Genomic DNA, 57,488 nt, shown 5'->3' with positions numbered 1-57,488 from the left:
GAAGACTCCTTAAGTATAAAACCGAAAGGGGTCTCAAAATGCAAATAACCGCCTTTCGGCGGTTATTTAAAAATGGATAAACACATTCTGACCGCCTTTAAGAAGGCAGCCACCAACGCTTGTGGTTAAAACCGTTGCAATCGTGTTTTATATTCATCTGATCAACATATCACTGCCAGGCGCTGAGGTAAAGTAATGCTCTGCCCGGTCGGGGTGGGCAACGTCATTTTGGCTTTACGGGTAGGGCATCCATTGTTATGTTTGGAAATCCCTTTGTAATCATGGCGATAACTTTCGACAAGGAAGTACAATGCATAAAGACGTTCCTGTGAAACTCGATCTAGCAGCATTGCAAAGTAGTGGACCATTGCTGTGGGAGAAAAAGCTGCGTCCAGGTGACGTTTTGTTAGTTTGTGGAAACAGTCCATTCAGTTCACTAATTGTGAAAGCGAGCGGCGGACCATACTCTCATGCCGCTATCTGGATTCATGGTGGTGATTCAGGCATTGAAAGTCTATATCTTGCCGAATCGGATACATCGGGTGTTGGATTTACTTTTTTATTGCCAATGCGTCTGTATCTCGGGGGGCAGCCCACTGCAGAAAAGGTTATTTGCATCCCCGAAAATCCGAGAGAATGGATTTTATTGCGCCATCCTGAATGCGAAAACATTGATCTCTCCAGGATGATTCAGGCTTCGAAAGACCTACAAGAAAATGATTTTTATAAAAGCTACTCTGCTGTACCAAGACTTCTTGAGGCCATAACGCTACCAGATTTTCCACATTTACTGGCAAAACATGTTGCGCAAGCAATCGAGTCCTGCCGTTTTGATAAAGGAACGCGGGGCGCATTTTGTTCTGAGCTTGTCGCTACATTTTTTTCCAGACTCGGTCTGGAACTGTTTACCGATGGACGTGATCCGCAGACCGTTTCGCCAAATGATTTTTTATTGCCAGAATGCCGATTAACCGTGGTTACGGATGCGTTTGTCGATGCTGGTAGTCTGCTGCCGGGAACCTATGGCTACGGAACGCCTTATCAAAAACGGAGTAAAGATCCTTTTTTGCGTACGATGATAAGCAATCGCGACGTCTACGATAAAATCGCCGCAAGTATGAAGGGTGCAGAGAGCGCTCAGCAAGAAGCAAGTGCTTGGATTATTGCACAGCACATTAAGAATGCCAGTGCTATGGAGCACCAGTTTGCTGAGCAGATTGCGCTGGCAGAACGGTGGCATGAGAATGAACACGTCGAGAAATTACAGCATTATGCGATAATGTTTAAATATAGCCACCGCTTACTACAAAATTTATATGAACTTAATCATCACTATTGGTTCGGAGATAATCCCCTTATCGATATTGCTGCCTGGAATCAGGCGAGTGCAACGCTTCAATTTAGCGCCAGCCAGATGCTATATTGTGCCCAGCGTGCACTAATTAGAAACACGGCACTTTCAGGTCTGCGCAGAATAAGAAGCATACACAAAGTTTCACCGCCTGGCCGAATAAAGTTAGTTAAATTTAGACGCTTACGTGCTAATAATTTGAAACTTTGGTGCCAGTATAAAAAAGACAGTTACGCCAGTCTTGACTCCTGTATAAAATTCTCTTCTGCAGGTGTGCCAGGTGAGCAGGCAACTGCCTATATTCAGGATGTAATCCAGAAAACTCACCAGTCACTTATCGATGAATATACTCATTAATGGGGATACTTCCTCGGGTGAGATATTTCAGGAAGTACCCGACTGGGCTTGCGCACCGCTTTTTAGCTCGTTTCCAGCATACCAAAGCTCACTATTCGCGAACGCCCCAGCTCTTTTGCACGATACAGCGCGACATCCGCGGCACGTAACAGGTTATCGCTCTGGGCGTGCTGCGGGTAGCTGGCGACACCAATAGAAACATCAACGTGACCGATATCAGAGACGCCAAAGCTGAGCGTCAACTCGCGTACGCCGTTATAAATGTCCGTCGCAAAGCGATTGGCCGCTTCTTCATCCATACCGGCAAGTAGAACCAAAAACTCTTCACCACCGTAGCGGAAGGCCATTCCGTGGTCGTGAACAACGCGCTGAATAATGGCAGCGATACTTTTTATCACACCATCACCTGCCTCATGACCAAAACGGTCGTTGATGCTTTTGAAGTGATCAATATCGATCATCAGGCAACTGATCGGTTCCTGGTTGTGGACAGCCTGACTCATCTGGGTGCGCAGAGTGTCTTCAAGGTGATGGCGATTGCGCAGGCCGGTCAGTGGGTCATAAAGCGCTTTTTCCAGTAGTGCATCGCGCAGACGTTGGTTGGCCAATGCCAGTCCAAGTGCCTCGGCCAGCAGCTCCAGATAAGCACGGGAAGGGGCAGAATTGTCGCTGAGATTCTGGAATGAGAGCAAGCCGATGGCTTCACCCTGGGCGATCAACGGTACGCACAGGGTATGATCCTGACAGGACTCAGGCAGGTGGTAGCAGGCGATATCCGGCTCGCCCTGCACGGGAGGATGACTTTGCCCACGGCGCACAGCCCAGCATTCATCCGGATGGAAAGAGTCTGCTTTGCCTTGCGGAGAGAGCCACTCGGCGGCACAGCGCATGTGCCAGGCCTCCCGGTCAAGAATGTAGAGCCGCCCGGCAACGCCTGGGGCAATGTTCGGGGCAAAAAGCTGTGCGACATTGATAACATCGGCAAAGTTTTCGCAGCCCTGTAAACGCTGGGTCATACGAGCCAATAGTTCGCGGATCGCCCAGTCGGCATCCCGCTCTTTCTCCAGCCGCTGCCGCGCAAGGCCGTTCTCGCGAAAAATGCGAATGGCTTGCGCCATGTCGCCAATCTCATCAATCTGATTAAAGTTAGGCGTCTCTACGGCGTAATCCTGCGAGGCGAGGCGGTGAACTACGTCGCTTAGACGCACAACCGGACGCAGTACGCGACGTTTCAAAATAAAGCCGAGGACAAACAAAAACAGCAGCGCGGTTAATCCGACCATAACTTCAGAGAGCGTACGCAGTATGCGGGATGTCCTGGTGGCATCTTCAATGCTGTTACGTACACGGTTATCGAGCAACTGCCGGAAATGATCTATCCGCACCTGCGCCCGTTCCAGCTCCTGTTCATAGGCTTTGCCGTAGAGCAGCGCGATAGCCTGTGACGTTTCTCCGCGGGCCATACTGGCGAGCGCCGTTGCTTGCTCTTCCTGTAGTGCATCGACAATTTGTAATCCTTCATGCAGCAGCGCCAGTTCTTCACCTGTCGCACCGACGTCTTTTAATTTTGTTAACCGCAGCTCAACCGCTTTTAGCGACGACGCCTTCTGACGATAGGCGTTCAGCGCCTCTGGATCTTTAGCGATCACGTACTCGCGGGCTAAATCGGACAATGACCAGGCATCGAGCTCTACCTCTTCGGTTAGCTGATCAAATTTATACCGCTGCTCTACCACCTGACGTTCAGTATTGTCTGCTCCGGATGCCATCAGCATAACAACACCGGAGGCAATGGTCAGGCAGACCGTCGCACTGTAAGCCCAGTTGGTGATTGTGGCTATTCGCACTTTTTCGTTCCTTCTGCGACGATTAATGAATAAGCATGATTGAAATTATAGGAAACGTATGATTTTGCGTGAAAACAAAAGGCGACCCGAGGCCGCCCCTTGTTATCGTCATGCCATCATAAATCTGGAGGGGTTTTTCCTTCTTCCATGAACGCTTCATCGATACCTTCTACGTTGCCCTCATGGTCACGTCCGGAGAACAGATTCCAACTGGCCAAAAATAGTGCGGCGATCAACGGGCCAATCACAAAACCGTTGATACCGTATATCTCCATCCCACCGAGAGTGGTAATCAATATCAGGTAGTCCGGCATTTTGGTGTCTTTTCCTACCAGTAACGGGCGCAGGATATTGTCCACCAGTCCGACAATAATGACGAAAAATCCGACAATAAACAGCCCTTGCCACAGCTGGTGGGTGGCGAAGAGGAAAATGGCGGCGGGGACCCAGACTATTGCCGAGCCAACCGCGGGCACCAGCGAGAGAAATGCCATTAGTGCGCCCCACAAAATGCTGCCGTCGATGTCGACAATGGCGAAAGCAATGCCGCCAAGCGTGCCCTGTACGACAGCGACAACCGCCGTGCCTTTGACTGTCGCCCGTGTGACACCCACGAATTTGGCAAACAAGTGCTGCTTGGCAAAATCGGACAGCGGTAAGGAATCCAGAATCTGACGCACCAGATACGGTCCATCTTTCAGCAGGAAAAACAGCAGGTACAGCATGATGCCAAAGCTGATGGCGAAGCCAAAGGTTCCTTTACCAATCAGGAAAGCACTGCCTGCGAGGTACTGCCCGCCCTGCAGCGCAATGTCGGAGAGTTTTTTCTGGATCTGCGCGACATCATCCAGATTGTGTTCTGCGAGGAACCCTCTGGCCCAGTCAGGAAGATAAGAAAGAATAGAACTGACCACTTCCGGAAACTGTGTATTGTTTTGCTGCAACTTGGTGTAAACCACATTCAGTTCGATTGCCAACGATGACAGGATCACCATCAGAGGAATAAAAACAATCAAACAGATAATCCCGATAGTGATTAACGATGCCAGACCGTTACGTTGGCCAAGCGCGCTGCGCAGCTTGTTTTTTACCGGATTAAAGATAGTCGTCAGAATTGCAGCCCACAAGATTGCGGAGAAGTAGGGGGACAACACGTCGAAAAACGCCCAGGTCACGAGGGCAAGAATGAAAATGAAGAAACCTTTGGTCAGTCCGTTAAATCGCATTAGTGAATCCTGTAACTGAGAAGCAGTCTCGACTATAGAACTGTTCAGCAGAATTACCAACTGTGGATGTTGAACGATGTAACCAGGTTGTTGATAGGTAATGTGACGCAGGGCTGGCTTGATTCGCCAGCCGGTTGAAAATTCGTTATGATCCACCCCCACTTTTTAGTCTGGTTGTCTGATGTCTACGATTCTCGACTCCTTTGTTGCTCCGCCGTGCCATGATGAAATAGAGATCCTTTACCAGGATGAACATCTGCTGCTTATTAATAAACCCAGTGGGTTGCTGAGTCTGTCGGGGAAAAATCCACAAAATCTCGACTCAGTGCACTATCGCCTGGCACAGATATACCCGGGCTGCACGTTGGTGCACCGGCTTGATTTCGGTACTTCAGGTCTGATGGTCGTTGCACGCAATAAAGCAATCAATGCTGCGCTCTGTCAGCAGTTCAGCCAACGCTCGGTGACTAAGGTGTACAGCGCATTGTTATGTGGACACCTTAAACAGGATGACGGTGTGATTGATGCTGCCATTGCCAAAGATCCTGCACTGTTTCCGTTGATGTCGATTAGTGCAATTAGCGGTAAGCCTGCGCGTTCTCGTTTTCGGGTGATTGAGCGCTTCAATCAACGACTGAAGGATGGAAGGTCACTGCCCCTGACGCGGGTACAACTGATGCCGGAGACCGGACGAACCCATCAGCTACGTCTTCACTGTCAGCATTTGGGTCATCCGATCTGGGGCTGTGATCTTTATGGTGGCCGTGAGTGGCCTGGCACGGAGCAGACGTCACGGCTGATGTTACACGCCAGCGAATTGCGCCTGGTGCATCCCATCAGCAAAGAACAAATCAATATCTGCCATGCCAGCCCATTTTAACCCGGCGGCTATTACGGTGTTATCGTGCTGCACGTTGCAGAATGACGGCAGACGGTTGGCGTTGCAGAAAACGCATCCGCAGCATCATCAACACCGCGGCAGAGGTCAGGCCAATAATAAAGCCCATCCAGAAGCCCGCTGGCCCCATGCGGTCGACGACCAGATCGGTGAGCGCAAGAATATATCCACTTGGCAAACCCAGCACCCAGTACGCCGTGAAGGTGATAAAGAAAATGGAACGCGTATCTTTATAACCACGCAGGATCCCGCTGCCAATAACCTGAATTGAGTCCGAAATCTGGTACACGGCAGCCAGTAACATCAGCTGTGCAGCCAGTGTGACAACTTCAGGATTATTGTTGTAGAGCAGGGCGATGTGCTCGCGCAATGTGACGGTGAAAATGGCGGTCATCATCGCCATACATACGCCGACACCTAAACCTGTTCTGGCAGCGGTCTGTGCATCCAGGGTTGATCCCTGACCCAGGCGGTATCCCACACGAATGGTGACGGCAGCAGCCAAAGACATCGGCAAGACAAACATTAATGAGCTGAAGTTCAGCGCGATTTGGTGTCCGGCGACGTCGACAATCCCCAGAGGGGAGACCAACAGCGCCACCACGGCAAACAGCGTGACTTCAAAAAATAATGCCAGCGCAATGGGCAAACCCAGCTGCACCAGGCGTTTCATCACCACGGTATCAGGTTTCTGGAAGCCACTGACATTACGGATGTCGCGCATTGATCGGGCGCGTTTTACGTAAGAAAGCATGGCGGCAAACATCACCCAATATACCGCGGCCGTTGCCACACCACAGCCTACGCCGCCCAGTTCTGGCATACCTAAATGGCCATAGATGAAAACATAGTTAACCGGAATGTTCACCAGCAGGCCGAGAAAACCCATTACCATTGCCGGTTTGGTCTTGGCCAGACCTTCGCACTGGTTACGGGCAACCTGGAAGAATAAATATCCGGGCGCACCCCAGAGCAGTGCGCGCAGATAGCCAACAGCTTTGTCGGCCAGTGCAGGATCAATGTTATGCATCGAGCGGATAATGTATCCCGCATTCCAAAGCACAATCATAATCAGAACGGATACGCTCCCCGCCAGCCAGAACCCCTGACGTATTTGATGAGCAATACGATCGCGGCGCCCGGAACCGTTAAGTTGCGCAATCACTGGCGTCAGCGCCAGCAACAGACCGTGGCCAAACAAAATTGCGGGTAGCCAGATGGACGTACCAATAGCAACGGCGGCCATGTCCGTCGCGCTGTATCCGCCGGCCATCACGGTATCGACGAATCCCATTGCGGTTTGAGCGATTTGCGCAAGAATCACCGGAATTGCCAGAGCTAATAACTGACGCGCTTCACTTACATACTTTTGCACGTGTACACCACTATATTGTTGTTATTTGAGAGACTAAAAAAGCCGCCTTATATGGCAGCAAGGAGAAAATGCAGGGGAAATTTCAGTCTATTGTAGCGAGGAATCCGTATTTCTCCAGTGAAAAAATAGGTGGGAGTGGCGCATTGCTGGCAACCTGATTTTCCACCTGCTATTGTGCACAGCAGAGATGTCTTAATTGAGTTCAGGAGTTACAGGTATGTTTACGGGTATTGTGCAGGGCACCGCGAAACTGGTGTCGATTGATGAAAAACCGAATTTTCGCACACATGTAGTGGAGTTACCTGAATACATGTTGGATGGGCTGGAGACAGGCGCATCGGTGGCACACAACGGCTGTTGTCTGACAGTGACCGAAATTAACGGTAACCAGATAAGCTTCGATCTGATGAAAGAGACGCTGCGAATCACCAATCTGGGGGACCTGAAAGTCGGGGACCTGGTCAACGTTGAACGTGCGGCAAAATTCAGCGATGAGATCGGCGGACATCTGATGTCGGGCCATATTATGACTACCGCTGAAGTATCTAAAATTCTGACCTCTGAAAATAATCGTCAGGTGTGGTTTAAAGTTCAGGATCCGTCGCTGATGAAATACATCCTGTACAAAGGATTTATCGGTATTGACGGTATTAGCCTGACGGTAGGTGAGGTAACACCGACACGTTTTTGCGTGCATTTGATTCCGGAAACTCTGGAACGTACAACGCTGGGCAAGAAAAAACTGGGTGCACGAGTCAATATCGAAATTGACCCGCAAACACAGGCCGTTGTTGATACGGTTGAACGTGTACTGGCCGCGCGTGAAAGCGCGATGAGTAACGTGACTGGCGAAGCGGGCGTTTAAGTCGAAATAAAAAGCCCCCGCGAGTTCGGGGGCGATGCTGTCTAACGGGGAACGCGGAGCCCGTGTTCAACGCCACGAGAGAACACAACCTGCCACAGCTGAATGTCGCGCGCGCGAAATGCGCCAGCACACGCATTCAGGTAATAACTGAACATCCTTTTAAAACGCTCACTATAGTTGTCGGCAATTTCTGGCCAGGCGGTCATGAAACGCTCATGCCAGGCCATCAGAGTGGTATCGTAATCCGCACCAAAGTTATGCCAGTCTTCCATCACGAAATGTGGCTCGCTGGCGTTAGCAATCTGGCGAACTGACGGTAAACAGCCGTTCGGGAAGATGTATTTATTGATCCACGGATCAACATTATTGTCGGTTTTTTTAGAGCCGATGGTATGCAGCAAAAAAAGACCATCTTGCTTTAAATTACGGTCAACAACGTCAAAATAGGTGTTGTAGTTTTTCGGTCCCACATGCTCAAACATACCGACGGAAACGATACGGTCAAACCGGTCATTCAGGTCACGGTAGTCCTGCAGCAAAATCGTGACATCCAGCCCTTCACAGCGCGTCTGCGCCATTTTTTGCTGTTCTGCTGAAATCGTCACGCCAGTCACGCTTACCCCGTATTGTGACGCCATGAACTGGGACAAGCCTCCCCAGCCGCAGCCAATATCGAGTACGCGCATACCTGGTTTCAATTGCAATTTCTCGGCAATCATTTTTAGCTTCGCCTGCTGGGCAGATTCCAGGGTATCGGCATCTTTCCAGTAGGCGCAGGAATATTGCATGTAGGGATCAAGCATGCGGGTAAAGAGATCGTTGCCAAGATCGTAGTGTTCTTTGCCAACGATCCAGGCACGTTTTTTGGTTTGTAAATTAAACAGACGGGCCGTTGCGATACGTAGCGTATCTCTGAAGTGGCGGGGCAGTTGGCTTTCAAGACCTGCACGCAGGACTTTGCTAAAAAACATATCCAGCCGATCGCATTCCCACCAGCCGTCCATATAACTTTCACCTAACCCCAACGATCCTTCCTGCAACACGCGTTTGAAAAAGTCGGGGTTTTTAACGCGAATATCTGCCGGTGCCGGGCCATTAATGGTAATGCCTGCACGGCTCAATAACTCATTGGTGATTCGGTACCAGTCATCATCCGGTACGCTGACGTCTTCTATACATGATGAACTCATAGCTTCTCCATCACTGGTCGGTGATCAGAACCTTAAAACAGCGTAGACGCTTTTTTGGGCTTTGTGAGAAATCTCACGGAATTAATCCGCGAATCTATAATCCGACGTAGAACAGAGGAAGGGAGGAACCCTTGCCGAAAAGGCCATCCATGGAAAAACGGGAACCTGCTTGTTCCCGTTACTCTATAAATCTTATCGTTTTATTAACAACCGAAAATCAGTATAGGCCTGAATTTTTGGCTATTCAACCGATAATTGTTAGCGGGCTAACTAAATGCCCGCAACAATGATTAATGTGACTCACCGTGGGCAATTTGCGCGCTCTCATCCGGCAAGGATGTGTTGTCAGTCTGTGACTGCATTTTGTAGCCTAGCGCGGCCAGCAGCACTGTCGTCAGCATAACGCTGGTGGTGGTGAGCAGCGGCGTGCTGATTAGCCACGAAACGACCAGGCTTGCCAGAAAGCATAGTCCCAGTTGCAGCGTGTTCTGCAGCGCAGCGGCACGCCCTGTTGCCTGAGGGAATGGACGCAGCGCCTGGGCGACAACGATAGGGTAGATTGCCCCGTTTGCAATGGCCATCACGCAGAATGGGATCAGGATTTCAGCCAACGCAACGTGGTGAATAAAGCCAGTAGCCCAGGTGGCGATAACGCTAATGGCATACAGGATAAGTAACCACGGCAGAAGCTGGCGACCCTGCCATTTTTGCAGTGCCGCACGGCAGCCGTAACCACCGATCAAAAATGCAATAGTTTGCGGGACATAGCTCAGACCAATCACAGCCGGGCTATAGCCCATTTCACTAAGGATAAACGGTGAACCCGTCAGCCATGCGAAGAAGCTCGCGGAACATGCTGCGTAAATCAGTACATTTCCACGGTATGTTTTGGAGCGCAGCAACGTCGCGAACGTCAGTTTATCCTGGCTATCATCGCGCGCTTTTGCCGTTGGTTTTAAGCGCAGGGCCGGCAACATCAGGATCAGGGTAATCGCAAAAAGGGTGGCAAAAATGGCCTGCCAGGAAAAGTGTACCAGGATCCAACTGCCTAATAACGGTGCAAGTGCAGGAGACAATCCGACCAGCGGCATAATGGTGGCAAAGATGCGGTTTACTTTTTGTGAAGGATAATAATCGGTAACCAGCGCCTGCCAGATAACCGAAGCCGCACAGACACCAACGGCCTGAATAAAGCGCAGCACCAGTAAGCCGGTGGCGTTTTCTACCCACAACATACCCAGGCTGCCCAGCGCGAAGATGGATAAGCCCAGCATCAAAATCGGTTTACGACCATAGTGGTCGGAGAGTGGCCCCCACAAAAGTTGTGCAACGGCAAAACCCGCTAAGAACAAACTAAGGCTGGCACTCACGGCAGAAGCGGGTGTCTGTAAATCGGACTGAATAGCAGCAAAGGCGGGCAAATACATATCCGTTGCCAGAAAACCTAGCACGCTAAGACCTGCCAGCCAGACTAAAAACCCTTTTCCTGGTTGCATTATCGTTTCTCTTTTTAGCAATAGAACATTGCCGCTGAGTGTAGTGAGTGTAATTCTCGCTGTGAAACGCTAATATTTGCTTACTGATTTCAAATTTTTTGCAGGCAGAGCATGTGGTCGGAATATTCACTTGAGGTGGTTGATGCAGTGGCGCGTAACGGTAGCTTTAGTTCCGCTGCTCAGGAGTTGCACCGCGTACCTTCGGCGGTAAGCTACACGGTGCGCCAACTGGAAGAGTGGCTGGCTGTGCCTCTTTTTGAACGCCGTCATCGGGACGTGGAATTAACGCCTGCTGGCGCGTGGTTTTTAAAAGAAGGTCGGTCTGTTATCAAAAAAATGCAGATCACCCGTCAGCAATGTCAACAAATCGCCAATGGCTGGCGAGGACAGCTGGCGATTGCGGTAGATAATATTGTGCGTCCAGAACGGACCCGACAGATGATTGTGGATTTCTACCGCCATTTCGATGATGTGGAACTTCTGGTCTTTCAGGAGGTGTTTAATGGCGTTTGGGACGCGCTGTCGGATGGTCGCGTGGAGTTAGCTATCGGAGCAACGCAGGCCATTCCGGTAGGGGGACGCTATACGTTCCGGGATATGGGAATGCTGAGCTGGAGTTGCGTGGTAGCCAGTCATCATCCGTTGGCGGCAATGCCGGGACCGCTCAGTGACGATACGTTGCGCAACTGGCCATCGCTGGTACGCGAAGACACGTCCCGCACACTGCCGAAACGTATTACATGGTTACTGGACAACCAAAAACGCGTTGTGGTTCCTGACTGGGAATCCTCGGCCACCTGCTTGTCAGCCGGACTCTGTGTCGGGATGGTACCGACGCATTTTGCAAAACCGTGGATCGATAGCGGAAAATGGGTGGCGTTACAGCTGGAAAATCCGTTCCCGGATGCCGCTTGTTGCCTGACCTGGCAGCAGAACGATACGTCGCCTGCACTGAGCTGGTTACTGGACTACCTGGGGGATAGTGAGACGCTGAATAAAGAGTGGCTGCGGGAACCGGATGAGGCTCCCGCACAACTGACTTAACGACGATAATCGCGGAATGGACCGTCGGCAACGGAACGACGTTCTACCAGGCGTGGGTGCACCTCGATAGACTGCGATTCTTCACGTTTATTCACGATTCGGTCTAACAGCATGTTGAAGGCCGTTTCACCCAGTGAATCTTTTGGCTGATGGATGGTTGTCAGCGCAGGGGTGAAGTAACGGGCGTTGCGCACGTTGTCGTAACCGATAACTGAGATATCCTGCGGCACGCGCAGTCCCATCTCGTCTGCGGCACACAGCGCCCCCATCGCCATAATATCGCCACCACAGAATACGGCGGTTGGGCGATGCGACTGGGAGAGGATTTGCTGCATAGCGCGGTAGCCGGATTCAGGTTCGAAATCACCCTGGACAATCCAGTTTTCGGGAACTTTAATCAGAGCCTCTTCCATCGCTTTCATGAAGCCAGCCAGGCGGCCTGCGCCGGTATTACGCTCCATGGGACCCGGGATCACGCCGATCTCACGATGACCGCGTTCAATCAGATACCGGCCTGCCATGTAACCACCTTCAAAAGCGTTATCAATGACGGTATCGGTAAAGTCGGCTTTTGCCTCGCCCCAGTCCATGACCACCATTGGAATATGGCGATACTCTTCGAGCATGGAAAGCAGTGATTCCGGATACTCTGAACACATTACCAACAGGCCATCTACGCGCTTTTGCGCCATCATAGACAGGTAGGCCTGCTGTTTTTCAAGGCTGTTCCAGGCGTTGCCCAGAATCAGCGTGTAGCCTTTCTGGAAACAATTCTTCTCAACAGCCTCGATAATTTCGGCGAAATAGGCAGCTTCACTGCTGGTTGCCAACAAACCGATCGATTTGGTGTGATTCACCTTCAGGCTACGTGCAACTGCGCTAGGGGAGTAGTGCAGTTCTTTAATCGCTGCCCAGACAGCGTTGCGCGTTTCTTCTGCGACAAAGCGCGTTTTGTTAATTACGTGTGATACGGTTGTAGTGGAAACGTTTGCTCGCTTCGCTACATCTTTAATAGTTGCCATTACATCTCACTCCAGACCATATCCTAAGCTCCTGAGAATACTCCAGGTAAACGTTTGCCTTTACACACCCTCAACGCAACATCAGGGTTGCGGCACGCCGGGAAAACGACACGGAACGTCAGGAAGGGGTCAATGGCCGGTACGCTAATCAAGTAAGCGTGGAATTTTGTCTGATCTTAACGAAAAGGGGAAGAGTTAAAAGCAGTTATCAATATAAATCGTGAGAGATTTTTGCTTTCAAGTGTGTAAAAATGCGCAATATCACTTTTTGTGTGGGAATAAAAAGGAGAAAACTTGATGAGCACCGATCTGAAATTTTCGTTAGTGACGACCATAATTGTTCTGGGCCTGATTGTTGCGGGTGGCCTGACCGCAGCACTGCACTGATTTCCCCCGAGGGAGTTCACTCTCCCTCATCCTTTCTGCTTGTCTTTCCCTTCCTATTTTTTGCAAATAAGCAAAAGTCTTTTGCAGTTTTGTTAACTTTATTAATTTTGCGATCAATGTCATGCTTTTGACTCTTATGATGTGTCGTGCCAAGGCTCGACGTTACGGAGTCGATAGATGAAAATAAATTATCCTTTACTGGCGCTGGCGATAGGTGCGTTTGGCATTGGAACGACCGAATTCTCTCCCATGGGATTGCTACCCGTCATTGCCAAAGGCGTGGATGTTTCCATTCCGGCCGCAGGGATGTTAATCAGCGCGTATGCGGTAGGCGTGATGGTTGGCGCACCGCTGATGACCTTACTGCTGTCCCATCGTGCGCGTCGCAATGCGCTTATCTTCCTGATGGCCATTTTTACATTGGGTAATGTGCTTTCGGCGATATCTCCGGATTACACGACGCTGATGCTGTCGCGCATTTTGACCAGTCTTAACCACGGGGCATTTTTTGGCCTCGGCTCGGTTGTGGCGGCAAGCGTTGTCCCCAAACATAAACAGGCCAGCGCCGTTGCGACTATGTTTATGGGGTTAACGATCGCGAATATTGGCGGTGTTCCCGCGGCAACCTGGCTTGGGGAAACCATCGGCTGGCGTATGTCCTTTATGGCGACGGCGGGACTGGGCGTCATCGCGATGGTCAGTCTGTTCTTCTCGTTACCGAAAGGCGGGGCAGGTGAGCGCCCTGATGTGCGCAAAGAACTGGCTGTATTAATGCGTCCACAAGTGGTGTCAGCTTTACTGACGACCGTTCTGGGGGCCGGAGCGATGTTTACGCTTTATACCTACATCTCACCGGTGCTGCACAGTATTACTCATGCTACGCCGGCGTTTGTCACCGGTATGCTGGTGCTGATTGGCGTTGGGTTCTCTATCGGTAACTATCTGGGCGGTAAACTGGCTGACCGTTCGGTTAACGGTACGCTGAAAGGCTTTTTATTGCTGCTGATGGTTATTATGCTGGCGATACCTTTCCTTGCACGTAATGAGCTGGGTGCGGCCGTGAGTATGGTGGTGTGGGGCGCAGCAACGTTTGCGGTGGTTCCGCCGCTGCAGATGCGTGTGATGCGCGTTGCCAGTGAGGCACCTGGATTGTCATCGTCAGTGAATATTGGCGCGTTTAATCTGGGGAATGCCCTGGGAGCGGCCGCCGGTGGGGCGGTAATTTCCGGAGGGTTGGGCTACAGTTTCGTCCCGGTAATGGGGGCGATTGTGGCGGGACTTGCGTTACTGCTGGTCTTTGTCTCGGCAAGAAAGCAAGCGGAAGAAGTCTGCAACGCAACGAATTAAAAACAAAAACGCAGAAGGGAACCCCTTCTGCGTTGTCATTTTATGCTGCGAAGTTTTTCGCAACAAATTCCCAGTTCACCAGTGCCCAGAAGTGTTCCAGGTAGCCAGGACGGGCATTACGATAATCGATGTAGTAAGCATGTTCCCACACGTCAACGGTCATCAGAGGCGTCGCGTCAGTCGTCAGCGGTGTACCTGCGTTGGAGGTGGATACGATAGCCAGTTTGCCATCCGTTCCTTTTACCAGCCAGGTCCAGCCAGAACCGAAATTCTTGATAGCGGCATCGGTGAATTGTGCTTTGAAGTCTGCAAAGCTGCCAAAGGAGGCGGCAATCGCTTCGGCCAGTTTACCGGTCGGCTCGCCGCCTGCGTTTGGTGCCAGGCAGTTCCAGTAGAACGTGTGGTTCCATACCTGTGCTGCGTTATTGAATACACCACCTTCAGAGCTACGTACGATCTCTTCCAGTGATTTACCTTCAAACGCGGTGCCTTTAATCAGGTTATTCAGATTGGTCACGTAGGTTTGATGGTGTTTGCCATAGTGGTATTCCAGCGTTTCGGCAGAAATGTGCGGTGCCAGAGCATCTTTGGCATACGGTAATGCAGGTAATTCGAACGACATTGCTTCTCTCCTTATTATTTATATTGAGTACACACAATAGCCTCATTGTGAGTAAGGATAGGGTAGCAAATTGAAAGGTTATGCAAAAGAAGAACTTACCCTACAGCATATTCTGTAGGGTAAGTTTTTAGCGAATTGTTTTCGGCGTCATCACACGGCGAGCGCCCACGTAGTGGCGTTGCCAGTAATCTTCGCTCAGAGAGGTTATTTGAATTTCCTGACCGCTGCGTGGAGACTGGATAAATTTACCATTGCCAACATAGACGCCAACGTGGTCGGCGGTACCGCGACCTTGCGTGCGGAAGAAGACCAGATCACCGTTTTTCAGTTCACCACGTTCAATCGGCGCAGCGTCGCGCAGGTGATACATTTCATTGGCGGTACGCGGGATGCGGAACTTCACCAGATCTTTGTATGCGTAATAAACCAGCCCGCTGCAATCAAAACCGGTTCTGGGTGATGTGCCACCCCAACGGTAAGGTTTACCGATTTGGTTCATCAGGGTAGACATAGCGGTTTTGGTTGCTTTCTGTACTTTTACTTTATGTACATCCGCAACGGCTGTTGGTGCAGTCGTCTTCACTTTTACACAACGTGGCTTATGACCTTTGCGCGGGGTACATTTTTCAGTCCAGGTGACGGCAGGGGTTTGTATTGCCGCTGTTTTACTGCGACGGTTTGCTGTTTTCGTCGATTTTGCCGGAGTTGCTGTGCGTTTTTTGGAAGAGGAGGCCGTTTTCGTACTGGTTTTACTGGAGTTTTTTGTCGCCGTTTTCTTGTTGGTTTTTGTTGCTTTTTGGCTGGTTGTTGCGCTTTTCTTTTTATCTACCGTCTTGACGGTGTGGGAAGCGGTAGGCGTCGTCCTGGCCTGCTTGGAAGCATGAGCCATAGGCGTAAAAGGCAGTGTGGTAAAAAGTAAAGCACAGAGCGTGATCGAGATTCGGTTTATCCGCGCCACTGAGCAGTCCTCTGGTAAGGCAGGTCTATCGTGCCTGCGTGTGATTTTCAAAACTTGACGATTCTAATCTATAGAAAGAGGGAAAGTTAATAGCTTTTTTCGTTTAAAACTACGTTTCGTAACCGACCGCAAAAAAAAACAGCAATTCAAGGCGTAATTGGTGAACAGATAATCAAATCCCCAGGCTTTACGCGGATAAATGAGATTGTGAATGCAACTTTTAACGACAGGCGATAAAATAATATCGCGTAATGAAAATGTTATTTTCCGTTACCTGCCTGACCCGCTACAATGTCAGACTACTGCCGTAAAAGAAGTTTAAGGAAGCAAGATAATGAGCACCACTATCGAAAAAATCCAGCGCCAGATCGCTGAAAACCCGATTCTCCTGTACATGAAAGGTTCCCCAAAACTGCCAAGCTGCGGTTTCTCTGCTCAGGCTGTGCAGGCGTTGTCCGCCTGTGGTGAACGTTTTGCTTATGTTGATATTCTGCAGAACCCGGATATTCGCGCCGAGCTGCCGAAATATGCCAACTGGCCGACTTTCCCACAGCTGTGGGTTGATGGTGAACTGGTAGGCGGCTGTGACATTTTAATTGAAATGTACCAGCGTGGTGAGTTGCAGCAGTTGATTAAAGAAACTGCGGCGAAATACAAAACCGAAGAGCCGGACGCTGAGTAACCAGCAAAAATAAAAAAGCGACCTCCGCAGGTCGCTTTTTTTATGCCGCCGTTACGCCTCTTCGGGCACTGGCAGAGGCCAGCCGCCGAGACGTTTCCAGCGGTTAACAATTTCGCAGAACAGAACGGCTGTCCGTTCGGTGTCATACAGCGCCGAGTGCGCCTGAGTCCCATCAAACTCCATTCCTGCAGCAAGGCAGGCTTTTGACAGTACTGTTTGCCCCAACGACAGGCCGCTTAATGCTGCCGTATCAAAGGTGACGAAGGGGTGAAACGGATTACGTTTCAGAGAGGCGCGTTCTGCCGCAGCCATCATAAAACTGTGATCAAATGTCGCATTGTGCGCCACCATGATCGCCCGATTACAGCCGCTATCTTTGATACCCTTGCGCACCATTTTAAAGATGGCATGTAGCGCGTCGTACTCGCTGACGGCACCACGCAGCGGGTTGCTGGGGTCGATGCCGTTAAATGCCAGCGCTTCGGGTTGTAAATTCGCCCCTTCAAACGGTTCAACGTGGAAATGTAACGTCATGTCCGGCATCAGCCAGCCCTGTTCATCCATTTTCAGTGTGATGGCGGCAATTTCAAGCAGCGCATCGGTTTTGGCGTTAAATCCTGCTGTTTCGACGTCAATGACGACAGGATAAAAACCACGAAAACGGTCACACAGACCGGAAAGTTGAGCGTTATCGGACATCTGGGTCTCTTAATACGGGAAAATTGCAGCGCGTATTATGGCAAAATGATGAGTATAAAACTACGGGCACAGACGATCTGCGCCCGAGGAGAGTTTAGTCGCCCAGACCGCGGCCGGCGTCTTTTTCTTCGATCAGCTCAATTTTATAGCCATCTGGATCTTCAACAAACGCGATGACCGTCGTACCGCCTTTTACCGGACCGGCTTCACGCGTCACGTTACCGCCGTTTTGACGAATACGTTCACAGGCCTCTGCCGCGTTATCTACGCTCAGGGCAATGTGGCCATATGCGGTACCCAGTTCATACTTGTCAACGCCCCAGTTATAGGTCAGTTCGATCACGGCTTCGCTGGTTTCAGGGCCGTATCCGACGAATGCCAGAGAGTACTTATATTCAGGGTTTTCGCTGGTACGCAGCAGCTTCATGCCCAACACGTTGGTATAAAACTCGATGGAACGCTGCAGGTCACCCACGCGCAGCATGGTATGAAGTAAACGCATCTTTCTTCCCCTTCAAAAATGGCTAATACATTCAAAATGTTGTTTTAGTATAGCGGCGTTATAACGCCGCTATCAATGAACGATTAGAAATCGATTGGCAATTCTCAGGACCTTACAGGGTAGGGTAATCGGTATAGCCTTCAGCACCGCCGCCGTAAAAACTTTCCGCACGCTGTGGATTGAGCTCGGCTTTACGCTGCAGACGTGCAACCAGATCCGGGTTAGCAATGTAAGCACGACCAAAGGCAACTGCATCGATTAGACCTTTCTCGATCAGTGATTCAGCTTTCTCCGGCGTATAGGCACCCGCACCAATAATCGGACCGTGGAAACGTGCGCGAACTTTCTCGCGAAACGCGTCTGAATACGGTTCGCCACCAGCCCAGTCTGGCTCGGACATATGCAGATAAGCAATGCCGCGCTTGCCCAATTGTTCGATCAGGTACAAAGCATCAGCCTCTTCATTCGGACCGTTGTCGACGTTCTGGAACGAGCCGATAGGGGAAACACGGATACCAATGCGATCAGCACCCCATTCTTTAATACCGGCATCGACAACTTCCAGTACCAGACGGGCGCGGTTTTCAACGCTACCGCCGTATTGATCGGTACGCTGGTTTGAAGTTGGCGACAAGAACTGGTGCAGTAAGTAACCGTGAGCAGAGTGCAGCTCGACCAGGTCAAAACCGGCTTCACGCGCATTGGCAATCGCCTGGCGGAAATCATTCACGATACCCGGGATTTCTTCGGTTTCCAGCGCACGTGGCATTGAGGTATCGGCACGTGTGGCCAGTCCATTTTCATCGCGTAGTGAAGTTCGGGTTCCGGCACTGATGGCGGACGGGGCAACCGGAGCCTGACCGTTTGGCTGCAGGCTGGAGTGGGAGATACGCCCGGTATGCCACAGCTGAACGGCAATATGGCCCTGCTCAGCGTGTACAGCCGCCGTAATCTTTTTCCACGCAGCAATTTGTGCATCACTGTGCAAACCTGGCGCTCCGGCATAACCTTTCGCCTGCGCAGAAATCTGTGTAGCTTCGCTAATGATAAGACCCGCACTGGCGCGTTGACGGTAGTACTCGGCCATCAGCGGAGTAGGGATGTCGCCAGGTTCGATGCTGCGCAAACGCGTAAGTGGGGCCATAAACACACGGTTTGCCGCAGTGATCGCACCCACCTTAAGCGGGGAAAAGAGTTTTTCAGATGACATGTTACACTCCTTAATAGACCGGTCGTCTAGTGATAAATTAAATAAAAACGCCTGTTAAACGACAGGCGCTGCAATGATGGTTTTGACGTGAGCCAGCGCGTTTTCCAGCGGCGTGGCACTACGCGACATTTTGGCCTGCAGGTTGGCACCCAGCCACAGCGCATACAACACCTGCGCCTGCTGCAAAGGTTCGCCAACAAACGACAGACAATGATTCGCCTGACCTTTTTCCAGCGCCTGCGCCAGCAGCGTAATAATGTGCCGGGCGCCTTTGTCCATTGCTGTACGCATATCTTCGGAAAGATCGCACACTTCGGCAGACAATTTCACAGTTAAACAGCCACTGATGATGCCGTGCTGGCTAAACTGGTTCAGAGTTTCCTGATAGTAGGCCAGAATGCGGTCGCGGTAGTTTCCTGCGCCCGTCTCAAAATGCGTAGCCAGTCGCTGATGATAGCTCGCGTAATGGCGCTCCAGCATCGCCACACCGAACGCTTCTTTTGAGCGAAAATAGTGATAAAACGAACCCTTGGGAACCTCCGCGGTTTTCAGTAGCTCGCTCAAACCCATACCGGTGAAACCGCGCTGCATACACAGTCGCTCGCCGGTCGCCAAAAGATGTTCGCGTGTATCGTGTTCAGTTACTTTGTTCATGTCGAGGAGTGTAATAGACCAGTCGGTCTAATGCAATAGCGCTTGCCAGATTTTCAGTTACCGTCTTCAATAGGTATATCAATCTTACAAAAGGAGGGGATGTGGCCGAACAGCTGGAGTTTTTCCCCGTCCAGAGCCCATGCCGCGGTATATGTCAGTCTGACGATCGCGGTTTTTGTCGTGGATGTTTTCGCAGTCGGGATGAGCGTTTTAACTGGCAGAAAATGAGCGATGCCCAAAAGCAGGAGGTGCTGCGACTCTGTCGCCAGCGTCTGATGCGTAAATTACGCGCAAACAAATCCAACCCGCCGGAAGAACCGCAACAACCTTCACTCTTTTAAAAGCGTTATTGCGTATACTCGATGCACATTCACTTATAAGGAAGCTGCTATGGTTCAGCGTATTACTATTGCGCCGCAAGGCCCGGAATTTTCGCGCTTTGTGATGGGGTACTGGCGTCTGATGGACTGGAATATGTCCGCGCGTCAGCTAGTCAGCTTTATTGAGGAACATCTCGATCTGGGTGTCACGACTGTCGATCACGCGGATATTTATGGCGGATACCAGTGTGAGGCGGCGTTTGGCGAGGCAATGAAACTGGCACCGCACCTGCGTGAAAAAATGCAGATTGTTACCAAATGCGGTATTGCCACGACAGCGAAAGAGGAAAACGCGCTGGGTCATTACATCACTGACAGCGCCCATATTATTGCCAGTGCCGAACAGTCGCTGAAGCTGCTGGCAACCGATCGCCTTGATCTGCTGTTGATCCACCGCCCCGATCCGTTAATGGATGCAGATGATGTGGCGGAAGCTTTCAAGACATTACATCATAGCGGTAAGGTGCGCCATTTTGGTGTCTCTAACTTCACGCCAGCACAGTTTTCACTGCTGCAATCACGATTACCCTTTACTCTGGCAACCAATCAGGTCGAAATTTCTCCGGTGCATCAACCTCTCCTGTTGGATGGGACGTTAGATCAGCTGCAACAACTGCGTGTCCGCCCAATGGCCTGGTCTTGCCTGGGCGGTGGGCGTCTGTTCAATGATGACGCCTTCCAGCCGCTGCGCAATGAACTGGCCGTGATAGCAGAAGAACTGAATGCGCAGTCCATAGAGCAGGTGGTGTATGCGTGGATCCTGCGTCTACCGTCGCAGCCGCTGCCGATTATTGGCTCGGGTAAAATCGAACGTGTGCGTGCTGCAATTGAATCAGAGTCATTGAACATGTCTCGCCAGCAGTGGTTCCGTATTCGTAAAGCAGCGCTCGGTTACGACGTGCCTTAATCACGTATTCAGCGTTCCGTCGTTCAAATTTGTGTCACTGGATTACACTTATCAGTCAGACACCTGGATGACGGAGGTTGTATGAAGCGTTTGAGTTTAGCCATCATCACGTTACTGGCCTGTGCTGGTGCACAGGCTGCCAGTGAGAAAGTGGTGATGAATCTGGTGACGTCGCAGGGCGTTGGCCAGGAAATTGGTACTGTCACCATTGCCGAATCCGCAAAAGGGCTGGAGTTTACGCCTGATCTTAAAGCGCTGCCGCCGGGTGAACATGGTTTTCATGTGCATGCTAACGGCAGTTGCCAGCCCGCTATTAAAGAGGGGAAAGCCTCGGCAGCAGAATCGGCTGGCGGTCATTATGACCCGCATAAAACTGGCAAGCATGAAGGTCCGGAAGGTGCAGGCCACATGGGCGACCTGCCTTTACTGGTGGTAAATAACGAAGGGAATGCCACGACGACAGTGACAGCCCCCCGGTTGAAATCACTTGATGAAATAAAAGGTAAGGCGCTGATGATCCACGTTGGTGGCGATAATATGTCCGATCAGCCGAAACCACTTGGCGGCGGAGGGGCACGTTATGCCTGTGGTGTTATCAAGTAATCAGCGACTCAGCGTGCCCGGTGGCGGCGCTTGCTCAAGTTGTGAAAGTGAGCAGTGTAGTCGCCAGATAAGGGCCGATAACTCCTGCGCTGCGGGCTGATGATGATGGGCCAGTGCATCACAGATGCGCTGGAGTTCATTAAGCGTGGCATTCAGCGGACGTTGCTGCACGCCACGTTCACTCATTACATCGCGTAACAGTGAGATACACACATCCCTGACGCGCGCCAGCGGATCTGATCGCGCCTCCCAGACGCGAAGTTGCCATACGACGTGTGAGCAGTTCAGTAACACCACTCCCCAGCGTAGTAACCAACGTCGCGCCAGTGCATCCTGGCTGTTGCTGAGCTGGCTGACATGATGATAGGTCAGCGACTCAAACTCGTTTTCACTGAGTGAAGGATGGCGGCTAAGTTGGTCGACAAAGTTACGCCGTAACGCGCGAATATGGCGGCGGCTTTTTCTCGCATCAGAACCTGGCCGTAGAATAGCAAAAGCCAGCCACGACAGCGCGACGCCGGTGATCTTCGCCGTATTGTCATTCAAAAAACCTGCAAAATCATAGACAGGAGGATTGGTCACCGCGATAAACGATCCCATAAAGACGATCAGCTGTCCCCAAAGGCCCGCCAGTTTCGGCATCTGTAATTTTAACAATTGCATGGTGGCAAGCAGCGGAAAGAGAAACAGAATGAACTGCCAGAGATCGGTAATTTGTACCATCAGACCGAATTTCACCACAAAACTGAACAGCGACAGCAGGACCAGCGTGCGCATCAGCAAAGAGAGTGATTTGAAGGGGGCCGCTACGGCGGAATATAACACGCAACTGATGGCGGCAAGCGTCAGAGCCCCGGAGCCTGACTCCCATTGTGCACCAATGCTCCACGCGCCGATGGACATCAGCGTAATGAAGGTACGCAATCCGCTCCAGAGAGCCTCCGCATTATCGGTATGACGGGCAAGACCCGGCGTACGCTCAATATTGATACGATCGGCCGTGACGCCCTTTTCCAGTAAGCCCAGATAATGACTGCTTTTCAGATAGATGCGGCAAAAATAGCGCAGACGCTGCCAGAAGGCGACGTGCCGATAGTCATGCTGATCGATGGGGCACAGCGGGGCGATAATCCGCGCGACGGCGTAGCTGTCGGTATCAGGTTTGACTAACGCGGTCAGCAACTGCTCGATGACATCCCGGGTATTAGCCGGAGGATTAGGCCAGTTCAGTAGCATTCGCCGCAGACTGGAAATAACGCTGGTCAACCGCAACTGTTGGTGTAACAACGCATTGAGTAAGGTATTTTGACGGCGAAAACGGTAGTGGCTCCAGAACGCCTGAATACGTAGCAGATTCATTGTCAGGATTTGACCGATCACCCCTTCATGGGCGGTGCGGATAGCATCTGTGGTTTCTGGTTGCCAGAGCAAGCTGGCATGCTCCAGCAAACGTGCATGCATATTTTTCAATGCGGTCAGCAGCGTGGTGCCATCGGATGTGCTGGGCAGGATCATCATCATCAAGCCGCCACAGAGGATCCCGACGATGACTTCGCACACGCGTGCCTGGGCGATATCCCACAGCTGCGTTACCTCTGTAATATGCACCATTGGAAACGCAATAATCGCTGCAGTATAGCCTGCCAGTTGAAAAGCGTAGGCCACGTTGTTGGTGAAATGCGCACACGCCCAGGTACAAAAACCGATCCAGACTGACATGCTCAACAGAAACAGCCAGGGTTCATTGAGGGTATGACCGGCTATAATCAATGCGGCCGTTGCACCAAGTAAACTGCCCGCGATACGCCCCAGGCTTTTGCTGATCACGCCACCAACGGTTGGAAAACTGACCACCGCTGCTGATGTCATCGCCCAGTAGGGTTCGTCCAGGTTCAGGTAATAGGCGAAGGTTAACGCCAGACACATCGCGATAGTATTACGCAGCGCGTAACGCCACTGTCCACCCGTGGCTTTAAACCACGGCAGACTGGCCGGTGTCAGGCGGGGTAGTTTCATTTTTGCTGACCGATGGACACGCTACAGGTTGTCCCAGAAACCAGCGTAACATCGTGCGGAAGGGTATTAAATTCGATCCGAACGGGAACCCGCTGCGCCAGACGAACCCACGGAACGTTTGGTTTGATGTCAGGCACCAGACCGGAATTGCTTTCCACACTCTGATCATAAATGGCGCGACCAATACTGGAAACGTGACCCTGTAACTTAATATTGCCGCTGTAGAGCGTGATAAGTGCTGGTGCCCCGTCTTGAATATGGCGTAGCTTGGTTTCTTCGAAATAGCCCATGACATAAAAAGAGTGACTGTCGACCAGGGCAAACAGAGGTTTACCCGTTGAGGCGTAGTCTCCGGTACGGGTTGATAGATTGGTGACCCAGCCTGTGACCGGGGCTTTGACTACCGTTTGCGCCAGTTGCCACTGAGCTTGGCGCAAACTGGCCTGGGCTGCGGCAACGGTCGCCTGCATGGCTTTTACATTGAGCAGTGCGCTGTCCAAATCTTCGGCTGAGATGAAATTTTGCGACAAATTGCGGCGACGTTTGGCTTCATTATTGGCTTTGGTCAGATCGGACTGCGCTTTGGCCAACTGAGCCTGTGCATTCAGCTCAGCAATCTGGAAAGGAGTCTTGTCGATAACAAAAAGAACATCGCCTTTGTTAACCAGTTGATTATCTTTAATGTTGAGTTCACTAATGCTGCCAGAGATCTGCGGAGTGATGCTGACCTGTTCAGCGCGGACTTTTCCGTCACGCGTCCATGGCGATTGCATATAGTAATTCCACATCCACCACCCGGCGAGGACGGCAATAACAGCGACTATAATAGTGGAGAAGTATTTAATGGTTTTAAGCGACATAATCACCACGCAATCAACATGACAAAGGCCAGACACACGCAAAGCGTAAAGAGGGACAGATCCATTAACAGGGGATGCCAGATTTCGCCAGAATAGATCCCGTCGCGTAGCAGGCGATGAACAACTAGCCAGAGGATAAATCCTGCAACAAACGCCTTGAAAATAGGGGGGAAGTAGACAGATGCTCCGATCATTAAATCTTGTAGGGGCAATCCTGTTGCATTAAACATAAACTTCACGGGCAAAATCCTTGGCGAAAAGAGCGTTGCTATAGGTTTAGCAAAAAAAGGGACAATGTGTCTCTGTAAGGCATAATGTCTGAAAAAATGTCAACCGGTAAGCAAATTTGGCAATACATTTGTTTTGGGAATACAAATGCTGCACACTATTCTAAAATCAGCACAATAACTTAGCAAGCTAATTATAAGGAGATGAAATTGGAATCGCCATTAGGTTCTGATCTGGCACGGTTGGTGCGCATTTGGCGTGCTCTGATTGACCATCGCCTGAAACCTCTGGAGTTGACGCAGACGCATTGGGTTACGCTGCACAACATTCATCAGTTGCCACCGGATCAATCACAGATCCAGCTGGCTAAAGCGATTGGTATTGAGCAGCCTTCATTGGTGCGTACGCTCGACCAGTTAGAAGAAAAGGGACTCATTTCACGACAGACTTGCGCCAGCGATCGTCGGGCAAAGAGAATTAAATTAACGGAGAAGGCCGAACCGCTGATTGCTGATATGGAAGCGGTTATCAACAAAACGCGCGGCGAAATTTTGGAAGGGATTTCCGCTGAGGAAATTGATCTGCTGATAAAACTGGTCGCCAGACTGGAACACAATATCATTGAACTGCAGTCGCAGGGCTAAAGCGATCAAAACGACGTGTGGCCAGAGGCTGACCACACGTGAATTCGATTAACGTGGAGACACGGTAACCTGGCTACCATTGTTAGCCATAACAACGCGCTGACCTGCAGAGAATTTGGTCGCACCCTGCTTCTGAACCACCATGATGGTATTACCGTCATCCTTACGAATTTCCAGTTCTACGCCCTGGGTTTTATTCATCGCGCCTTGTACGCCCTGGCCTGCTACGCCGCCGGCAACCGCACCCGCAGCTGTCGCTAATGAACGACCGGTACCGCCGCCTACTGTGTTACCGAGGAACCCACCCAGCACAGCACCACCAATAGCGCCAATCACGTTTGCGTCGTCACCACCCTGGATTTGCACCGGACGAACATGAACAATCGTACCGTAGGTAACGTTCTGAACTTGTTTCGCTTCGGATGCGGTATACACGTCACCTGAAAGGCTATCATTGTTAACGCAGCCCGCTAAAGATACGCCCATTAATGAAACAATCAGCACACGTTTAATCATTTACAAATCTCCTTTGTCACCACGAAACGCTAATAAAGCACTCCTCATGGCTAAATTATATGGCATTTGTGAGTCTAAGGTCACATGTTCTACTGGAACAATATGAAAATCTTAACCGAAATCGGGTTAACCGAGTATAAACGAATCATTCATCACGTTAATGGAATTTAGGGGTTACTGGAAAGATTAACCCACAAAAATCATTAAGGAAGCATGGAATTAGTCGACACTTTATGGTGGAGTGTCAAGGCTAATTTGCTTAAAAGGATGACGTATGAAATCGGGCCGTTTTATCGGAGTGATGTCTGGAACCAGTCTTGATGGTGTGGATGTTGTGCTGGCGGCGATAGATGAAACGATGGTTGCGCAGCAGGCAAGTCTGACATGGCCCATCCCCGTTCATGTAAAACAGGCCATTCTGGATATCTGCCAGGGGCAGCAACTGACGCTTTCCCAATACGGTCAACTGGACACGCAGTTGGGGCGTTTGTTCGCCGATGCGGTCAATGCGTTGCTGCAGCAGGAAAAATTAAAACCGCAGGATATTGTTGCGATCGGCTGTCATGGGCAAACCGTGTGGCATGAACCGACAGGAATTGCGCCGCACACGCTACAAATTGGTGATAACAACCAGATTGTTGCGCGTACCGGGGTAACGGTAGTCGGTGATTTTCGTCGGCGCGATATCGCGTTAGGCGGACAGGGGGCACCGCTGGTTCCTGCTTTTCACCAGGCGTTGCTGGCGCATCCAACGGAGCGCCGGATGGTGTTAAATATTGGTGGTATTGCCAATCTGTCACTGCTCATCCCAAAACAACCGGTTCGGGGATATGACACCGGTCCGGGCAATATGCTGATGGATGCCTGGATTTGGCGGCAATGTGGCCAACCTTATGATAAAGATGCGCAATGGGCCTGTTCGGGTACAGTGATTCTGCCGCTGTTGCAAACGATGCTTAACGACCCGTATTTTTCTGCACCAGCACCAAAGAGTACGGGGCGTGAGTATTTTAATTATGGCTGGATTGAACGCCATCTGGCGCAGTTCCCGGGAATTAGCCCACGAGACGTACAGGCGACGTTGGCTGAATTGACGGCCGTGACGATTTCCGAACAGGTCCTGCTGAGCGGAGGGTGTGAACGGTTGATGGTATGTGGCGGTGGTAGTCGCAATCCACTTCTTATGATGCGTCTGGCGGCGCTGCTGCCGGGTACGGAAGTGACCTCCACCGATGAAGCAGGGATCAGTGGTGATGATATGGAAGCGTTAGCCTTTGCCTGGCTGGCGTGGCGTACACTCGCGGGACTGCCGGGGAACCTGCCTTCTGTGACCGGCGCATCTGAGCCCAGCGTTTTAGGGGCTATTTTTCCCGCCAATCCACGAACTCAGAGTTAACTGAAATTATTCCAGGCGGTATACCGATAAACTAGGGATGTTAGGGAGGGTGTTTTTGCCCTCCGGGACCAGGAAAGTCTTCAGGATATGGCTATGAAAAAACTGTTATTAGTGTGTCTGCCCGTATTGCTTACCGGTTGTAGTGTGTACAACCAATTTGTCGAGCGTATGCAAACGGATACGCTCGAATATCGCTGTGATGAAAAACCGCTTACCGTAAAGTTGAATAATACCCGACAGGTAGCGAGCTTTGTTTATGATAATCAACTATTGAATCTCAAACAGGGCGTGTCGGCATCGGGTGCACGCTACACAGATGGTATCTACGTCTTCTGGTCTAAAGGAGACAATGCGACGGTCTATAAACGAGACAGAATTGTGCTGAATAACTGTCAGTTACAGAACCCGAAGCGTTGAGATTTTCACCTGGGCGGCGCACAATAGCGTCACCCACTGACAATCCGTAGCCCAACATCATGTCTGATAACGACGAATTGCAGCAAATCGCGCATCTGCGCCGTGAATACACGAAAGGCGGTCTTCGCCGCCGCGATCTTCCCGCCGAACCCCTCGCGCTGTTTGAGCGCTGGCTGGGGCAAGCCTGTGATGCCAAACTGGCAGACCCTACCGCGATGGTCGTCGCAACAGTCGATGAACACGGCCAGCCGTACCAGCGAATCGTGTTGCTCAAACATTATGATGACAAAGGGCTGGTGTTTTATACCAACATGGGTAGCCGTAAGGCGCACCAGATCGAGAACAACCCGCGCATCAGCTTGTTATTCCCCTGGCATACGCTGGAACGGCAGGTGATGGTTATCGGTAAGGCCGAACGCTTGTCCACGCTTGAGGTGGTGAAATATTTCCACAGTCGCCCGCGCGATAGCCAGATTGGCGCCTGGGTTTCTAAGCAGTCCAGTCGGATCTCCGCACGTGGAATTCTGGAAAGTAAATTTCTTGAGCTGAAGCAGAAGTTTCAGCAAGGGGAAGTTCCGTTGCCAAGTTTCTGGGGCGGATTTCGCGTGAGCATTGAACAAATGGAGTTCTGGCAGGGTGGCGAAAACCGTCTGCACGACCGTTTTTTATACCAACGTGAAGATGACGCGTGGAAAATTGACCGCCTGGCCCCCTAAAGATGCAAAATTCTTGTTTTAAGCGCTGGTGCTGATGAATCCGGCGCTTTATTCTATGTCTCTTTCGCATCAGGCGAAAAGTCGTGTACCGGCAAAGGTGCAGTCGTTTTATACATGGAGATTTTGATGGCAAGCAGTAACTTGATTAAACAATTGCAAGAGCGGGGGCTGGTGGCCCAGGTGACGGACGAGGAAGCGTTAGCAGAGCGACTGGCGCAAGGCCCGATCGCGCTCTATTGCGGCTTCGATCCTACCGCTGACAGCTTGCATTTGGGGCATCTGGTTCCATTGTTATGCCTGAAACGCTTCCAGCAGGTAGGCCATAAGCCTGTTGCGTTGGTAGGCGGTGCAACGGGTCTGATTGGTGATCCGAGCTTTAAAGCCGCCGAGCGTAAACTGAATACCGAAGATACCGTGCAAGAGTGGGTGGATAAAATCCGCAAACAGGTTGCACCGTTCCTCGATTTCGACTGTGGCGACAACTCGGCGATTGCTGCGAACAACTACGACTGGTTTGGCGGTATGAACGTACTGACTTTCCTGCGTGATATCGGCAAACACTTCTCCGTAAACCAGATGATCAACAAAGAAGCGGTTAAGCAGCGTTTGAACCGTGACGATCAGGGGATCTCCTTTACCGAGTTTTCTTACAACCTGCTGCAAGGTTATGATTTTGCCTGCCTGAATAAACTGCATGGCGTGGCATTGCAAATTGGTGGTTCTGACCAGTGGGGGAACATCACCTCTGGTATCGATCTGACCCGCCGCCTGCATCAGAACCAGGTATTTGGCCTTACGGTTCCGCTGATCACTAAAGCTGACGGTACCAAGTTCGGTAAAACGGAAGGTGGCGCAGTTTGGTTGGATCCGAAGAAAACCAGTCCATACAAGTTCTACCAGTTCTGGATCAACACGGCTGATGCGGACGTATATCGCTTCCTGAAATTCTTCACCTTTATGGACATTGAAGAGATCAATGCGCTGGAAGAAGAAGATAAGAACAGCGGTAAAGCACCGCGTGCCCAGTATGTTCTGGCTGAGCAGGTAACGCGTCTGGTTCACGGCGAAGAAGGTTTAGTGGCGGCGAAACGCATTACCGAAAGCCTGTTCAATGGTAACCTGAGCGATCTGAGCGAAGCGGACTTCGAACAGCTGGCGCAGGATGGTGTACCAATGATCGAAATGGACAAGGGTGCCGACCTGATGCAGGCGCTGGTGGATTCTGAACTGCAGCCTTCGCGCGGTCAGGCGCGTAAGACCATTGCGTCTAATGCGGTCACCATTAATGGTGAGAAACAATCTGACCCGGAATATTTCTTCCAGGACAGTGATATTTTGTTCGGCCGCTACACCTTACTGCGCCGTGGCAAAAAGAACTACTGTCTGATTTGCTGGAAATAAGTAAAAGTCAGCAGGGGCGTGGGAAACTACGCCCCTTTATTTTTTAGGGTTGTGGTAAGTAAAATGAAGAATATCCTCGCCATCCAGTCCCACGTTGTTTTTGGCCATGCCGGCAACAGTGCTGCCGAATTTCCGATGCGTCGTCTTGGCGCGAATGTCTGGCCGCTCAACACCGTTCAGTTTTCTAACCACACGCAGTACGGTAAATGGACCGGCTGTGTTATGCCGCCCAGCCACCTGACTGAAATTGTTCAGGGTATTGCTGATATCGATAAACTTAAGACCTGCGATGCGGTGCTGAGTGGTTATCTGGGATCCGCAGAGCAGGGCGAGCATATTCTGGGTATTGTGCGCAAAGTGAAAGCGGCAAATCCTCAGGCGAAATTCTTTTGCGATCCAGTGATGGGGCATCCTGAAAAAGGCTGCATCGTGGCACCTGGCGTTGCGGAATTTCATGTTCGTCATGCACTTCCGGCCAGCGACATTATCGCGCCAAATCTGATTGAGCTCGAAATTCTGTGCGAGCATGCGGTTAACAATGTTGATGAAGCGGTGATGGCTGCCCGTGAACTGATTGCTCAGGGACCGGAAATTGTGCTGGTTAAGCATCTTGCCCGTGCAGGTATCAGCGCAGATCGTTTTGAGATGCTGTTGGTTACCGCCGATCAGGCGTGGCATATCAGCCGTCCGCTTGTCGATTTTGGCGCACGCCAACCGGTTGGCGTTGGTGATGTCACCAGTGGCTTGCTGTTGGTTAAACTGTTGCAGGGGGCTTCATTGCAGCAGGCGCTGGAGCATGTGACTGCGGCGGTGTACGAAATTATGATCGCCACCAAAGAGATGCAGGAGTATGAACTGCAGGTGGTTGCCGCCCAGGATCGTATCGCGAAACCAGAACACTACTTTAGCGCCACTCAGCTGTAATCAATGTGCAATGGCGCTCACGCTTATCGGGCCTACGTTTTTCTGTAGGCCGGGTAAGCGCAAGCGCTACCCGGTAACAACAATTAATTTAACCCTTCCGCTTTAAGCGCTGCGGCAACTGCCGGACGCTCAGCCATGCGCGTCATATACGCCTCGATATGGCTTAATCCTGCCATATTCAACTTAACTGCATACGCCCAACGTAGCACGGTAAACAGATAGGCATCAGCAATGCTGAAGCGTGCGCCGCAAATCCACGGGTTGTCTTTCAGCGATTCGTTCACATATTGCATTTTTTTCTCAAGCAATGCGCGAACGGTTGGTTTGTACTCCTCTGGCGTATCCGGGCGGAACAGAGGGGTAAAACCTTTATGTAGCTCTGTAGCGATATAGTTAAGCCATTCGATAGTTTTGTAGCGGGAGAGGCTGCTGGTAGGGGCCAGGAGATGACGGTCTGGAACGGTATCTGCCAGATATTGCATGATGGCAACGCCTTCGGTCAGTAGTGTACCGTCATCCAGCAACAGTGCGGGAACTTGTCCTTTCGGGTTTACCGCGAAAAAATCGTCGCCGTTTTCCAGACGTTTCTTCATCAGATCAACACCATCCAGCGTGAAATCTTTACCGCTCTCACGAAGTGTGATGTGGGAAGCAAGAGAACAAGCGCCCGGTTTGTAGAACAGTTTCATCGGTAACTCCTTTTGGCTGAGGTATACCGTATGGTAGTGCTACCTGGAACAAAAAAAAAGCCGCTAACAACAGTTAGCGGCCTGAAATTAAGTTTCCCTGAGAATTACGCTGTTGCGGCCTTAGAGGCTTTCTCACTGACGTCGTCATCTTGCGTCATGCGGTTCAGTTTCGGCGCAGTCAGCAGCATCAGAACGGCGATAACTGCGGTAGCAACACCAATCTGCAGGAACACGCGACCGTAGACTTCAAGGGACATCAACGGGTCGGTCACATTCTCTGGAACTGCCATCATGTTAGCCACGTAACCACCGATGATGTTTGCACCCGCAGTTGTCAGGAACCAGCTACCCATAATGAAGCCCATCAGACGCTGTGGAACCAACTGTGCCACCATCGCCAGACCCAGACCAGAAATCATCAGCTCACCAATACTTTGCAGACCGTAGCAGATGATCAGCCAGTTAACAGAAACGATGCCCGCATCAGTCGCAAATTTCGCACCCAGCGGCAGGATCAGGAATGCGCCTGAGCACAGCACCATACCGATAGCGAACTTGGTAGGCATTGGCAGAGTGTCGCCCATCTTGTTATAGATAGCGGCAAGAATTGGGCTACCGATGATGATCCAGAACGGGTTCAGTGCCTGATACTGTTCTGGTTCGAAAGCAATACCCAGAATAGAGTGTTCAACGTTACGAATCGCGAAGAAGTTCAGGGACGTCGGCATCTGGCTGTACAGCACGAAGAATATAATGGCTTCCAGCATCAGAATAAAGGCGACGATCATCTTACGACGTGCAGCACCCTGCATAGAGAACGCTTCTTTCGCAAAAATAACCACGATACCCATGGCGATAACACCCAGAACCATACGTGCGATGCCCTGGTTGTGCAGCAGCCATGTTGCGATAGCGATAAGCACCACAACACCAACAATGGTCAACAGCAGGTTGCGGAAGTTGATAGGTTCAAAGTCAGGCTTGGAGCCGTACTGTTTAACCCAACGCTGGCAGAATGCGAAGTTAACAACGGTGATCAGCATACCCACGACGCTCAGGGCGAACGCGGTGCTCCAACCGTAACGTGCTGCCAGCCACGGTGTTGCCAGCATAGAGAAGAATGAACCGATGTTGACGGACATGTAGTACATGGTGAATGCACCATCAAGACGCGGGTCATCTTTGGCATAGCAGGTAGAAAGCAGAGAGGATGGGTTTGCTTTAAACAGGCCGTTACCGACCGCGATGGCCGCCATACCCATATAAACGATACCCGCATCGTGACCAGACCATGCAACCAGTGCATAACCAATAGCCAGGACAACGGCACCCAACATAATCACACGCTTTGTGCCCAGAACTTTATCACCTAACCAGCCACCAATAGCAACAAGGCCATATACCAGGGCGCTAAAGGAGGAGAAAAGAGTGATGGAATCCGCTTCTGACATACCCAGTTGCTTCACCAGGTAGACGGCCATAATCCCTTGCAGGCCGTAATAACCAAAACGCTCCCACAGCTCAATTGAGAAAATGAGATAGAACGCTTTTGGTTGTTTGAAGGCGTTTAAACTGACGCTTTCTGTTGGTTTATTGTTTGCAGTAGACACTTTTACCTCTTTTTTTACATCCCATATCAACGGGGGTGTTCTGGTACGTGATGAGTCAAGTTCATCCGTCCGATTGTTATAGTGGGAGGGGAAACGGCAAGTAATGTTCACTATCTTGGCCATTCAGACAAGGGGTTTGTAATAATCTGTTACATATAACTCAGGTGGTGAAATCGTCGGGGCTGAGAAATGTTATCCAGCGTTAAATTTCTTCATTTGAAGAATGGCAGATTTTTACACTGTCAGGATGGGGTTAAAATGGGAATGTGGCGATATGTTCTGCTATTTTGGCTTGAAGGTAGTGATATAGCCCATTATCTGAAAAATAGCCAGTGTAATGTTTTGTATCGAAACGAGCCTGCCAGGTCATCTGATTGTCATTTTAACTGCAAAATAATAAATATTTTACATAATGTTATCAGAGTGATCTTGATCACGGATGGATAGAAATTTCTACTATTAAAAAAACGATTAACCTGCTCAGGTGTTAGTTCACAAGAATATTACATTAGATATGCAGGAAGGTACGGCATCATTGTCGGGAAATGAACGATTGAGAAGTGCATAACTAATCGTTATGGAATAGGGGCCAGCGTTATGGCCCCATACTGTCAGATATCGACTTTCTCTTTGAATTCACAAAGATCTTCAATAATACAGGAACCGCAGCGTGGTTTTCTGGCTATGCAGGTGTAGCGACCATGAAGAATTAACCAGTGGTGACAATCGACTTTAAATTCACTGGGGACGACTTTCAGCAGTTTCTCTTCGACCTGTTCGACGTTTTTACCTGGGGCAAATTGTGTACGATTGCAGACCCGAAAAATATGGGTATCTACGGCAATCGTTGGCCAGCCGAAGGCGGTATTCAATACCACATTGGCCGTTTTACGACCAACGCCTGGCAGCGCTTCCAGTGCCGCCCTGTCTTCTGGTACTTCGCCATTATGCTGTTCCAGCAGGATACGGCAGGTCTTAATCACGTTCTCAGCTTTGCTGTTGAACAGACCAATCGTCTTGATATACGACTTAACCCCCTCAACACCGAGCTCGAGCATGGCAGCAGGGGTATTGGCGACGGGGTATAGCTTAGCCGTTGCTTTATTGACGCTGACATCGGTGGCTTGCGCGGAAAGCAAGACCGAAATCAGCAGTTCAAACGGTGACGTAAAGTTGAGTTCGGTAGTGGGATGCGGATTGTTGTCACGCAGGCGCGTCAGTATTTCCAGCCGTTTCGTTTTGTTCATTACACATTCCCTGTTTCACCCGTCGGGTCTGCTGCCATAGCGGCCTCAGCACGACGTTTCTTCATCTTTTCATCAATCAGATACTTAACAGCCAGCATCAGCCCAAGGCCAATAAATGCACCCGGCGGTAGCATGGCCAGCAGAAATGGTGTGTCAGTATGGAAGATCTCCACGCGCAGGACTTTGGCCCAATTGCCCAGCAGTCCGTCTGCACCGTCGAACAATGTACCGTTACCTATTATTTCACGCAGCGATCCGAGAACAAACATGGCGCCGGTCGCCCCCATGCCAATAGAAAAACCATCGAGAGCGGATAAAGCGGGGCCCTTTTTCGCGGCAAAGGCTTCAGCACGGCCAACGACAATGCAGTTGGTCACAATCAACGGGATAAAGATACCCAGTGATTGATACAGGCCAAAGGCGTAGGCATTGATAAGCATTTGTACCGCACTCACCACGGAGGCGATGATCATGACATAAATTGGAATACGGATTTCGGGTGGCGTCCAGCGGCGCAACGCTGAAATAGTCAGGTTTGTCAGGGTCAACACCAGCGTAGTCGCCAGCCCCAGACCTAACGCATTGGTTGCGGTAGAGGTAACGGCCAGCAACGGACACATGCCGAGTAACTGTACAAGGGCGGAGTTATTTTTCCAAAGTCCCTGAACAATGACGTCTTTAATTTCGCTCATGGTTACTCTCCACAGGCGCTAAGTTGAGGAAGTTGCGCAGGCAGCGTCTGCGCAAACAGGCCAGCACGTTTCACAGCATTAACCACTGCTCGGGGCGTTATGGTCGCGCCGGTGAACTGATCAAAATCGCCGCCATCTTTTTTCACCGCCCAGTGAGGGTCGTTTTCCGCATTAATCGTTTTGCCGCTAAAGTGGGTGATCCAGTCTGACAGACGTAACTCAATTTTATCACCGAGGCCGGGTGTTTCATGATGTTCCGTCACCCGCGTACCCAGCACAGTACCGTTGAAATCTACACCAACCAGCAGTTGAATTGCACCGGAATAACCATCGGGTGCCGTGGCCTCCAGAATTGCCGCAACCGGACGGTCGTCCTGGCGGGCAATATAGACACGATGTGTACCTTTACCTAATGCCTGCGCATTCACCAGATAGCAACTTTCTGGCAGATTGTTATTGTAGCGATCGCCAGGTAGTACCTGATCAAACAGCGCCTTTTGTTGAAGAGCCGCTTGTTCACCAATGGTAGACTTGGTTAACTGATTAATCGCCGCCGTTAACCCTGTAGAGCCCGCGGCAAACAGTGCCAGAGTGATACCGTGTTTACGAATCGTTTTCAGCATGCGTTGTCCTTAGTGATGTCCGTACACACGAGGACGGGTGTAATAATCAATCAGCGGAACGGTGATATTTGCCAGTAACACGGCAAAGGCCACGCCATCAGGATATCCCCCAAAACTACGAATCAGCCAGACCAACAGGCCCGCAAGCGCGCCAAAAATCAGGCGACCACGGTTGGTTGTTGATGCCGTAACGGGATCGGTAAGAATAAAGAATGCGCCCAGCATGGTAGCACCGGAAAGCAGATGCAACTGCGGTGATGCCAGCGACGCCGGAGAGAAAAACCAGCCTAACGTTGAACAAACGGCAAGTGACAGCAGAAAACTAACCGGGATATGCCAACGAATTGCTTTTTGCCATAACAAAACGATGCCGCCAGCCAGCCAGGCAAGGTTAACCCACTGCCAGCCTGCGCCCGCGAGCATGCCGCTGTAAATCGGATACTGCATCACCTGCTCAACAGTATGTCCCGCGTGCAGGGAGGTCTTAAAGGTGTCCAGCGGTGTTGCCTGACTGATACCGTCGATCCCTATACGGAGCGTGTTCATATCGCTACCGCCAGCGGTATGTCCGGTAAAGATAACGTTTAAAGCATCAAAAAAGCCGGGCACCGTAGCGGCAATTTCATGCGGTGGCAGCCAGCTTGTCATCTGCACCGGGAATGAGATCAACAGCACGACATAACCAATCATTGCCGGATTAAATGGATTCTGCCCAAGACCGCCATACAGTTGCTTGGCAATGATAACGGCAAAGACGGTACCCAGAATCACCATCCACCACGGAGCCAGGGGGGGGATACTGACGGCAAGCAACAACCCTGTCAGCAGGGCGGAGTTGTCTTTCAGGGTCGCGGCTACGGGCTGTTTACGTAGTTTAAGCACGCCCGCTTCTGCAGCGATGGCACTGACCGATGCCAGCGCTATCTGGAACAATGTACCCCAGCCGAAGAACCACCATTGAGCGGCAATTCCTGGTAATGCAGCAATCAGAACCAGCATCATGATACGCGATGTCTGACGCTGGTTATGGGTATAAGGGGAGCTAGCTATTCTGAATACCATTTATTCCTCGTTTACAACCTGCTGCTGTGCGGCTTTCTTGGCCTGAGCGCGGGCAATAGCGGCTTCGACGGCNGCTTTGCGCGGGTCAACCGGCTCGGCGGGGTCTGTGGTGGCTTGTTGCTCAAGTTTCCGGGCTTTGGCGCGGGCAATAGCAGCTTCGACGGCGGCTTTGCGTGGATCCATATCCGCGCTGCTGTCCTCTTCTTTTGACAGATTTTCACTGCGTGCGGCGCGAGCCTGCGCTTTTCGCGCTTCACGTGCGGCAATCACTGCGCTGTTATCAGGTTTTTCACCCGCCTGGATGACAACCGGCTGCATCGCCTGAGCCTGTTTCTCTTTTACGCGAGCCAGTGCGGCAGCGATGGCATCATGATCTTTCGCTGCAGGTTGTACAGCTGCGCTTTTATGCCGTTCAAGACGTGCCGCTTTTTCACGCTCAAGCCGGGCCTGGCGGGCCTCAAAGCGTGCTTTTGCTTCTGCAGCGCGTTTTTCTTCCTGACTGATGGCGTAAATCTCAGCCTTTTCCTGACGGAAGTACTGTACCAGCGGGATATTGCTTGGGCATACCCATGCACATGCGCCGCATTCAATGCAGTCAGCAATATTATGGGTTGCTGCTTTATCATGTTGCTGGCCTTTACTGAACCAGTAAAGTTGCTGCGGCAGAAGATCGGCAGGGCAGGCATCGGCACAGGCGCTACAGCGAATACAGCCTTTCTCTTCCTGCGGTTCACCCATTTCATTGGCAGAAGGCGCAAGAAGGCAGTTGCTGATCTTCACGATTGGGACATCCAGCCAGGGCAGGGTAAAGCCCATTAGCGGACCGCCCATGATCACCATCTGGTCAGCAGAAGGACAGAAACCTGCATCGTTGAGCAGATGACGAACAGGTGTACCCAATCGCGCCCAAACATTGCCTGGGCGACTGACTGCTTCGCCCGTTAGCGTGACCACTCGCTCTGTGATTGGCTCGCCGTCAATAACGGCCCGCTTGACAGCATAGGCAGTCCCAACGTTTTGCATCAGCACCCCGATATCGGAGGAACGTCCACCGTGAGGAACCTGTTTACCGGTCAGAATTTGCGTCAGTTGCTTGGCGCCGCCTGACGGGTATTTAGTGGGGATGACACGTAAGCTGATATCGTGAGAATCAGCCAACACAGCGCGCAGCATGGAGATGGCCTGCGGTTTGTTATCTTCAATACCCAGCAGAACTTCACGCGGTTGAAGAATATGAGCAAGTATGCGGATACCTTCGACTACCTGAGCCGCACAATCTTGCATTAAGCGGTCATCGGCGGTGATGTAGGGTTCACATTCAGCGGCGTTGATGATCAGTGTTTCAATTTTATCACCGCCACCTTGCAGTTTGACGCCAGTTGGAAAACCTGCGCCGCCGAGTCCGGCAACACCGAATTGGTGAATACGGGCTATGAGCTCCTCGCGGCTGTGGGCACGATAATTTGCCCAGCCGTCACGCTCAATCCAGCGATCCTCACCGTCCGCATCAATGATGACGCTAAGTTCAGCTAAAGCCGAAGGATGCGCGGTGGAGTGCGGGGCAATGGCAACAACGGTGCCGGAGGTTGGGGCGTGCACGGGCAGCATTCCGCCGCGCCCACGGGTCAGCGCCTGACCACGCAGCACGGTGTCGCCCACATTGACACACAGTTCACCTTCAGCGCCAATATGCTGCTTCAACGGAATAATAAAGCGCGGAGCCAGCGGAACCTGCCGCAGCGGTGTCCCGTTAGACTGGGTCTTCATTTCTGGTGGGTGAATGCCGCCATCAAAGTCCCAGATTTTATTTTTTCTGAATGCGGAGAATAACTTAAGCATGTTGTTCCACAGGAATGATGCGCACAGGAATAGTGTTTAAATCCCACTTCCAGCTGTCAGGTGTTTCGGCGACCGGGCGTAATTCGATACATTGGGTCGGACACGGATCAACGCACAAATTGCATCCGGTGCACAGATCGCTCATCACCGTGTGCATGGCGCGAGTCGCGCCCACGATGGCATCGACCGGGCAGGCCTGAATACATTTTGTGCAGCCGATACAGTTATTTTCATCAATGACCGCCAGCATACGGACGGGGGTAGCATCCTGCTCATCACCATCAATAGGTTGCGGATCGACGTTCAGTAGGGCCGCAATTTTTAGCATCACCGCTTCGCCACCAGGGGCGCAGCGGTTGATTTTTTCACCCTGGCAACCAATCGCTTCAGCATAAGGACGGCAGCCCGGGTAACCGCACTGTCCACACTGGCTTTGCGGGAGAATTTCATCAATTTTCTCCACGACCGGATCATCCTCGACGGCAAATCGACGAGAGGCATAACCCAAAATAGCGCCGAACGCCAGACCCAGCAGACTTACTGCGGCAACGGCAATCCAGATAGCATTCATTACAACTTCACCAAACCACTAAAGCCCATAAAGGCCAAAGACATTAAACCAGCGGTAATCAGCGCAATCGCATTACCGCGGAACGGGGCAGGAACGTCTGCCACGGCGAGGCGTTCGCGAATTGCGGCGAACAGAACCATCACCAGTGAGAAGCCGACGGCGGCGGAAAAACCGTACAGCGCCGACTGTAAAAAATTATGCCCAAGGTTGATGTTCAGCAACGCCACACCCAAAACCGCGCAGTTAGTGGTGATCAGCGGTAAGAAGATCCCCAGCAGGCGATACAGCGCAGGGCTGGTTTTGCGTACAACCATCTCGGTAAATTGCACTACCACGGCGATGACCAGAATAAACGCCAGCGTGCGCAGGTAGATGAGATCGAGAGGGATAAGGATCCAGGTGTCAATCAGCCATGCGCAAATGGATGCCAGCGTCATTACAAAGGTCGTGGCGAGGCCCATACCCATTGCGGTTTCCAGTTTTTTGGAAACGCCCATAAAGGGGCATAAGCCCAGAAACTTGACCAGTACAAAGTTATTGACCAGTACAGTTCCGACAAACAGCAGCAGGTAATCAGTCATTTTTCGGCCTGAAATAAAAAAGCCGCCTATTATCTGACAATCTACAACAGGCGACAACAGGTTAACTGTAGGGTTATTACGGGTTCACAAACGTTGTCTTAACGCGTTGCGAGCGTTTGAAATAGGGTACCAGCAGCGCAGCCGCCAACAATGGGAACAGCAGTTGACGCACGGCAAACGCATCCGGAACAGGAGAGAATGCAAACGCTTTAATCGCCAGCAATACCGAGATCAGCAGCCATATAATATAGTGTTTTGGCACACAGGCTCTGCGTTTGAAAAATGCGATGGTCAGCCACAGCGTGTAGTACCACATGGCAATAGCCGTAATAAAGGAGACGCCCCATAGCAGCAAATTCGTCGTACTTTGCTCGCTCAGCGTGTGGAATGTCTGCGGTGTGGCCAACGCAGTGACATACAGCAGTAACGCCAGCGAAGCACTTAACAACGCGACTAACAGCCAGGCCAATGGCCCAAGTAGCCAGCCTCCGATACGTTGTGCCGGTGTTGTAGTCATTTCATCTCCAGGTTTACGCGCGCGAACAGACGTGCCGTTCATTTTGGGGCAATTATTATAAAGCTTTTAACGTCAGACGCTACTTTCTTGTTTATTGCACGTAATGCCAGACGGATTTTGGCACCTGACCGACATCGAACAGGCGACCGCCCGAAATGAGCTCGGCACGACGGTGGTCTGCAGCGCGATACATATTGATAATGTCGCTATCGTCAGTAAGTGTGTAGTTAAGATGATCGAACAATTTTTCCAGACTTTCTAGCGAACTGATTTTGCGGAATTTTAATAAGTAATCCTGAACAGTCATAAAAGGCAATCCATATTAATAAAATAATACTAACGGAGTAGTAAATATTAAAAAACAACCAACGTTGTACAGGTAAACGCGAATTTGCACGCAAATGTAAGAAGAGTTTTCAACCCTGTGGGAAACCAGGCGCTATTCGCGCCTGCGGGAAGGGTAACGCGCTTCACGATCGCAGGCAATACGCGCTGGAGCGGGATGCGGCATAATTCGCTTTTTTTTGACAAAAACTGATCTTTTACAGCCCTACCCAGCAACCATCGCGGAGTTAACTGCCAGGCTATAACGGGCTGCGTATATTTATTTTTTCTGTACTGCAGCGACGGGTTCCGGTGGTTGGTAGTTGTCAATATGATTGGCAACACCCAACAGGATCACGGAGACCACGAGAACAATCCAACCTGTTAACTCAATAAGACGATTCATTACTGACGACATTTGCTTTGATTTATCCATAAACACAGGTAGCAAATGTTACTTATCAATAAATAATACAGCAAGAGCATTGGGAACGATTTCGATGACTTTTTCGCGGCAAGTTAACTCTAAGTGGCATATGTTTGACTTAAGTTAAGCAACAGCCTTTGTAGCACAAAGGTTATTAAACTATTGTGGCGCTACTATCTATGGTGTGAAATAGGCCAGATCTGAATTGAGAGGCAAAAACATGAGTGACAACATCCGCGTTGGGCTAATCGGCTACGGTTATGCCAGTAAAACTTTCCATGCCCCCCTGATCGTGGGCACTCCGGGTCTGGAACTGGTTGCGGTGTCCAGTAGTGATGAAACAAAAGTGAAGGCGGACTGGCCTTCAGTGGCAGTTGTTACTGAGCCTAAACACCTGTTTAACGACCCGAGTATTGACCTGATTGTGATCCCTACACCCAATGATACACACTTCCCGCTGGCGAAAGCGGCGCTGGAAGCAGGTAAGCATGTGGTTGTTGATAAGCCTTTCACTGTGACACTGTCACAAGCGCGCGAGCTGGATGCGCTGGCCAGAAGCGTAGGTCGCCTGCTTTCTGTCTTCCATAACCGTCGCTGGGACAGCGATTTTCTGACGCTGAAAGCGTTGCTGGCTGATGGCGCATTGGGTGAGGTGGCTTATTTTGAATCTCATTTCGATCGCTTCCGCCCGCAGGTCCGTGACCGCTGGCGTGAACAGGGTGGCCCGGGGAGTGGTATCTGGTATGACTTAGCGCCGCATCTTTTAGATCAGGCAATTAACCTGTTTGGCTTACCCGTTAGTTTGACGGTCGATCTGGCACAGCTCCGCCCGGGGGCGCAGTCAACAGATTACTTCCATGCCATCCTGACGTATCCGCAGCGACGGGTGATTCTGCACGGAACGATGCTGGCAGCCGCTGAGTCTGCTCGTTATATCGTTCACGGATCGCGTGGCAGCTATGTGAAGTATGGTCTGGACCCACAAGAGGAACGTCTTAAAAATGGTGAACGCCTGCCGCAGGAAGACTGGGGTTACGACATGCGTGATGGTGTACTGACACGTATGGAAGGCGATGAGCAGGTGGAAGAAACCTGGCTAACCGTGCCAGGCAATTATCCGGCGTACTATGCGGGTATCCGCGATGCGCTGAATGGTAACGGCGAGAACCCGGTTCCAGCCAGACAAGCCATCCAAATCATGGAACTGATTGAGCTGGGCATTGAATCGGCGAAACACCGATCGACACTGTGCCTTGCCTGATAATGTCCAGGCATCTTATCCGGCCTACATTGTAACGTAGGCCGGATAAGCGTTAGCGCCATCCGGCAATAAAACCACTACGCTGCGGCGACTTTCTCACGCAGTGCTTGTTTCTCTACATTGCTCAGGAACGCCATTTCCAGACCATTGATTTGCGCCTGGCGAATCTGTTCACGCGTTAATCCTGCAGCCGGGGCGGCTACGGTGTATTCGTGAATAATATCCACGCCCTGAACCGCCGGATCGTCCGTATTCAGACTGGCCAGTACACCGTGCTCAAGGAATGTTTTCAGCGGATGCGTCGTCAGTGAGGCGACGGTACTGGTTTGAATATTCGATGTCAGGCAGGATTCAATACCGATACGCTGCTCGGCGAGAAAATCCATCAGGGCGCGATCTTCGACGGCTTTTACACCGTGGCCAATACGCTCTGCTCCCAGTTCTCTGATAGCTTGCCAGATGCTTTCCGGGCCTGCCGCTTCACCTGCATGAACCGTGATATGCCAACCTGCGTCGCGCGCACGGTTGAAATGGGACAGGAACAAACTGCCCGGGAAACCGAGTTCATCGCCGGCCAAATCCAGCGCTGTGATGTGATCACGGTGCGCTAGCAGTGCATCCAGTTCCTGCAGACAGGCAGCTTCGCCGAAGGTACGGCTCATAATGCCAATTAAACGGGCTTCAACGCCAAAGGTCTTGCAGCCCTCGCGTACGCCGGCAATAACGGCTTCAACCACTCCTGCAACGGGGAGTTGATGCGCCATAGCCATGTAGCCTGGAGAAAAACGTAATTCAACGTAATGCAGACCATTACGTGCGGCATCCTCGATATTTTCAAATGCGACGCGACGACAGGCATCTAGCGATGCCAGCACTTTCACACCCCAGTCAAGCTTTGACAAAAAACTGACCAAATCAGGCTCAGTTGACGTTACCTGCACGTGAGGGATCAGCGTTTCAAGTGTTTGAGCAGGAAGCGTTAAATTAAACTGACGACCAAGATCCAGGATCGTTTGGGCACGGATGTTCCCATCAAGGTGGCGATGGACGTCGGTTAAAGGAAGGGAAGTATCAATCATGGTCGCACTCATGTTTTTAGGTAAAGTGCGCAGTATTATAAGAATAAATCGGGATAAAAATCTATGTTGCGCAATGATTAATTTCATTGCGCAACTTTAGTTAGCGCAGAGAGCGCAGGGCGTTAATTAATCCCTGAACGCCTTTTTCAAGTTTTGAACGGGGGCATCCGGTATTCAGGCGCACAAATCCGAGCCCTTCCTCTCCGTAGGTCGATCCCGGCATGATCGCCACTTTTTGCTGGTGGATAAGCGCATTTTGTAACGCCTGGTCATCAACCTTGAGCGGACGTAAGTCTATCCAGGCCAGATAGGTGGATTGTGGGATCTGCCAGTTAAGTTCAGGGAATGCGATATTAAGTTCATCAGCAACGTAATGCAGGTTGCCGGCAAGATAATCCCGTAAGGCATCCAACCAGTGCTCACCTTGCTGATAGGCGGCAATATGTGCGGTGAGCGCCAGCACCGCAGGAGAGGACAACCCATCGCGTCCCTTTAGCGCACTGAGATAATCGTTGCGGCTACTGGCGTCTTCGATGATCCCATACGCGCCGGTTAATGCCGGGATATTGAAACTCTTGGAGCCGGAGGTGAGTAGCGCCCAGTTGCCGCGTGCGACATTGATCCATGGGATATGCGGTTGGTCTCCCCAAACCATATCCATATGGATTTCATCGGAAATGACGTTGACACCATGTCGCTGGCATAAGTCAGCCATGGTTTCCAGTTCCTCGCGCGTCCACACTTTGCCTGTTGGATTTTGTGGGCTGCACAGCAGAAGAATTTTACTCTCTGGCCGTGAGAGAGCAGCCTCCAGCTTTGCCATGTCGCAATACCAACCGTCGCTCCGCTTTTCCAGACCGACGGGGAGCACTGTGCGCTGGTTGCCTTCAATAGCTTTGTAAAATGCATCGTAAGCTGGTGTATGGACAACGACCGCGTCGCCAGCAGACGACCACTGGCGAATGAGTTCAGAGACCATATAGATAACTGAGGGGCCATATACCAGCGATTGAGGATCGATCCGGGTATTGTGACGAGTGAGAAACCAGTGGCTAATGGCCGCCAGAAATTCGTCATTTTTCCAACGGCTATATCCTAATACGCCATGTGACAGGCGCTGGGTCAGCGCCTCCAGAATGCAAGGGGCCGTTGCAAAATCCATATCAGAGATGGTGAACGGCAGCAGATCGGCAGTGCCGAAACGGTCAGCGACATAATCCCACTGGGTACACCATGTTCCTTGCCTGTTCACAACCTTTGAAAAATCAAACATGTCGTTGTCCTCACGCCTGTACTGTATTCATCAGAACCGCGATTTCGTCTTTCACTGACTGGACCTGCGGGCCAATAACGACCTGAAGGTTATGCTGATTGAGCTGTACCACGCCAATGGCCCGGTTGTCTTTCAGTGCCTGGACATTTACGCGTGACATATCTTTGACCGACAAACGCAAACGGGTAATGCAGTTATCCAGACTAACGATATTCTCCGCGCCACCCAGTGCCGCCAGAATTGCCGGGACATTGTAGCCAGATTTACCGGGTGTGCCTGCCATCACTTTCTCGATATTGCTGGCAACTTCGACATCACGGCCCGGTGTTTTCAGATTAAAGCGGGTGATCGCGAAGCGGAAGATAACGTAGTACACCGCAAACCAGATGGCCGCGGCAACAGGGACCAGGTACCACTTGGTGGACAACCCGTGCAGGATCCCGAACACCACGAAGTCAATCAGGTTACCGTCTGTGTTGCCAATAGTCACACCGAGCACCGCCATCACGGTAAAGCCGAGGCCGGTCAACAAGGCGTGGATCACGTACAGAACCGGGGCAACAAACAAGAACAAGAACTCGAGTGGTTCGGTGGTACCGCCAATGACGCAGGCAATCAGACCAGAAATTAATAACCCTTTAATTTTATGTCGATTCTCAGGACGAGCACAGTGATACATTGCTAATGCAGCACCCGGCAAACCGCCGAGGAATGCCGGCATTTTGCCCTGAGACAGGAAGCGGGTTGCGCTTTCAGAGAAGCCTTGCGTGGTTGGGCAACTCAGCTGCGCCTGGAAAATAGTGAGTGCGCCACTGACGCTATGACCACATACTTCCTGGGTACCGCCCGCTTCAGTAAAGCGAATGAGGGCCACCAGAATATGATGCAGGCCAAAAGGCAGCAGAAGACGTTCACCGGTACCAAACAGCATCGGACCAAATTCACCTGCGCTGTTGATGATATTGCCGAGCCCGGTAATACCCATCGCAAATACAGGCCAGATCAGAGGGATAACTAATCCAACCAGCCCCATGACCAGTGAAGAAATGATGGGGACAAAACGGGTGCCGCCGAAGAAAGCCAATGCGTCCGGCAGACGGATATTGTGGAAGCGCTCATGCAGCATCCAGACAATGATCCCGGCGATGACTGCACCGAGGATCCCGGTGTCGATCGACTGGATCCCCAGGATGTTTTGTATGTTATTGGCTTTCAGAATTGCCGCATCAGTAGTAGGTAAAATCCCTTTCGCCGTCAACCAGAAGTTAACGGCAAGGTTCATGACTGCATAGCCAACAAACCCAGCAAATGCCGCCACACCTTTGTTCTCGCGCGCCAGACCGAGAGGAATAGCAATACAGAACATCACGGGTAAGAAACTAAAGGCGAAAGAGCCGACTTTACTCATCCAGGTAAAAAGAGCCTGAAGTACCGGGTTACCCAATGCGGGGATCAGCGTTAAGACATCATGGCTGCTTAACGAACTGCCGATCCCCAACATGATCCCGCAGAAGGAGAGCAGAGCCACGGGCAACATAAAGGTTTTGCCCAATTGCTGGAAAAATTCCCATAACGTTATTTTTGGTGTGGTTCTCGTCGTCATCTAACGACTCCTCGTGAAAGCTCGGTGACTAATGATGGCGAGAAGATAAAACGTTTTACCTAATTTTAGTGCGGTATAAATCACATTATCGAATGATAATAGGGGGTATAACTATAACCGATTGATAAAACGTTTTATCCGTCACGTTATCAGGGAGTTTTCTGTTTTTATGGCTATAGCCAAAAAAATAACCATCCATGATGTTGCGCTGGCTGCGGGAGTTTCGGTCAGTACAGTCTCATTGGTGCTTAGTGGAAAAGGGCGTATCTCATCCGCAACCGGGGAGCGGGTAAACGCTGCCATTGAGCAGTTGGGGTTCGTACGTAATCGTCAGGCATCGGTACTGCGTGGCGGTCAGAGTGGTGTGGTCGGGCTGATTGTACGCGATCTGTCTGCGCCATTTTATGCGGAACTGACGGCAGGTCTGACGGAAGCATTAGAAGCACAGGGTCGGATGGTCTTTCTTTTACACGGCGGTAAAGACGGTGAGCAATTGGCGCAGCGTTTCGCGATGCTACTCAATCAGGGCGTGGATGGTGTAGTCATTGCGGGTGCTGCTGACAGCAGTGATGCACTTCGACAGCTGGCTGAAGAAAAAGGGATTCCGGTCGTATTTGCCTCCCGAGCCAGTTATCTGGATGACGTCGACACGGTCCGACCCGACAACATGCAGGCAGCGCAATTGTTGGTTGAGCATCTTATTCGGCACGGTCACCAGCGAATCGCGTGGCTGGGAGGACAGAGTTCTTCTTTAACCCGCGCAGAGCGTGTCGGCGGCTATTGTGCGACGCTGCTAAAATATGGTTTACCGTTTCATAGTGATTGGGTTCTGGAGTGTTCATCCAGTCAAAAACAGGCAGCCGAAGCCGTTACTGCACTGTTACGCCGCAACCCGACGATCAGCGCCGTTGTGTGTTACAACGAAACCATCGCTGTTGGCGCCTGGTTTGGTCTGATGAGAGCGGGGCGTCAGAGCGGCGAAATTGGCGTCGATCGCTATTTTGAACAGCAAGTTTCACTGGCTGGATTTGCGGATGTGGCGGAAAACGCGCTGGATGACATTCCCATTATCTGGGCCAGTACCCCGGCACGCGAAATGGGTTACACCTTGGCTGAACGTATACTGCAGCGCATTGGTCATGATGACAGCCATTCCCGCAATCTGACGCTTTCCGCCCGACTGGTCACGCAGAAGTAGCTTGCCGAAAAGCAAAAGCCCGATAAGCAGTATTATCGGGCTTGGTTCAGAGCATCATTACTGTTGTGGAACTGCCGGAGCATCCGGTTCGCCAAGGGTCGGCATACCGAACATACCAACAAACTCATCCAGCGGCATCTTCTGCCCGTTGAGTGTTACCTGGCCATTGGTGTACTGCAGGCTGGAACCGATGGTGTTGTCCTGCATCGTGGTAATGCGGAACATCTGCCCCATCGCTGCCAGACCATTGACCTGCTGTTTAGCCAGACCCGCGGCTTGCTCCTGCTGATAGCCTTCAATTTTGGCTATCTGTGTCATGAACTCAGTCGCCATATCCACAGGAATAGTCAGCTTCGCGTCCAGTGATTTGACAGAACGATCCACTTCCTGAGCCAGCGTTTGTGGCTCTTCTTTGGTCGCGGTTGGATCTTTAAGCAGCAGCGACAGGTTAAACGTCGTTTCGCCTTTCGCATTTTTCCAGCTTAACGGTGCAATGGTGATTACGGGTTCACCCTTCATCAGAATGGGCAGCGCATTAAAGAACGCTTCCGTCACTTTCTGCTGATAAAGCTCTGGGTTTTGGACGACATCAATCTGCGACATCAGTGCCTTGGTTTGGGCACTGTACTGCTGGCTGAACTGATGCAGGGCTTCACCGTCAATCTGACCCACTTTCAGCGTCAGCTTACCGCTACCCAAATCCTGGCCCTGTAAATTAAGGCTGTTCAGGGTGTAATCCAACTGACTGTTCACGGTTTTTCCATCGTTAATCAGATCGGATTTACCATCAATTCCCATGCCTTCCAGCACGGCCAGCTCTTTGCCTTCGACCGATATCGACAGTTTATCGAGAGACAGCTTCTGGTCGCCGATGCGTTCACCAAAACTGGCGACGCTGCTGGACCCTTCGGTTGTCAGGTTATTAAAGGTAACTTGCACCTTCTGGTCGTATTCGTTGACTGCATTAACCTGACCGCTTTGCGCAGCGCCCGTCAAGGAAACCGCGTTACCGTCTTTATCTGCGGTGAACTGGAATTCCCCACCGCTGAAGGCCACTTTTTCGTCGCCTTTCTCGTAGTTCAATGGTTTGAGGGAGAGGTCTGAACGGGTGTCACCACTATAGCTAATTCGGGAGTTGATAACGAAAGGAGACTCGCCTTTGGCTATATCAAACAATGGCTTAGTGACATCGTTATTCACCAGTGTTGTTCTCACCGAAGCCATAGCAGGAATGAGGTTCAATGACTTAAGCTGGGTTAACGGGAAAGGGCCGTGATCCACCGTTTCATCCAGAACGATAGTTTGGCCTGCTTTCAGCCATGCGTTTTCCTGTCCGGCGATGGGTTTCACTACCAGTTGCAGTTGGCTATTGAACACGCCGCGCTGGTAGTTTTGATAACTCAGTTCAATTCCTGCCTCAGGTGAGTAGCGTTTGATCTGATCATTTGCCTGCGTCACCATCTCGGCGAGATGCGTTTCCAGTTTCTTTCCGGTGTACCAGGCGCCGCCCGTCCAGACGATACCCAGCGCAACCACCACACCCGCAGCTACCAGCGATTTTTTCATTTCGATATCCATAAAATAAAACCAGGCGTTTGAAGACGCCTGGAGGAGTGACATGTTTTTAACTCTCTACTAGCTTAGCAAGAGTTGTTAAAAATATCAGTATCTTGCTAGAGCTTGTTGTAAACACGCGCTAAACGGCCGACGCCGCTGACACTTATTGGCGATTCATTCGCACTAATAAATGCCGATTCACCCGGTTTTAGTACCAGACGTTGATCGCCTTTGCTCAGTAGCGCTTCACCTTCTATGCAGAACAAAATTGCCGCGCTGTGCTGGCTAATTACGGCTTCCCCCGCAGACAGTTCATGCAGGGAGAAGGCGAAATCATCAACCGGGATCGGGAAGTCGAGTTCACCACCGGTTTTGACCGGAGTGGTCAACAGTTGGTTCGCCGGTTTTGCGACAAATTTAACGTTGGCCACCAACTCCGGGATATCAATATATTTCGGTGTCAGCCCAGCACGCAGCACGTTATCAGAGTTTGCCATGACCTCAAGTGCCACACCTTGCAGATAGGCGTGCGGCGTTTCCGCGAACAGGAACATCGCTTCGCCAGGATTTAGCTTCACCACATTCAGCAGCAGTGGGGAGAAAAGACCGCTGTCGTTCGGGTAGACATCAGCGATAAGGCGAATAGTCTGCCACGGTTCGCCTTGCTGGTTGTTAAGGGCTGATTTCAGTATTGCCAGTGCATGCGATTTTTCCTGGTCCTGCATATTTAACAGGCTGGCGAAAAGGTAGCTCAGGCGCTCGGCACCGGGTTCCTGTAAAAAGTGAGCAATGGCAGGGTGTGCGCCCGCAACTGGTTGTAACAATGCAACGATGTCAGAGAACTCGCGAAACGCATTCATCGCCAGGAATGGCGTCAGGGCAAAAACCAGCTCTGGTTTGTGGTTCGGATCTTTGTAGTTACGCTCAGCGGCATCCATTGGGATCCCGGCTGCGTTTTCTTTGGCAAATCCTATCTCAGAGTTGTGTTTGTTCGGATGGACCTGAATAGAAAGCGGTTGAGCGGCGCAGAGCACTTTAAACAGGAAGGGCAGTTCGCCAAAGCGTTTTGCTACGGCATCGCCTAACAGTGCGGATTTATCGTGCTCGATAACATCGCGCAGAGCAACGGGTTGGCCATCGGCCCCTTGAACCTGAGAGCTGCTTTTCGGATGAGCCCCCATCCACAGCTCGGCCATTGGCTGCTGGGTTGGGTTGGCAATGCCATAAAGTTCCGTTAACGCAGTTTTACTTCCCCAGGCGTAGTGTTGCACTGAGTTGATGAGTTTTTGCATTATCAATGCCCTGTTTCAATGTTGAAAAATCTCTGGCTATTAAACCAAGAAACCCCGGACGAAGTAACCTGCACGTGCAAAAAGTCGTACTAGTCTCAGTTTTTGTTAAAAAATTGTGTAGGATATGGTGACTCGCTTTTAATACCCTGAGTAATTCCGGTTGCAGAAAGCCATACCTTCTACAACCCGATCTGCGGCAGGGAAGCAGGGCAATGGAACATCTGCCCAGAGAATAACCAGACCGAGCAGTAAGTGAGAGCACAATGTCAAACAAACCCTTTCATTATCAGCATCCTTTTCCCCTCAAAAAGGATGATACCGAATACTATCTGCTGACCAGCGACCATGTTTCCGTTGCCGAATTTGAAGGGCAGGAGATTGTCAAAGTTGCGCCTGAGGCCTTAACTTTGCTGGCTCGCCAGGCGTTTCATGACGCATCGTTTATGCTGCGCCCTGCACATCAGCAGCAGGTTGCAGACATTCTGCGCGATCCGGATGCCAGCGAAAACGATAAATATGTTGCCCTGCAATTCCTGCGTAACTCTGATATCGCAGCAAAGGGCATTCTGCCGACATGTCAGGACACCGGCACAGCGATTATCGTGGGTAAAAAAGGACAGCGTGTCTGGACCGGCGGCGGTGACGAAGCGGCGCTGGCGCGTGGGGTTTATAACACCTACATCGAAGACAACCTGCGCTATTCACAAAACGCCGCGCTGGATATGTACAAAGAGGTGAACACCGGTACCAATCTGCCAGCACAGATTGACCTGTATACCGTCGACGGCGATGAATACAAATTCCTGTGCATTGCCAAGGGCGGTGGTTCGGCGAACAAAACCTATCTGTACCAGGAAACCAAAGCGCTGCTCACACCAGGCAAATTAAAAAATTACCTGGTGGAGAAGATGCGAACGCTGGGAACAGCAGCTTGCCCGCCATACCACATCGCGTTTGTGATTGGTGGAACGTCCGCAGAAGCCACGCTGAAAACGGTGAAACTGGCTTCGGCGAAATACTACGATGAGCTGCCGACCGAAGGTAACGAGCACGGTCAAGCATTCCGTGATGTTGAACTGGAAAAAGAACTGCTGATAGAAGCGCAGAACCTTGGTTTAGGTGCCCAGTTTGGCGGGAAATATTTTGCACACGATATCCGTGTGATCCGCTTACCGCGTCACGGCGCGTCGTGCCCGGTTGGCATGGGCGTTTCTTGTTCAGCTGATCGTAATATTAAAGCCAAGATCAACCGTGAAGGGATCTGGATTGAGAAGCTCGAACACAATCCTGGCAAATATATCCCGGAAGAACTGCGTCAGGCAGGCGAAGGCGAAGCCGTGCGTGTCGACCTGAACCGTCCGATGAAAGATATCCTGGCACAGTTGTCGCAATATCCGGTTTCTACCCGCTTGTCGCTGAATGGTACGATCATCGTTGGACGTGACATAGCACATGCGAAACTGAAAGAACGTCTGGATAACGGCGAAAGTTTGCCGCAATATGTTAAAGATCACCCAATCTATTACGCCGGACCGGCAAAAACGCCGGAAGGTTATGCATCTGGCTCGCTTGGTCCAACCACCGCCGGTCGCATGGATTCCTATGTTGATCAGCTTCAGGCCGCGGGCGGGAGTATGATCATGCTGGCAAAAGGAAACCGCAGTCAGCAGGTTACTGACGCTTGCCATAAGCATGGTGGTTTCTACTTAGGCAGCATTGGTGGGCCAGCGGCTGTGCTGGCCCAGGGCAGTATCAAGAGTCTGGAGTGCGTGGAATATCCCGAACTGGGGATGGAAGCCATCTGGAAAATTGAAGTGGAAGATTTCCCGGCGTTTATCCTGGTGGATGACAAAGGCAACGATTTCTTCCAGCAAATTCAGACGTCGCAGTGCGCACGCTGCGTTAAGTAACGTCAGCCGCCCTACGGGGCGGTTTTTTTTACCGCACGAACCACCAAACGACAGTTTTTTCCTCGTTAATACTCATAAGACCAATGCAAGTGGGCAATGTCGAAACATAACCTAATCAATCGTTAATATAAGGAGCAGGTAATGGTAACGGTACGCCGCGAGAATGATTCTATGGGTGCGATCGATGTTCCGGCCGATAAACTCTGGGGCGCGCAAACTCAACGATCGCTGGAGCATTTTCGCATTTCAACAGAGAAAATGCCGGTCTCGCTGATCCACGCGCTGGCGCTGACTAAGCGGGCCGCTGCGAAGGTTAACCAGGATTTGGGTTTGCTGGCTGCGGAGAAAGCCTCCGCCATCATGCAGGCTGCAGACGAGGTGCTGGCAGATAAGCATCGCGATGAGTTTCCGCTGGCTATCTGGCAGACCGGTTCCGGCACGCAAAGCAATATGAATATGAATGAGGTGCTGGCAAACCGGGCCAGCGAATTGTTGGGCGGCGTGCGGGGAATGGAGCGAAAAATACATCCGAACGATGATGTCAACAAAAGCCAAAGTTCAAATGATGTTTTTCCCACGGCAATGCATGTCGCCGCGCTGTTGGCTTTGCGTGAGCATCTGATCCCTCAGTTGAATGTGTTGACCACCACGTTACGTGAAAAATCGCATGCCTTCGCCGACATTGTCAAAATCGGCAGAACCCATTTACAGGATGCGACGCCGCTGACGCTGGGCCAGGAGATCTCTGGTTGGGTGGCAATGCTGGAACATAACCTGAAGCATATCGAACATAGTCTGCCGCACGTTGCTGAACTGGCGTTGGGCGGTACGGCGGTAGGGACCGGGCTGAACACTCACCCGGAATATGCCGAGCGGGTTGCGGATGAACTGGCTGTGTTGACCTCTGCACCTTTTGTCACCGCGCCGAATAAATTCGAAGCGCTAGCCACCTGTGATGCACTGGTACATGCCCACGGTGCACTCAAAGGCCTGGCCGCATCGCTGATGAAAATCGCCAATGATGTACGCTGGCTGGCATCCGGTCCGCGCTGCGGCATTGGCGAAATTTCTATTCCTGAAAATGAACCGGGCAGTTCCATCATGCCGGGCAAGGTCAACCCGACACAATGTGAAGCCCTGACTATGCTGTGCTGTCAGGTCATGGGTAACGATGTTGCCGTTAATATCGGCGGGGCATCAGGGAATTTTGAACTGAACGTCTATCGCCCGATGGTTATCCATAACTTCCTGCAATCGGTTCGTTTGTTGGCAGATGGTATGGAAAGCTTCAACGAGCACTGTGCGACAGGGATCGAGCCAAATCGTGAACGTATTGATCAGTTGCTCAACGAGTCACTGATGCTGGTAACCGCGCTAAACACCCATATTGGCTACGATAAAGCGGCTGAGATTGCTAAAAAGGCGCATAAAGAAGGACTGACCTTAAAAGCGTCAGCCCTGGCGCTGGGATATTTAACCGAGGCCGAATTCGACAGTTGGGTCCGCCCGGAACTGATGGTCGGTAGCATGCGACCGGGTCGTTAATCCGCTACATACAGGTGCAGCCGTGGGATAATCAGTCTTAACGGTTGCGCCTGAGGTTTAAAACGGTGCTGAACATTGTCGGCATCGTAGTTCAGTAATCCTCCGATATCCGGCACCGTCATGCCGTTTTCGTTATTTATTAGCGCAATTAATGGCGTCGGGCAGGCATATTGCACCTGTTTTTGCTGCCCTTTGTACCAGACGCGGGCGATGGGTTGTACTTTGACCGGGCGTTTGATCTTCAATTTTGCCTGTTGTGGTAGGGCAGCGATGTCCTGGTATTCGCGCTCAAGCCTGGCCTGCCACTCTTCGCGTGTCCACGGATGCACGCTGCGTGGTGACGTCAGGCTCTTTTCCAGTTGTTGCAGTACCTCATCACGCGTCAGGTTCTTAATAATGTGCTTGTTGGCCCAGCCAAATCGCAGGGTAGCCGGCTCTCTGACGACCGTTAGCGTCCGATAGGCGTTCAACGTAATCAGCCCCGGTAAGTGGCGGTGCACCCATTCAAAACGTGCGGCCGATGGCAGACCAGACTCTACGGTGACAATGCGCTCAAAGGTGGTTTTAAGCTGATTAATACGTTGTATTTGCTCTTCCAGCATGGTTTGTGTGCCGGTATCCACCTGATAGCAGAGTACCCCCGGCAGGCGGACAGCCGCTTTGCTACTGCGATTCTCGGACTGCTGTTGAATAAACAGGTGGCGATAGTGGCGTAGTGCCAGGGTTTCCGCCTCTTTACCCAAGTGCTGTTTTACGTCGATGGTTTCCAGTGGCGCGTGTTCTGCCTCTTTCACCACTTCCGGCAAAGAGAACACGCGAGCAATCAGTAGTGTCTGCTGTTGCAATTGCGCGGTGAGGTGTGCCAGTTCTTGTTCCATCTGGCGAAAGGTTCCGTTTAAGCGTTCGACGAGATCGTAGTGAGCCATAGGTTTACCATTTTAGTTACAACATACTTTTTTATAGCACAAGATACAGAGCCTGACCACCGAGCCGTGTAGGTCAGGCAGCTGAAAATTCAGGTATGTTATGCCAGACAGGCCAACTGAAGGAGAAGCGGGCACCACCCAGTTCACTTTCATCACAGACCACCGTACCGCCCATTGCCAGAGCGATAGAGTGGACGATGGCGAGGCCAAGTCCGCAGCCACCAGTCGCCCGGTCACGGCTGGGGTCCAGACGTACAAACGGTTCAAAAATTTGCTCGCGCGCAGCTGGCGCGATGCCAGGTCCATCATCTTCGACAATCAGCGTTGCCTGACTGCCATTGAGTTGCAGGCTGGCTTGAACCGTGGACTGGCAGTAACGCAGAGCGTTGTTTAACAAATTATCCAGCACACGCTCCATCAAACGCATATCCAGTGCGCCGTAGTCTCCGATCTGAAGATGGCGCAGGCGTACCGCACGATCAGGGTTGACGCTTTGTACATCTTCCAGATGGGTTGTTAGCCACACGGGCAGGTTCGGAACACTGAGTTTTAGCTCATTTTGCGGCCTATCCAGACGAGCATAGGTGAGCAATTCTTCAATTAACGCTTCCAGTTGACCAATATCGCGGTTTAGCGCCTGTGATTCCTGCTCGGTGAGGTTATCGCTCATTTCCAGGCGGTAACGTAATCGCACCAGCGGTGTACGAAGCTCATGGGCAATGCCGTCAATCAGCTGTTTCTTACTGGCTATCAGGGCATTGATATTGTCCGCCATTTGGTTAAACGCCACGCCCAGACGCTCAAAGCTTGAGCCGCTGTCAAAGTGCAACCGTTCATTAAGATGTCCTTCACCAAAACGCTGTGCTGCGGCCTCCAATCTGAGCATCTCTTGCCAGTGTGGGCGCATCCAGATCAGCACAGGGAAGGCCAATGAAATAGCAATGAAGGCCATCAGCGCGACGTCCAGCAAGCGCATCTGGTGCAGGAAATAGAGATAAGGTACGGGGCCGACAGCCAGTACATAGTGGCTTCGCGGAATTCGTTGAATAAAGGTGTACTGATCGTCGAGCGCAACGATATCGCCTTCCCGTAAGCGCTGCATGGTGGGATCATCAAGATGGTATTTATTCAACGGTTCTACGCGAAGATCAAAAGACAGATTTAAATCCATCTCTTTCAGGGTTTTCCCCCAGTCTCGCGGTGGGATTTCGCGTAATTCGCTGCGCATCAGATACAACGAACTTTTCATCAAGTCGTCGAGCGACTGTCTACCCGCACGTTCTGCGGTGAATTTGTACACCAGGCCAACCAGCAGGGTCATCACCAGAAAACAGACAAACAACAAGAGATAAAACTGCACAAACAGTTTTTTCATACAAATCACCAAACACTCAATAGGTTAGCTAATGTGCAGTTGCCAGCGGAACAGGTGGGCGGTATCACTGTATCCACTGACGCACAGGGTGAATATCAATCCGACCACCATCAACGCACTTGTCCTGGCAGATTACACGGTATAAACCATTTCTGCATTCTTATGAGCTACCATGCGACTATACAGGATCGCCATTTAATGAGCCTAACGCAACGCAAGACCAACCACTCAATAGGCCTGCATCCGTGAAAAAAATTCGTTTTATACAACAACGATATCCTGCGCCGACATAAAAGCGAAACCACTTATATGAGTATGTGTATTTTCACCGACAATCAGGTGGCTTATTTTTGAGTGGAACCGATAAGGTTATATATACCTAAAATAGCAACACTGACCTTCTTTAAATAAATTTAAAAAGTAGAAGTGGGTTGCTTTTTTGGATTCTGATCGGTTGTGATGAAAATAAACGAATAGCTTGATAAGTGAGGGGGAGCAGAGGCCGTTATTCGAGGGTATCGAATAATGCCTCAAGATCTCCATAGAATGAAATGCTGTCATTCTCCCATCTTCTGTAAACGGCGATACCGGATTTATTCCCCGTTTTTCGGTCATGCCGACCGATACGGCTGTCTACACCTGTCGGCTTGCAGTTGTAAGTTCTTAGGGGGGCTACACTCATGGAATTTAGCGCGGTACTAGCGCAGAAACACCTTTCCAATCATATAGGTCGTTGCCTGTCCACCTATATAGACACGGTCGCCCACGAGCTGGCAGCGTAACTCTCCGCCGCGTTCGAATCCTTGGTGTGCCAGCATCTGCATTTTGTTTAGCTGCCTGGCCCAGTAAGGGATGAGCATCGTGTGCGCTGAGCCGGTGACAGGGTCTTCTGCCACAGCCTCCCCAGGGCAGAAGAAACGGCTGACAAAGTCGTATTCGCCTTCACCTGGCGCGGTTATACAAACCATTTTCCCGAGAGGGATCATGGCATTAATATCCGGTTTAACCGCTTCAACTTGCTGCTGATTCCCCATCACCACCATATAATCACGCGCCATGCGTACTTCTTTGTATTCCGTGATACCTAACGTTTGCAGTAGTAATGCCGGCGGTACAATAGATTCAGTTTCCCATGCAGGAAAATCAAGCGTCAGCCATTTGCCATTGCGACTTACCGTCAGTGCGCCGACAAATCGGGTTTCAAAATGAATAATGGTGTTTGGGTAATTAAGGTGTTCAAAGATGACATGTGCCGCAGCAAGTGTGGCATGGCCACAGAGGTTGATTTCGCCCTGAGTCGTAAACCAGCGTAATTCAAAACCTTTCTGTGTCGGGACGAAAAAAGCAGTTTCCGACTGGTTATGCTGCTTTGACATTTTTAATAGTGTTTCATCAGGTAACCATTCTGTGAGCGGGCATACTGCGGCAGCGTTTCCGCCAAACGTGGTAGTGGTAAAAGCATCTATCATAAAAAAATCAATTTGCTGCATAGCGGAAACCTCTCATCAGTTCTGGCGGAAATCGCACTCTAGCACGCCATATTAATC

Annotated in this window: 55 protein-coding genes and 1 pseudogene; 20 read left to right on the top strand and 36 right to left on the bottom strand. The window is 51.1% G+C overall.

Translation table 11 applies throughout. The features are described 5' to 3' along the window. Positions 1-310 precede the first annotated feature (310 nt). On the top strand, positions 311-1,708 hold the full coding sequence (locus tag NNO02_RS06245; protein ID WP_271454410.1) for a hypothetical protein: 1,398 nt from the start codon (positions 311-313) through the stop codon (positions 1,706-1,708). A gap of 62 nt (positions 1,709-1,770) precedes the next feature. On the opposite strand, the gene NNO02_RS06240 is transcribed toward NNO02_RS06245, so the two are convergent. Together NNO02_RS06240 and NNO02_RS06235 are read right to left on the bottom strand one after the other, a co-directional pair. Beyond that, entirely contained in the window at positions 1,771-3,555 is a 1,785-nt protein-coding gene (locus NNO02_RS06240) for a sensor domain-containing diguanylate cyclase (protein ID WP_271454409.1), read from the bottom strand. A gap of 116 nt (positions 3,556-3,671) precedes the next feature. Further along, the gene (locus NNO02_RS06235; RefSeq protein WP_271454408.1) at positions 3,672-4,781 is read right to left on the bottom strand and encodes an AI-2E family transporter; all 1,110 of its coding nucleotides are present in this window, start codon (positions 4,779-4,781) and stop codon (positions 3,672-3,674) included. A gap of 181 nt (positions 4,782-4,962) precedes the next feature. Here NNO02_RS06235 and NNO02_RS06230 point away from each other — a divergent pair, with 181 nt between their 5' ends. Further along, entirely contained in the window at positions 4,963-5,661 is a 699-nt protein-coding gene (locus NNO02_RS06230) for an RluA family pseudouridine synthase (protein WP_271454407.1), read from the top strand. Positions 5,662-5,680: 19 nt separating this feature from the next. Here the strand turns inward: NNO02_RS06230 and mdtK are convergent, their stop codons facing one another. Further along, positions 5,681-7,054, bottom strand: a complete 1,374-nt coding sequence (gene mdtK / locus NNO02_RS06225; protein ID WP_271440580.1) for a multidrug efflux MATE transporter MdtK — start codon at positions 7,052-7,054, stop codon at positions 5,681-5,683. A 217-nt stretch (positions 7,055-7,271) separates the two neighbouring features. On the opposite strand from mdtK, the gene NNO02_RS06220 reads away from it, so the two are divergent. Then, entirely contained in the window at positions 7,272-7,919 is a 648-nt protein-coding gene (locus tag NNO02_RS06220; protein ID WP_115643435.1) for a riboflavin synthase subunit alpha, read from the top strand. Positions 7,920-7,960: 41 nt separating this feature from the next. Here NNO02_RS06220 and cfa read toward each other — a convergent pair whose 3' ends face one another. Beyond that, entirely contained in the window at positions 7,961-9,109 is a 1,149-nt protein-coding gene (cfa, locus tag NNO02_RS06215; RefSeq protein ID WP_271454406.1) for a cyclopropane fatty acyl phospholipid synthase, read from the bottom strand. Between the two features lie 290 nt (positions 9,110-9,399). Then, complete coding sequence (gene punC, locus NNO02_RS06210) at positions 9,400-10,605, bottom strand: purine nucleoside transporter PunC (protein WP_271454405.1); 1,206 nt, start codon at positions 10,603-10,605, stop codon at positions 9,400-9,402. A 111-nt stretch (positions 10,606-10,716) separates the two neighbouring features. On the opposite strand from punC, the gene punR reads away from it, so the two are divergent. Then, complete coding sequence (gene punR / locus NNO02_RS06205) at positions 10,717-11,649, top strand: DNA-binding transcriptional activator PunR (RefSeq protein WP_271450042.1); 933 nt, start codon at positions 10,717-10,719, stop codon at positions 11,647-11,649. Here the strand turns inward: punR and purR are convergent. Then, on the bottom strand, positions 11,646-12,671 hold the full coding sequence (gene purR / locus NNO02_RS06200; protein WP_137381283.1) for an HTH-type transcriptional repressor PurR: 1,026 nt from the start codon (positions 12,669-12,671) through the stop codon (positions 11,646-11,648). The two genes, punR and purR, sit on opposite strands and share 4 nt — an antisense overlap. A 297-nt stretch (positions 12,672-12,968) precedes the next feature. On the opposite strand from purR, the gene cydH reads away from it, so the two are divergent. Both cydH and NNO02_RS06190 read left to right on the top strand, forming a co-directional pair. After that, complete coding sequence (gene cydH, locus NNO02_RS06195) at positions 12,969-13,058, top strand: cytochrome bd-I accessory subunit CydH (RefSeq protein ID WP_003029209.1); 90 nt, start codon at positions 12,969-12,971, stop codon at positions 13,056-13,058. Positions 13,059-13,235: 177 nt separating this feature from the next. Beyond that, positions 13,236-14,405 carry an MFS transporter gene (locus tag NNO02_RS06190; RefSeq protein WP_271440576.1) on the top strand — a complete coding sequence of 390 codons (1,170 nt, stop codon included), beginning with the start codon at positions 13,236-13,238 and terminating at the stop codon, positions 14,403-14,405. 40 nt (positions 14,406-14,445) lie between these two features. Here NNO02_RS06190 and sodB read toward each other — a convergent pair whose 3' ends face one another. Both sodB and NNO02_RS06180 read right to left on the bottom strand, forming a co-directional pair. After that, positions 14,446-15,027, bottom strand: a complete 582-nt coding sequence (gene sodB / locus NNO02_RS06185) for a superoxide dismutase [Fe] (protein WP_048211764.1) — start codon at positions 15,025-15,027, stop codon at positions 14,446-14,448. A 127-nt stretch (positions 15,028-15,154) separates the two neighbouring features. Then, on the bottom strand, positions 15,155-15,985 hold the full coding sequence (locus tag NNO02_RS06180; protein WP_271454404.1) for a C40 family peptidase: 831 nt from the start codon (positions 15,983-15,985) through the stop codon (positions 15,155-15,157). A gap of 334 nt (positions 15,986-16,319) precedes the next feature. Between NNO02_RS06180 and grxD the strand changes: the two genes are divergently transcribed. After that, positions 16,320-16,667: a monothiol glutaredoxin 4 gene (grxD, locus tag NNO02_RS06175; RefSeq protein WP_003832760.1), complete on the top strand. Its 348-nt coding sequence runs from the start codon at positions 16,320-16,322 to the stop codon at positions 16,665-16,667. A gap of 51 nt (positions 16,668-16,718) precedes the next feature. Here the strand turns inward: grxD and rnt are convergent, their stop codons facing one another. The 4 genes from rnt to NNO02_RS06155 all read right to left on the bottom strand — a co-directional run bounded on the left by rnt (position 16,719) and on the right by NNO02_RS06155 (position 19,732). Continuing rightward, on the bottom strand, positions 16,719-17,366 hold the full coding sequence (rnt, locus tag NNO02_RS06170) for a ribonuclease T (RefSeq protein ID WP_137381280.1): 648 nt from the start codon (positions 17,364-17,366) through the stop codon (positions 16,719-16,721). Positions 17,367-17,460: 94 nt separating this feature from the next. Further along, positions 17,461-17,868, bottom strand: coding sequence for a lactoylglutathione lyase (gloA, locus tag NNO02_RS06165; protein ID WP_003029198.1), 408 nt, complete (start codon positions 17,866-17,868; stop codon positions 17,461-17,463). A gap of 112 nt (positions 17,869-17,980) precedes the next feature. Then, positions 17,981-19,078 carry an alkene reductase gene (locus NNO02_RS06160; protein ID WP_005127184.1) on the bottom strand — a complete coding sequence of 366 codons (1,098 nt, stop codon included), beginning with the start codon at positions 19,076-19,078 and terminating at the stop codon, positions 17,981-17,983. A 54-nt stretch (positions 19,079-19,132) separates the two neighbouring features. Then, entirely contained in the window at positions 19,133-19,732 is a 600-nt protein-coding gene (locus NNO02_RS06155) for a TetR/AcrR family transcriptional regulator (RefSeq protein ID WP_271440574.1), read from the bottom strand. Positions 19,733-19,833: 101 nt separating this feature from the next. On the opposite strand from NNO02_RS06155, the gene NNO02_RS06150 reads away from it, so the two are divergent. From NNO02_RS06150 to sodC, 3 genes are all read left to right on the top strand, one after another. After that, the gene (locus NNO02_RS06150) at positions 19,834-20,073 is read left to right on the top strand and encodes a DUF1289 domain-containing protein (RefSeq protein WP_137381278.1); all 240 of its coding nucleotides are present in this window, start codon (positions 19,834-19,836) and stop codon (positions 20,071-20,073) included. A 49-nt stretch (positions 20,074-20,122) separates the two neighbouring features. Next, a complete protein-coding gene (locus tag NNO02_RS06145) occupies positions 20,123-21,019 on the top strand; it encodes an aldo/keto reductase (RefSeq protein WP_271440573.1) in 897 nt (298 codons plus the stop codon). Positions 21,020-21,100: 81 nt separating this feature from the next. Further along, complete coding sequence (sodC, locus tag NNO02_RS06140) at positions 21,101-21,622, top strand: superoxide dismutase [Cu-Zn] SodC (protein WP_271450044.1); 522 nt, start codon at positions 21,101-21,103, stop codon at positions 21,620-21,622. Here the strand turns inward: sodC and NNO02_RS06135 are convergent. The 3 genes and pseudogenes from NNO02_RS06135 to NNO02_RS06125 all read right to left on the bottom strand — a co-directional run bounded on the left by NNO02_RS06135 (position 21,598) and on the right by NNO02_RS06125 (position 24,737). Next, positions 21,598-23,638: pseudogene (locus tag NNO02_RS06135) on the bottom strand (FUSC family protein). The gene sodC and the pseudogene NNO02_RS06135 overlap by 25 nt on opposite strands. Continuing rightward, entirely contained in the window at positions 23,635-24,498 is an 864-nt protein-coding gene (locus NNO02_RS06130; RefSeq protein WP_271454403.1) for an efflux RND transporter periplasmic adaptor subunit, read from the bottom strand. The pseudogene NNO02_RS06135 and the gene NNO02_RS06130 overlap by 4 nt, the downstream one beginning before the upstream one ends. Positions 24,499-24,500: 2 nt before the next feature. Further along, entirely contained in the window at positions 24,501-24,737 is a 237-nt protein-coding gene (locus NNO02_RS06125; protein WP_202038724.1) for a DUF1656 domain-containing protein, read from the bottom strand. A gap of 192 nt (positions 24,738-24,929) precedes the next feature. On the opposite strand from NNO02_RS06125, the gene slyA reads away from it, so the two are divergent. Continuing rightward, the gene (gene slyA / locus NNO02_RS06120) at positions 24,930-25,370 is read left to right on the top strand and encodes a transcriptional regulator SlyA (protein WP_019076732.1); all 441 of its coding nucleotides are present in this window, start codon (positions 24,930-24,932) and stop codon (positions 25,368-25,370) included. Positions 25,371-25,418: 48 nt separating this feature from the next. Here slyA and slyB read toward each other — a convergent pair whose 3' ends face one another. Then, positions 25,419-25,886: an outer membrane lipoprotein SlyB gene (gene slyB, locus NNO02_RS06115; protein ID WP_003029175.1), complete on the bottom strand. Its 468-nt coding sequence runs from the start codon at positions 25,884-25,886 to the stop codon at positions 25,419-25,421. Between the two features lie 274 nt (positions 25,887-26,160). On the opposite strand from slyB, the gene anmK reads away from it, so the two are divergent. The 5 genes from anmK (at position 26,161) to pdxY (ending at position 30,740) form a co-directional block, all read left to right on the top strand. Continuing rightward, entirely contained in the window at positions 26,161-27,282 is a 1,122-nt protein-coding gene (anmK, locus tag NNO02_RS06110; RefSeq protein WP_271450045.1) for an anhydro-N-acetylmuramic acid kinase, read from the top strand. Positions 27,283-27,369: 87 nt separating this feature from the next. Then, entirely contained in the window at positions 27,370-27,699 is a 330-nt protein-coding gene (gene mliC / locus NNO02_RS06105; protein WP_202038722.1) for a C-type lysozyme inhibitor, read from the top strand. A 59-nt stretch (positions 27,700-27,758) separates the two neighbouring features. Continuing rightward, positions 27,759-28,415 (top strand): pyridoxamine 5'-phosphate oxidase, encoded by a 657-nt coding sequence (pdxH, locus tag NNO02_RS06100; protein ID WP_048211753.1) that lies wholly within the window; start codon positions 27,759-27,761, stop codon positions 28,413-28,415. Between the two features lie 126 nt (positions 28,416-28,541). After that, entirely contained in the window at positions 28,542-29,816 is a 1,275-nt protein-coding gene (tyrS, locus tag NNO02_RS06095) for a tyrosine--tRNA ligase (RefSeq protein WP_271454402.1), read from the top strand. Between the two features lie 63 nt (positions 29,817-29,879). Then, on the top strand, positions 29,880-30,740 hold the full coding sequence (pdxY, locus tag NNO02_RS06090; RefSeq protein ID WP_271440570.1) for a pyridoxal kinase PdxY: 861 nt from the start codon (positions 29,880-29,882) through the stop codon (positions 30,738-30,740). An 83-nt stretch (positions 30,741-30,823) separates the two neighbouring features. Here the strand turns inward: pdxY and gstA are convergent, their stop codons facing one another. From gstA to blr, 12 genes are all read right to left on the bottom strand, one after another. Beyond that, the gene (gene gstA / locus NNO02_RS06085) at positions 30,824-31,429 is read right to left on the bottom strand and encodes a glutathione transferase GstA (RefSeq protein ID WP_202038721.1); all 606 of its coding nucleotides are present in this window, start codon (positions 31,427-31,429) and stop codon (positions 30,824-30,826) included. A 104-nt stretch (positions 31,430-31,533) separates the two neighbouring features. After that, positions 31,534-33,039, bottom strand: coding sequence for a dipeptide/tripeptide permease DtpA (gene dtpA / locus NNO02_RS06080; RefSeq protein WP_271440569.1), 1,506 nt, complete (start codon positions 33,037-33,039; stop codon positions 31,534-31,536). Between the two features lie 611 nt (positions 33,040-33,650). Next, entirely contained in the window at positions 33,651-34,286 is a 636-nt protein-coding gene (nth, locus tag NNO02_RS06075) for an endonuclease III (protein WP_137381266.1), read from the bottom strand. Further along, entirely contained in the window at positions 34,286-34,978 is a 693-nt protein-coding gene (locus tag NNO02_RS06070) for an electron transport complex subunit E (protein ID WP_271454401.1), read from the bottom strand. Before NNO02_RS06070 ends, nth begins: the two co-directional genes overlap by 1 nt. 2 nt (positions 34,979-34,980) lie before the next feature. Next, entirely contained in the window at positions 34,981-35,601 is a 621-nt protein-coding gene (gene rsxG / locus NNO02_RS06065; protein WP_271454400.1) for an electron transport complex subunit RsxG, read from the bottom strand. Positions 35,602-35,610: 9 nt separating this feature from the next. Further along, entirely contained in the window at positions 35,611-36,663 is a 1,053-nt protein-coding gene (rsxD, locus tag NNO02_RS06060) for an electron transport complex subunit RsxD (RefSeq protein WP_271454399.1), read from the bottom strand. Further along, positions 36,664-38,502, bottom strand: coding sequence for an electron transport complex subunit RsxC (rsxC, locus tag NNO02_RS06055; protein WP_271454398.1), 1,839 nt, complete (start codon positions 38,500-38,502; stop codon positions 36,664-36,666). Next, positions 38,495-39,073 (bottom strand): electron transport complex subunit RsxB, encoded by a 579-nt coding sequence (gene rsxB / locus NNO02_RS06050; protein ID WP_271454397.1) that lies wholly within the window; start codon positions 39,071-39,073, stop codon positions 38,495-38,497. Before rsxB ends, rsxC begins: the two co-directional genes overlap by 8 nt. Continuing rightward, positions 39,073-39,654 (bottom strand): electron transport complex subunit RsxA, encoded by a 582-nt coding sequence (rsxA, locus tag NNO02_RS06045; protein WP_005121199.1) that lies wholly within the window; start codon positions 39,652-39,654, stop codon positions 39,073-39,075. The genes rsxB and rsxA overlap by 1 nt, the downstream gene beginning before the upstream one ends. A gap of 76 nt (positions 39,655-39,730) precedes the next feature. Further along, positions 39,731-40,171, bottom strand: a complete 441-nt coding sequence (locus NNO02_RS06040; RefSeq protein ID WP_040233903.1) for a DUF2569 domain-containing protein — start codon at positions 40,169-40,171, stop codon at positions 39,731-39,733. Between the two features lie 91 nt (positions 40,172-40,262). Beyond that, complete coding sequence (gene ydgT, locus NNO02_RS06035; RefSeq protein WP_003832804.1) at positions 40,263-40,478, bottom strand: transcription modulator YdgT; 216 nt, start codon at positions 40,476-40,478, stop codon at positions 40,263-40,265. A 297-nt stretch (positions 40,479-40,775) separates the two neighbouring features. Next, on the bottom strand, positions 40,776-40,901 hold the full coding sequence (gene blr, locus NNO02_RS06030) for a division septum protein Blr (protein ID WP_040233850.1): 126 nt from the start codon (positions 40,899-40,901) through the stop codon (positions 40,776-40,778). A 241-nt stretch (positions 40,902-41,142) separates the two neighbouring features. On the opposite strand from blr, the gene NNO02_RS06025 reads away from it, so the two are divergent. Further along, complete coding sequence (locus tag NNO02_RS06025; protein WP_048211743.1) at positions 41,143-42,183, top strand: oxidoreductase; 1,041 nt, start codon at positions 41,143-41,145, stop codon at positions 42,181-42,183. Positions 42,184-42,260: 77 nt separating this feature from the next. On the opposite strand, the gene add is transcribed toward NNO02_RS06025, so the two are convergent. From add to malX, 3 genes are all read right to left on the bottom strand, one after another. Beyond that, positions 42,261-43,262 carry an adenosine deaminase gene (add, locus tag NNO02_RS06020; RefSeq protein ID WP_271440564.1) on the bottom strand — a complete coding sequence of 334 codons (1,002 nt, stop codon included), beginning with the start codon at positions 43,260-43,262 and terminating at the stop codon, positions 42,261-42,263. A gap of 100 nt (positions 43,263-43,362) precedes the next feature. Beyond that, positions 43,363-44,535, bottom strand: coding sequence for a MalY/PatB family protein (locus NNO02_RS06015; RefSeq protein WP_271454396.1), 1,173 nt, complete (start codon positions 44,533-44,535; stop codon positions 43,363-43,365). A 10-nt stretch (positions 44,536-44,545) separates the two neighbouring features. Then, positions 44,546-46,138: a maltose/glucose-specific PTS transporter subunit IIBC gene (gene malX / locus NNO02_RS06010; RefSeq protein ID WP_271454395.1), complete on the bottom strand. Its 1,593-nt coding sequence runs from the start codon at positions 46,136-46,138 to the stop codon at positions 44,546-44,548. 169 nt (positions 46,139-46,307) lie between these two features. On the opposite strand from malX, the gene NNO02_RS06005 reads away from it, so the two are divergent. Further along, complete coding sequence (locus tag NNO02_RS06005; RefSeq protein ID WP_137381259.1) at positions 46,308-47,336, top strand: Mal regulon transcriptional regulator MalI; 1,029 nt, start codon at positions 46,308-46,310, stop codon at positions 47,334-47,336. Between the two features lie 57 nt (positions 47,337-47,393). On the opposite strand, the gene NNO02_RS06000 is transcribed toward NNO02_RS06005, so the two are convergent. Together NNO02_RS06000 and manA are read right to left on the bottom strand one after the other, a co-directional pair. Further along, a complete protein-coding gene (locus NNO02_RS06000) occupies positions 47,394-48,902 on the bottom strand; it encodes a YdgA family protein (protein ID WP_271454394.1) in 1,509 nt (502 codons plus the stop codon). 107 nt (positions 48,903-49,009) lie between these two features. Next, positions 49,010-50,185 carry a mannose-6-phosphate isomerase gene (manA, locus tag NNO02_RS05995; protein WP_271454393.1) on the bottom strand — a complete coding sequence of 392 codons (1,176 nt, stop codon included), beginning with the start codon at positions 50,183-50,185 and terminating at the stop codon, positions 49,010-49,012. Positions 50,186-50,448: 263 nt separating this feature from the next. Between manA and fumB the strand changes: the two genes are divergently transcribed. Next, on the top strand, positions 50,449-52,095 hold the full coding sequence (gene fumB, locus NNO02_RS05990) for a class I fumarate hydratase (RefSeq protein WP_271440560.1): 1,647 nt from the start codon (positions 50,449-50,451) through the stop codon (positions 52,093-52,095). Between the two features lie 141 nt (positions 52,096-52,236). Further along, entirely contained in the window at positions 52,237-53,640 is a 1,404-nt protein-coding gene (fumC, locus tag NNO02_RS05985; RefSeq protein WP_271440559.1) for a class II fumarate hydratase, read from the top strand. On the opposite strand, the gene tus is transcribed toward fumC, so the two are convergent. From tus to NNO02_RS05970, 3 genes are all read right to left on the bottom strand, one after another. Then, positions 53,637-54,566: a DNA replication terminus site-binding protein gene (gene tus, locus NNO02_RS05980; RefSeq protein ID WP_271454392.1), complete on the bottom strand. Its 930-nt coding sequence runs from the start codon at positions 54,564-54,566 to the stop codon at positions 53,637-53,639. The genes fumC and tus overlap by 4 nt on opposite strands. A gap of 73 nt (positions 54,567-54,639) precedes the next feature. Next, positions 54,640-55,941 carry a two-component system sensor histidine kinase RstB gene (gene rstB / locus NNO02_RS05975; protein ID WP_271454391.1) on the bottom strand — a complete coding sequence of 434 codons (1,302 nt, stop codon included), beginning with the start codon at positions 55,939-55,941 and terminating at the stop codon, positions 54,640-54,642. Between the two features lie 698 nt (positions 55,942-56,639). After that, on the bottom strand, positions 56,640-57,431 hold the full coding sequence (locus tag NNO02_RS05970) for a PhzF family phenazine biosynthesis protein (protein WP_271454390.1): 792 nt from the start codon (positions 57,429-57,431) through the stop codon (positions 56,640-56,642). Positions 57,432-57,488 lie beyond the last annotated feature (57 nt).

It is taken from the genome of Citrobacter sp. Awk 2 (assembly GCF_028069815.1).
Classification (GTDB): Bacteria; Pseudomonadota; Gammaproteobacteria; order Enterobacterales; family Enterobacteriaceae; genus Citrobacter.
The sequence above is the reverse complement of the archived record's forward strand: the minus strand, read 5'-3'. Positions and strand labels throughout refer to the sequence as shown.

What these genes read in the sequence shown, in the direction of transcription:
- blr (WP_040233850.1), bottom strand. Translation starts at nt 40,901, where the DNA reads ATGAATCGTCTTATTGAGTTAACAGGTTGGATTGTTCTCGTGGTCTCC.
- fumC (WP_271440559.1), top strand. Translation starts at nt 52,237, where the DNA reads ATGGTAACGGTACGCCGCGAGAATGATTCTATGGGTGCGATCGATGTT.
- NNO02_RS06005 (WP_137381259.1), top strand. Translation starts at nt 46,308, where the DNA reads ATGGCTATAGCCAAAAAAATAACCATCCATGATGTTGCGCTGGCTGCG.
- rstB (WP_271454391.1), bottom strand. Translation starts at nt 55,941, where the DNA reads ATGAAAAAACTGTTTGTGCAGTTTTATCTCTTGTTGTTTGTCTGTTTT.
- sodB (WP_048211764.1), bottom strand. Translation starts at nt 15,027, where the DNA reads ATGTCGTTCGAATTACCTGCATTACCGTATGCCAAAGATGCTCTGGCA.
- NNO02_RS06190 (WP_271440576.1), top strand. Translation starts at nt 13,236, where the DNA reads ATGAAAATAAATTATCCTTTACTGGCGCTGGCGATAGGTGCGTTTGGC.
- rsxA (WP_005121199.1), bottom strand. Translation starts at nt 39,654, where the DNA reads ATGACTGATTACCTGCTGCTGTTTGTCGGAACTGTACTGGTCAATAAC.
- NNO02_RS06155 (WP_271440574.1), bottom strand. Translation starts at nt 19,732, where the DNA reads ATGAACAAAGTAACTGAACACGATACACGCGAACATCTTTTGGCGACC.
- slyA (WP_019076732.1), top strand. Translation starts at nt 24,930, where the DNA reads ATGAAATTGGAATCGCCATTAGGTTCTGATCTGGCACGGTTGGTGCGC.
- tus (WP_271454392.1), bottom strand. Translation starts at nt 54,566, where the DNA reads ATGGCTCACTACGATCTCGTCGAACGCTTAAACGGAACCTTTCGCCAG.
- pdxH (WP_048211753.1), top strand. Translation starts at nt 27,759, where the DNA reads ATGTCTGATAACGACGAATTGCAGCAAATCGCGCATCTGCGCCGTGAA.
- rnt (WP_137381280.1), bottom strand. Translation starts at nt 17,366, where the DNA reads ATGTCCGATAACGCTCAACTTTCCGGTCTGTGTGACCGTTTTCGTGGT.
- gstA (WP_202038721.1), bottom strand. Translation starts at nt 31,429, where the DNA reads ATGAAACTGTTCTACAAACCGGGCGCTTGTTCTCTTGCTTCCCACATC.
- NNO02_RS06040 (WP_040233903.1), bottom strand. Translation starts at nt 40,171, where the DNA reads ATGACTACAACACCGGCACAACGTATCGGAGGCTGGCTACTTGGGCCA.
- NNO02_RS06000 (WP_271454394.1), bottom strand. Translation starts at nt 48,902, where the DNA reads ATGAAAAAATCGCTGGTAGCTGCGGGTGTGGTGGTTGCGCTGGGTATC.
- mliC (WP_202038722.1), top strand. Translation starts at nt 27,370, where the DNA reads ATGGCTATGAAAAAACTGTTATTAGTGTGTCTGCCCGTATTGCTTACC.
- malX (WP_271454395.1), bottom strand. Translation starts at nt 46,138, where the DNA reads ATGACGACGAGAACCACACCAAAAATAACGTTATGGGAATTTTTCCAG.
- NNO02_RS06145 (WP_271440573.1), top strand. Translation starts at nt 20,123, where the DNA reads ATGGTTCAGCGTATTACTATTGCGCCGCAAGGCCCGGAATTTTCGCGC.
- NNO02_RS06070 (WP_271454401.1), bottom strand. Translation starts at nt 34,978, where the DNA reads ATGAGCGAAATTAAAGACGTCATTGTTCAGGGACTTTGGAAAAATAAC.
- NNO02_RS06230 (WP_271454407.1), top strand. Translation starts at nt 4,963, where the DNA reads ATGTCTACGATTCTCGACTCCTTTGTTGCTCCGCCGTGCCATGATGAA.
- pdxY (WP_271440570.1), top strand. Translation starts at nt 29,880, where the DNA reads ATGAAGAATATCCTCGCCATCCAGTCCCACGTTGTTTTTGGCCATGCC.
- purR (WP_137381283.1), bottom strand. Translation starts at nt 12,671, where the DNA reads ATGGCAACTATTAAAGATGTAGCGAAGCGAGCAAACGTTTCCACTACA.
- sodC (WP_271450044.1), top strand. Translation starts at nt 21,101, where the DNA reads ATGAAGCGTTTGAGTTTAGCCATCATCACGTTACTGGCCTGTGCTGGT.
- add (WP_271440564.1), bottom strand. Translation starts at nt 43,262, where the DNA reads ATGATTGATACTTCCCTTCCTTTAACCGACGTCCATCGCCACCTTGAT.
- NNO02_RS06015 (WP_271454396.1), bottom strand. Translation starts at nt 44,535, where the DNA reads ATGTTTGATTTTTCAAAGGTTGTGAACAGGCAAGGAACATGGTGTACC.
- gloA (WP_003029198.1), bottom strand. Translation starts at nt 17,868, where the DNA reads ATGCGTTTACTTCATACCATGCTGCGCGTGGGTGACCTGCAGCGTTCC.
- NNO02_RS06160 (WP_005127184.1), bottom strand. Translation starts at nt 19,078, where the DNA reads ATGTCATCTGAAAAACTCTTTTCCCCGCTTAAGGTGGGTGCGATCACT.
- anmK (WP_271450045.1), top strand. Translation starts at nt 26,161, where the DNA reads ATGAAATCGGGCCGTTTTATCGGAGTGATGTCTGGAACCAGTCTTGAT.
- fumB (WP_271440560.1), top strand. Translation starts at nt 50,449, where the DNA reads ATGTCAAACAAACCCTTTCATTATCAGCATCCTTTTCCCCTCAAAAAG.
- NNO02_RS06235 (WP_271454408.1), bottom strand. Translation starts at nt 4,781, where the DNA reads ATGCGATTTAACGGACTGACCAAAGGTTTCTTCATTTTCATTCTTGCC.
- NNO02_RS06130 (WP_271454403.1), bottom strand. Translation starts at nt 24,498, where the DNA reads ATGTCGCTTAAAACCATTAAATACTTCTCCACTATTATAGTCGCTGTT.
- punR (WP_271450042.1), top strand. Translation starts at nt 10,717, where the DNA reads ATGTGGTCGGAATATTCACTTGAGGTGGTTGATGCAGTGGCGCGTAAC.
- cydH (WP_003029209.1), top strand. Translation starts at nt 12,969, where the DNA reads ATGAGCACCGATCTGAAATTTTCGTTAGTGACGACCATAATTGTTCTG.
- nth (WP_137381266.1), bottom strand. Translation starts at nt 34,286, where the DNA reads ATGAACAAAACGAAACGGCTGGAAATACTGACGCGCCTGCGTGACAAC.
- ydgT (WP_003832804.1), bottom strand. Translation starts at nt 40,478, where the DNA reads ATGACTGTTCAGGATTACTTATTAAAATTCCGCAAAATCAGTTCGCTA.
- NNO02_RS05970 (WP_271454390.1), bottom strand. Translation starts at nt 57,431, where the DNA reads ATGCAGCAAATTGATTTTTTTATGATAGATGCTTTTACCACTACCACG.
- cfa (WP_271454406.1), bottom strand. Translation starts at nt 9,109, where the DNA reads ATGAGTTCATCATGTATAGAAGACGTCAGCGTACCGGATGATGACTGG.
- punC (WP_271454405.1), bottom strand. Translation starts at nt 10,605, where the DNA reads ATGCAACCAGGAAAAGGGTTTTTAGTCTGGCTGGCAGGTCTTAGCGTG.
- NNO02_RS06220 (WP_115643435.1), top strand. Translation starts at nt 7,272, where the DNA reads ATGTTTACGGGTATTGTGCAGGGCACCGCGAAACTGGTGTCGATTGAT.
- NNO02_RS06245 (WP_271454410.1), top strand. Translation starts at nt 311, where the DNA reads ATGCATAAAGACGTTCCTGTGAAACTCGATCTAGCAGCATTGCAAAGT.
- tyrS (WP_271454402.1), top strand. Translation starts at nt 28,542, where the DNA reads ATGGCAAGCAGTAACTTGATTAAACAATTGCAAGAGCGGGGGCTGGTG.
- rsxD (WP_271454399.1), bottom strand. Translation starts at nt 36,663, where the DNA reads ATGGTATTCAGAATAGCTAGCTCCCCTTATACCCATAACCAGCGTCAG.
- manA (WP_271454393.1), bottom strand. Translation starts at nt 50,185, where the DNA reads ATGCAAAAACTCATCAACTCAGTGCAACACTACGCCTGGGGAAGTAAA.
- rsxB (WP_271454397.1), bottom strand. Translation starts at nt 39,073, where the DNA reads ATGAATGCTATCTGGATTGCCGTTGCCGCAGTAAGTCTGCTGGGTCTG.
- rsxG (WP_271454400.1), bottom strand. Translation starts at nt 35,601, where the DNA reads ATGCTGAAAACGATTCGTAAACACGGTATCACTCTGGCACTGTTTGCC.
- slyB (WP_003029175.1), bottom strand. Translation starts at nt 25,886, where the DNA reads ATGATTAAACGTGTGCTGATTGTTTCATTAATGGGCGTATCTTTAGCG.
- NNO02_RS06025 (WP_048211743.1), top strand. Translation starts at nt 41,143, where the DNA reads ATGAGTGACAACATCCGCGTTGGGCTAATCGGCTACGGTTATGCCAGT.
- grxD (WP_003832760.1), top strand. Translation starts at nt 16,320, where the DNA reads ATGAGCACCACTATCGAAAAAATCCAGCGCCAGATCGCTGAAAACCCG.